This is a genomic window from Ensifer aridi, assembly GCF_002078505.1.
GTDB lineage: Bacteria > Pseudomonadota > Alphaproteobacteria > Rhizobiales > Rhizobiaceae > Sinorhizobium > Sinorhizobium aridi.
Window position 1 is genome coordinate 26,942 of sequence record NZ_LUAV01000024.1, and the last position, 54,609, is coordinate 81,550.

Genomic DNA, 54,609 nt, shown 5'->3' on the forward strand with positions numbered 1-54,609 from the left:
CGCGGCGGAAAATCGGCCCGCGCAGGCCGACTTGGGGATGACCCATCAACCCGAGGGCGTCGTGAAGATCGTCGTCGATTTCGTCCGCACGCTGGTGCTTGCCCGGCCCGCCGGCACGCTGATCATCGGCAACCCCGCCATCGCGCAGGCGACGCTCAGCGACGACAAGACCATCGTTCTGACCGGGAGGTCGCCGGGGTTGACGAACCTGATCGTCCTGGGCGCCGACGGCGCGGAACTGGCCAACGTCACCCTTGACGTGGCCGCTGCAGGCGGTCGCTTGGTCACCGTCGACGAGGGCGACCGGCGCGCAATGTACAGTTGTTCCGGACGCTGCGAACTCGTTCGAACCGGCGAAGCGGGCCCTCCGCCGCCCGAAGCCGCCGGCAGTGGCGCCGGTCAGTGACTGCACTTAAGATCATCCGATCGGGATGCGGCGCGAAAGCTCAAGACTCAAGGGGCTCTCAGAAAGCCCGGGAAGGAGAAGCCTGAACGGGTACTCAATCGACAGCACTCGAAAGTCGATCCCGTCAACCGTTTCCCTGCTGACGGCAATTTGCAAAAGCGCCGGATCGCCGCCCTGAAAACTCTCGCGTATCGTAGTCACCAGCGTGGCCTGCGCCTGGCTGTCTGACGCGTCGCGTGGGACCTGCCCGATCAAGACCGTCCGAGCCGCGATGTCGGCCGCTTGCGCCAGGTCGTTCCGCACATAGAGAACATGGCCGAACTCGATGATCCCGAAAACGAGCAGCAGCAGCGGGAAGCATACCAGGGCGAATTCCACGGCCGTCGCGCCCGACTGGCTGCGCCACATGAGGCTAAATCGGTGGAGCGTCATCGGACCTGGACCTGCATCGAGGAGTTGAGATCGAAGGCTGGCAGCACCTCCGGCAGCGACATGGGCCGATAGCTTTTTGCCGCCGCCAAATGATAGTACACGTATTGCTGAGCCGCATTCGCGCAAGGGCTCGTTCCGCACTGCGGCGCCGCATCAGGATTGACGTCGGCATTTTCCGGGCAGGCGCAATAGCGCTTGACTGCCGCCACGGTGGCATTGGCCAGCACCGCGCTTTTCGCGAGCGTCGACTGCATCACCTTTTGGACGTGTGGCGCGCCGGGATCCGCCATCGCGGCTTGCGCGCCGGCACGGAGAGCATGGTCGATCGTCATCCGCTCGTAAATCGCAAGGCCGAGATCGGCCGTCGCCACGAGAGCGAGAGCGAGGACCGGTGCAATCAGCGCAAATTCGACCGCCGAGGCGCCGGCCTCGGACGTCTTGAGTTCGCTTGCTTTCTTGCGCAAGGCGGACGGCGCCTTCGGCTTACCGCGCTTGAATAGCTTATGCAGCAATGCCTTCAGACCTTTTTGCCGGGTCCATCTCTCTCTTGTCCCGCCAACTCGCCACCCCAGCGCAACGATCGCGCGGCCCGCTTCGGAATCGGGCGCCTGCTCGATGACAAGCCGACCGTTATTCGCCGCTGCGCCGAAAAGTTGCGGATCGAAAGGAATGGAGAGGTTCTCCTGCAGCCCGACGGCAGCGGCGAAGTCCGCCGGCTTGATTTCCGGGAGTTTGGGCGTGCCCACCTTGTTGAGCACGAGCCTTGGCAACGGATCGTTCGGCCGCGCCTTTTTCAGGAAGTCGATCAAGTTCTTGGCGTTGCGCATGCTGGCGAGGTCAGGCGTCGCGGTGACGACGATTTCGTCCGCTTCGAGGAGGATCTTCTGCGTCCACTGCGTCCAGATATGCGGCAGATCGACGACGATATGCCAGGAGCTGGAACGAGCAACGTCGAGCAGATGATCGACGTCGTCTTCCCGCAGGCTGAAGAACTTGTCGAGGTTCGTGGTCGCCGGCAGCAGGTGCAGGCGGTCCGTATAGGGCACCGCCAGACGCCGCAAAAGCACGTCGTCCAGGCGGTCCGGACGATCGAGTACATCCACCATTCCGTTCGCAGCCTCGATGTCGAAGTTGAGGCTGAGCGTACCGGACTGAAGGTCGAGATCTGCGAGGAGCACATCGGCATCCACCCGCTTGGACATGGCATAGGCCACGTTATGTGCAAGCGTCGAAGATCCGGTTCCGCCCTTGGCGCCGACAAAGGCGACGATGCGGCCTAGCTTTTCCTCAGCCGAGTCGCGAAAGCAGCGATGCACCGCGGCAACGAAGTCCATCGGCTCGAGCGGCGTCACGAGATAATCGCTCACGCCGGCATCCAGGAGCTTCTTGTAGAGGCCGACATCGTTGGAGCAGCCGATGACTATGACCTTGGTACCCGTGACGCACTCCACCGCCAGCGCTTCCAGCGCCGCCATCAGCCGAACTTCGTCGTCATTGTTCTCCACGACCACGAGGTTCGGCGAGGTGACGCCGCCGTAAAGCGCTGTCGCTTCCTTTATGCCGCCCGCCTTGATCGTCACGGTGGCGCGCGCCATCCGCCGGTCGATCGCCGCCGTCCGGACCGCGTCGCTCACCTCGTCCGACCGGCAGAAGACCGCGATCTCCACCTGCGGAATGGGCAGCAGCGGCGGAGCATCCACCGGCTGCGATGTTTTTTGGGTCTGGTTGCCGAGCTGGTTCATCTGTCCGAACTTCCTTGAAATCGTTCAACTGCCGCTGAAGCGGGAGGGAACTTCGACCGTCGACGAGTGTCCGCCACTGATGACGCGCACCATGCCTCGCCGGTGTCCTTCCGTTTCCACGACGGATGGTTCGTCATTGTCGGCCACCGGCCGGAGCGCGAGCGAGACCGTGCCGGAAGCTTCGGCTGCCGCGATGGTTGCGATCTGTTGGGGGTCCGCTTCGAGCGTCGCGGTCTTGCCGATGACCGAGGTACCGTCTGCCCCTTCCGAGACCGTCTGATCGACCGCGAGCACACGTATGTTGGAGAGGATCGCGCGGCTGACCACCTCACCTTCCTTCCCCGATGAGCCCGAGCGGGCGGCGGTATGGATGACGTCGACATGGTCGTTGGGCAGGATGAAGCCCCCGGCCGTGCTTTCTGCCGTGACCCGGACCGCAATTGCCCGCTTGCCAGACGGGAGCATGCTGGAAAGGAAGCCAGCACCACGCTGCGCGACCTTGTCTTCCCGGATAGGCTCTCCCGCGACGAAGTCGCTCAAGGCGAGCGAACCCTTCAGTGCCGCGATCGCGTCCGGCCGCGAACTGCGGCTGATGAACACGGGGGGGATCTCGCCCTCCCATGCCTGCCAGCGCAGATGGGCCTCTTCAAGCGTCGCCCCGCGTTTGAGCTCGGCGGAGGCGACAAGTACCTCCTGCGAAGGAGCCTCTTGAACTTTTGCAGCCTCGACCGTCGGCTGCTCGGCGGCGCCAAGCGCCAGCCAGGAAGCAGCGCCGCCGGATGCCAGCGCGAGCAGGAGAATGGCGATGCGGATCATTGGTTAGACCTATCGGTTGGAAGCGGGGATATCGATCCCGCCTTCAGAGAAGGGCGGAGAACCAATGGCTTTCCGGCAGCAGCAGGAGCGCCGCCGGCGCCATCGCAGCTCCGTAGGGAATGCCGGTCTCAGGGGCATGTAGACGCCTGGACCAGGCGTTCTTCTCCAGGATGACCGGCAAAGGCATTTTCCGGAACTGGAGAAGCGCAAGCGTCAGGGCCGCGCCGATCACCGATGCATAGAGAACGAACTGGAGCGAGAGCTCGGGGCCGACCCAGAGCACCGCCACGGGCAGAAGTTTTGCGTCACCGCCGCCGATCCAGCCCAAGGAGAAGAGCACGAAGGTGCACGCCAATACGCCAGAGGCGACGAAGATGCTTGAGGAGATCGTAGCGATATCCGTACCGGCGGCGGGCGCTAGGACCGCGAAGGAGGCCAACAAAGCGACGACCAAACGGTTCGATATGGTCATCGTCGCCACGTCCTTGATGCCGGCATAGGTGATCATTCCGGCGAAGAGGAAGAATGCGAGCCAAGCGGCGGAGGTCGAGATCATCTTTGATGCCTTTCGCGGTACCAACGGTCGATTGAAGTTCCCGCGAAATGTGCCCCCTGAACCGCGCGATGACCATTCGACCTGATGGACTAAGCAGCCGAACCCGAGGTTTGCAGCCCGGACTAGGCCGATCGGTCGAATCGTAAATCCCGTGCCTGCGAGATATACCGTCCGAGCCGAAACTGAAGGCTTCCGGACATGCAAATGAGCAAGAGAATCGACGTGATCACTGCAGATGGCACATCGCTCCGGCGCCGACTGCCACGACGGTTTCTGAGGGACGAAGGCGGCGCGGTCGCCGTCATCGCTGCGATCGTGTTTCCCGTCCTCGTCGGCGCGATGGGGCTCGGAGCGGAGACGGGATACTGGTATCTGGAAAAGCGCAAGCTCCAGCATGCGGCGGACGTGTCGGCGCATGCCGCAGCGGTGCGCTTTCGCGCCGGCGATCAACGTGCTGCACTCGAGACCACTGCGCTCCGAATCGCCAACGCATCGGGCTATACGCCCGGTGGCTTGACGGTCAGCACGCAGCAGGGCCTTGCGGCCGGATCGAGCAAGGTGACGGTCGAACTGACCGAGACGCACCCGCGCTTGTTTTCATCCGTCTTTGCCGACGGGCCGGTCACGATGAAGGCACGCGCGGTCGCCGAGATCAAAGGCGGCTCGAAGGCCTGCGTGCTTGCGCTGTCGAATTCGGCGTCGGGCGCGGTAACGGTCACCGGCTCGACGGAAGTCCACTTATCGGGTTGCAGCGTGGTCTCCAATTCGAGTGCCGCCGACGCGTTCCTGATGAAAAACGGCAGCGCAATGATGTCGACCGACTGCGTCTACACCGTCGGCGAGGCCGTGACCACGACGGGCCTGACTCTTACGGGCTGCAGCGAACCCGCCGAACGGGTGCCGCCGACGGCCGATCCTTTTGCGTCCGTCGCTGAGCCCGACAAGCTGCACATCCAGCAGCTTCCCTGTCGAACGCTCGCCTATATCTCGAATGCCTCCTACACCTTCGACCGGCTTGCAGACGGGACCGAAGCCATCAGGCTCTGCGGCGGACTGGAGATCAAGGGTACGATCACACTGAAGCCGGGGCTCTACATCATAGACGGCGGCGACTTCACGGTAACTGCAGGGGCAAAGCTCGCCGGCGACGGGGTCACCTTGTTCTTAACCAACGGGGCTGCGGCGAACCTGCTCGGAAACGGCGATATCGATTTGTCCGCCCCGACCAGCGGACCCTTCGCCGGCCTGCTCTTTTTCGGCAGCCGCCATCATACGGGTGTGGTCCATCAGATAACCGGCAATTCCGAATCGACGCTCGAGGGAAATCTGTACATGCCCAGTGGCCGTGTCGATTTTACCGGCAACTCTACTGTTTCCGGGGGGTGCACACAGATCGTAGCGGACCAGGTCACGTTCACGGGCAATTCAACAATGGAAACCTGCGCCTCACCGACCGACGAGATCCGGGTAGGTCGAACGGTGTCGCTCATCGAGTAGCGCGGGCGGCCGTCCCTCGCCCGGTTTAGCTCGGTCACGGCGGTTTAGGTAGGTCGGCCGAAAATCGTGAAACCGCTGAGACATGGATAGCTCAAGGAGAGTTTCTCAAACCCAAGGACTCATTTCCTCTACACGGCGGATCCGACCCCGTGTCTGCTACTGCATGTCTCCTTCAATCGACCTCGATTTAACGACAACATGCAACTCGAAAAAAGCTACAGGATCTTTACGCGGCTGATAAGGCGCGCGGCGCTATAGCGAATCCGCAAGTACGCCCGGCCCGGCGCGTTACAGCCGATCACCTTCGCGCCAATCTTGACCCGTGGTAATCGCGTAATTAAGCAAATACCTGGAGACGCTGCTACTGTGGGTTTAGTGGCCCCGCCAATCGGGAGCCCTGTCGACCGATCGGTAGCCACGATGGCACGTCCGTGCAGGATCAAACGGGCCAACTCGACGCAGCGTTATGCAATCGCAGCTTGAACTGCACTTGCTTGCAACGCACGCTCCGCTAGATGCTTAAGGATGGACGCTCCGGAGAAACCAATTTCCGCCAATCGGGCGAGTGAGCACGCGCAGATGTGGCGGCCGCTAGACCCCGCTATAATGGCCGAAGTCGAGCGCCTCCTGGCGAGCCGCACGCGTAATATCCGCCTCAAAGGTGAGCTTGAGCGCCTATTCCAGCAGCGTTCATGGTCGCGAACGGCAAAGATCGTCCGCGCCTGGATGACATGGGTGGCATTGTTGGATCTGTTGACGTTGTGCCTCAACGCCATCCTGCTTCCGAAGGCCATCGTGATTTCCATGCTCGCGCCCGCGAGTATTCTACCGCCGGTCGCCTACTAATGCTCAGGCTAGAGGTCCCGAGCAGTTCGCCCGGTGGTGTTTGAGGCGACGAACGGCCTGCGCATCGGTTTGCGAATTTGCATTGATGAAACTTGTATACGAGGAGCCAGCCAACGCAGTCATCATGAATAGGATTGCGAGCGGTGCTCCGAAAGACCGAGCTATCGCATGGCACTTCCGAAGATAAAGATATCTCCATCGCAAGGAGGATAGCTCGACTGGATTTCGCCACTCGCTGCGTATCATCTTCGCAACATGGCGGCGCGAGTTCTTAAATCCCTGATCCGTCGAGCTCTCGCTCGTCTTCGCCTTCCCAGGGTGTGGGCATCGAGGTGCGATTGAGATTGGCCGAGGGCATCGGCATCCAGCACTTCAATTCGGGTTCGGCGTATTCGATGATGCGGCCGGGCGAGGAATCAGCGGCGCGCCAACCTTCTGCACCGAACTGATCGCCATTCGACCAGTACGCCAGGTCAACTTCCGCCGCCCCCTGTTCGGACGGGCGGATCGTAACGAGGATCCGACTGCCGTCTTTCGGCGCGCTTGCCATGTGGCGCCAGGGGTCTGGCTCGGCCATCATTTTCCTCCTGTCTTGCTGCAGGTTGCAAGTCTCGCCTCGCCATCGAAAACGGTCAACTCAAACTTTGCACGACCCATCGTCGATCGATTGAGGGTCCGGTCAGGATGGACGCCCGAATTGGATTCGGCCGAGACCGCCCATGTCCGCCAGCGCCGCACCCGACATGCCGGAGAAGATCAGGCTAGGGCCGCGATCGCAATCGGCTGGACCAAGGCGGTTACTTATTAGTCGTCAGGGCAGCTGTGGCCCCAAGACCAATGAATGAGGTACCAGAAAACCAGCGCAGCAGGCGCTGGAAGCGCCGACTGCGGCGAAGGAAATCGCCCACGGCCCCAGCCACAAGCGCAAATACCGCATCGCTCATCATGCCGAGCACCATAAAGGTGAGGCCGAGAATTAGGATCTGCCAATGCACCGCGCCTCGCATCGGATCGACGAACTGCGGCAGGAAGGCAAGGAAGAAGATCGCCGTTTTAGGATTGAAGACGTTCACCACAAAACCATCTCGGAAGGCGCGGTGCAGCGGCTCTGCGGGCAGCACGGGCAGGTCGGGACTAACGTCCTTGGCCATGAGGGTGCGGATGCCCATCCAGATCAGATAGGCGGCGCCGAGATACTTAACGATCGCGAAGGCGAGCGCCGACGAGACAATCAGGGCTGAGAGCCCGACTGCCGCCGCGGCGATGTGGACGATGGTTCCGAGATGGATGCCGACCACTGAGACGAGGCCCGCTGTCCGTCCCTGCTGAACCGAACGCGCGACGATGAAGAGTACGGCCGGGCCGGGCGTCAACAGCAATACCAACGACGCGACGACGAACAATCCCCACAAGGTCAGATCGGGCATCATTTCCCCCTTTGCTGCGCACCAGTGATAGAAGCCACAGCGTGGCGGCGAAGACAAGAGAGTACACCTTCTGCTGATGCTTATCGCCGCCGTCCGCTCGTCGGCTTCTGCCGCAGCCGCCGTGGCTGAAAACAGCGACACCCGAGGCACCGGCCCCGTGCGGCTGAGTGCTAACCTCAGTCATGGACGCCACCTTCAAGTGGTTTCAACACCTCCACTTTGGCAACGCCCTAGCTGATCACACGCCAGTGAGCGCACCGGCGCGCCGGCAGCAACGCTGCGCGAGCCCGTTCGCGCGCGGGCTGACCGGTGTCGCTTGGACGAAGCCACTGGCGATCGCGGCAGAGAGTTTGTCATCAGCATCGACACGGCTCATTTTCGCAGCGCCGATCGCACTTCAGCAGGCGACTTCGACCTCGTTGTATGTGGCCGCCGAGTCGGACGCGCTGTACAATATCGTTCTGGTCGACCTGATTAACGTCGTCGATTGGAGGCTCGCATGTGGCCGCGTCGAAATCTTCAGGACCTTCTGGGGATCGAGCACCCGATCATACAGGCTCCAATGAGCGGTATCACGACGCCCGAGTTGGTCTCGGCGGTGTGCAATGCCGGCGCCTTGGGGTCGCTCGGCTGCGGACTCCTTCCGTCCGAGCTGGTGCGCGAACAAGTCGCGGCGGTTCGGACTGCTACCGACCGCCCCTTCAATTTGAATTTCTTCGCACATCCCCGCCCTTCCATGGACAATAAGACCGCCGCCGAGGCACGGCAAAGAGTTCAGCGCTATTATGATGAACTCGGGCTGGGTACGGCGCCCGAACCAACCGAGCCTTTCCCCATCTTTGATTCTAGCAGGCTGGCCTTGGTGCTCGAGCTGCGGCCCCGGGTTGTGAGTTTTCACTTCGGATTGCCTGGCGCCGATGCGCTGAACGCCCTGAGGCAGGCGGGCTGCCTCATTTTGAGCTCGGCGACCACGGTGGCCGAGGCACGCTGGCTCGAGGCGGCAGGCGTCGATGCAATTATTGCACAAGGAGCGGAGGCTGGCGGGCACCGAGGAACTTTTACCGACGATGCCGGCGCAGGCACCGTTGGTGCAATGGTGCTTGTTCCACGGGTCGTCGATGCGGTGCGCGTTCCCGTTGTCGCTGCTGGCGGCATCTTCGACGGCCGCGGGATTGAGGCGGCTTTCAAGCTTGGGGCGAGCGGCGTTCAGATGGGCACGGCTTTTCTCGGCTGCCCCGAAAGTAATGTGCCGCCGCCCTACCGGGAAGCATTGCGAGCTGCCACGGACCTGAGTACGCACGTTACTCGCATGTACACCGGTCGGCCCGCGCGTGTTCTTCGCAACCGTTTTTCCTCCGACATGGCGGCCAGTGATGCGTTGGTGCTCGACTTTCCGCTTCAGGCATCGCTGACGATGCCGCTCGGACGCAGCGCCGACGGCGAGGTACGCTCGGACTTCTTTCCGATGTGGGCGGGTCAGGGCGCATCTGCAGGAAACAACTTGCCCGCGGGCGAATTTGTGCGGCGGTTAGCGAACGAGGCCCAAGAGAAGCATTCTTAATCGCTATTACAACGTCTTGGGCCAGTCGTGAACGACACCCTCTCTACGAGCGTCGCCGTGCGCCGACCGGCCGAATCCGGGCGCGGAAGGTATTCGGGAGATCGTCCGCGTGGTTAAGCCGGGGCTCGGCCGAAGTTTCCTGCACTCATGCTGAACCCGCCGCGCTGGCAGGACGGCTTCACTCGCGAGATTGAACTGCAGGGCTCACGACGTCAGCACTGGATCCGTCGCCGAGTGTCAGAGCTGACCGCCGCGCCAGAAGCGGCCATAAAGGCTCTTCGCGGCGACGATATTCAATGAGTGGCAAGAATGATTCGAAGCTCTGGCCAATGTGCGGTACGCAGCTGCTTCATCTTCGAAGTCCACGTTTCATTCCGGTCTTTGCTGTTCCGGTTGATACATTATGCAACTTCAGAGGTCCAAACAGGAAGCCAGAACTTCCGTCGATGGACACTGTGAATGCCGGCATAAAGCGGATGTTCGACCCCGAACGGCTTACGCCGACGTCTCCCAAGGGTTGATCACGGAGACGTCTGTGTCTTCGAAATCCTTGACGTTGCGTGTGACAAGGATGAGATCGTGGACGATAGCGGTCGCAGCGATCAACCCGTCGATATCGCCGCGGGGGCGGATCGCCGCGATGCGGCCCCATTCGACCGCGATTTGGTCGGTTACCGGGAAAATGCGGTCGCCATGGTCGTGGCGCAGCTTGCGCAACCATTCGGTGAGGTGCGCGGCAGTCCTCGGATCCGACCTCTGTTTCAGGGCAATGCCGCGCATGATTTCGCCGAGGGTGAGCGCACTCAGGTGGATGCTGAGCGGATCGACAGAGCGCAGCCAGGACACTGCCTGCGGCGTGCCGCGTCGCGCCTCTGAGACGATGTTGGTGTCAACTAGATACATCAGAAGGCCACATCACGGCTTGGCGTCTTGGCGCGTACATTTACCGCATCAGCGAGCTGATCGTCCCAAGCGGGACCGCCAAGCAGATCATCGACCAGCGTCGGCCGGCCGGCGCGCAGAGCGTCGTAGTCATGAGCCGACAGCACGACGGCGGTGCGCTCACCGCGCAGCGTGACAATCTGCGGACCTTCACTGCGCGCCTTCTGCACCACCTTCGAGAACTGGTTCTTGGCGTCCTGCAGTTGCCATTCCATAGCTTCACTCCATATTGGCTAGACTGTCTAGCTATATACCCCTGTTTGTCTGCCATTGAAAGTGCCAAAGTACCACGCGGCCGACCGACGGCCGGCTGGCGACGCCGCACGATCGGCGATCTCGATTGTCAGCCCTCACAGACGACTGATCTTCCTCACGTGGTGGAACCACGGCTGCCGAATGCGATCTTGTAGCAGAGAACGCGAACATTCTCGCGACAACCCGTGCACAGCCTCGTGAAGAACGGCTCTCTTCGACCCAACGCAGAGTCTCAGGGGCGGAGTCATGGTGGCCGCTATGCGCCCCAACCCGGTCATTGGTCTCTGCTTCACCGCTGCCTAAGGGCAGTCACTCTGACAGAGACTTGACCCGACGCCAGTGGCCGGGCGTCATGTTTTCCCACTCGCGGAAAGCGCGATAGAACGAGTTGGCGTCCTGGTATCCAAGCAGGTAGGCTACCTCTTCCACGTCAATCGTGAGATCGGAGAGAAGCTGGCGGCCGAGTTCCTGTCTGGCTTCGGTTAGGAGAGCACGGAAAGTCTGGCCTTCCGCCGCAATCCGCCGCTGCAAGGTGCGCTGGCTCAGGCCGAGATCGCGCGCCACGGCAGCGACGTCATGGCGACCACTGGCCATTGTGCGCTTCAAGGTCCCCTTTACCTGCTCACCGATTGTGACCTGCGCCTCGATCTCGCGCACGGCGTCTGCCAGCGCGGGGGTCAGCATCTGGATCAGTTCGGGGTTGTGTCCGGGGAATGGCAGGTCGAGATCCGGTGCATTCAGCACTATGCGATCACGCTCTGTCCCGAAATGAATCGGGCAATCGAAGAAAATGGCGTGCCTGTCCGTTCCGGGATTTGGTCGCCGCAGCTCCAGCGAAATTGGGCGCAGATGACGGCCGGTCCCGCGTCGCCCGAGTTTCAGCAAAAGGGCAAAGCTTGCGTCCACCGACAGGGGCGGCTCCGGTTAGGTGCCGGCAGGCCACGACCGGCGGGATGCGGTTGCATTATCCGCTCACCTCTTCCGGGTAGACAGCGATCGAACCACGCTCCACAAGATGGGCCGCCAGAACCCGGTGCTGGGATGCGGAGTCCTCGCCCCCGATCCGCTGGAGCAGCAACTCTGCAGCTGATGTTCCAATCAGATGCGTCGGCTGGCTGATGGCGGTAATGCCGTGAGCGACGAATTGCATCCAGTCGAGATCGTCGAAGCAGATCAGCGAAACATCTGTCGGAATTGCGAGCTTGAGAGCGGAAATCGCCTGCAGGGCGCCGGTCGACATGAGACCGTCCGCAGTGAAAAGCGCGGTTGGCGCGTCACGCATCGTCAAAAGATCGAGAGCCTCCTTGCGCGCCGCCGCGCTTGCATAAGTCGGCACGCGGCGGATCAGCTCGATATCCGGCTCGATCCCCGCCTGACGATAGGCTTCGACATAACCCAAAAGCCGTTGCCAGCTCGGATAGTGCTTATAGAGGTCGGGATCGGAAGGATCGGCCTCGGCCACGAAAGCGGCGAGATCCTTGTCCTTGCCAGGAGCCAGTTCTGCCAGGATGCCAATCCGGCGGTGGCCAGCTTGGATGAGCTTCGTCACGCCGGCCCGCGTTATGGCGACGTTGTCGATCACGACCGTATCGGTTTCCAGGTCCGTTGCGACGCGGTCGAACTGAACGACGGGGCAGTTGGAGGAGATCGCCGCCTGAAGATGGTCGGGGTCCCCGACACAGGTGGAGGAGACGATCAATCCGTCGACCTGCTTTTCCAGCAAGAGCTGCACCGCCTCGCGCTCACGTTCGGCGCTCTCGTCGCTGTTGGTCACGATGACACCGAAGCCGCTGCCGCGCGCCACGTCTGCGATACCCCGCAGAACGCTGGCGTAAAAAGGGCTTTCGATGTCTCCCACGACGACGCCTATGGTCTGCGTCTTGCCGGTGATCAGGCCCTTCGCCAGCCGGTTGGGACGATAGCCGAGGGCTGCCGCCGCGGCACGTACCTTCTCCTGCACCTCGGGGCTGCTGTAACCGTAATCCCCGAGCACGCGGCCCGCGGTGGCCGGGCTAACGCCTGCCTGACGTGCCACCTCGATGATTGTTGCGCTCTTCGACGATCTCTGCGCCACTCAACAAGCCTCGTCCCCAATGCGGTTTCGCGTTGTGAGCACTAACGTTACTCGTACCCGGCCCGCAAGCCCGAAACGCTGCGACGCTGACGCCGTCCATGCCATTGCGCTCACAACACCTGGGAGAGGAAGCGCTTGAGCCGAGGGCTGCGTGCATTGTCAAAAATTTCTTCCGGAGTGCCGGCTTCGACGATTCGGCCCTCGTCCATAAAGACAACTTGGTTCGCAACTTTGCGGGCGAAGTTCATTTCATGGGTCACCACCACCATGGTCATGCCGCGGCGGCCGAGATCGGCCATCAGGTTGAGCACGCCTTTGACGAGCTCGGGATCGAGAGCGCTGGTCACCTCGTCGAACAGCATGACCTCGGGCTCCAGCGCGAGCGCGCGGGCGATCGCGACCCGCTGCTGCTGACCGCCGGATAGATTGGCGGGTCGATGATCCTTGCGCTCGAGCAATCCAACTTCCTGCAATCTCGCCTCAGCGAGGGCTTCGGCTTGCTCGGATGACATGCCTTTGACCTTCCGCAGAGCCAGGGTGATGTTGGCGAGCGCGCTTCGATCTGGGAACAGGTTGAACTGCTGGAACACCATGCCAACGCGCCGCCGCAATTGATCCGGCGTCTGCCGGTAGATGCTCTCTCCGTCGAGCAGGATGTCGCCTGACCGGCATTCAACAAGGCGGTTGAGGCAGCGAAGCAAGGTCGACTTACCGGAGCCGGAGGGACCGATAAGGCAAGTCACGGTGCCCGGTTCCACCTTCAAGTTGACACCGTGGAGCACCTGAAGCGCGCCGTAAGCCATGTTGACGTTCTGAACTTCGATGCTGCCGCCTTTGAAGCGCTTTTGCGTTGTTGACGACGACGATTTCGCGACATCCTGCTCTGCCGCCTCTGCGAGCTCGGCGACTTCCGCGAGTCCGCTCTGAACCACGGCGATGCGCTTGCCGATACGCATGCGCTCGTCGATAAAGTTGACGAGATGGGTCAAAGGCACGGTGATCAGAAGGTAGAACACACCAGCCAGCAGAAGCGGCGACAGGTTTCCGGTCAGCACGGCGTGATCCTGGCCGACGCGGAAGAGTTCCCGCTCCGACGCCAACAGGCCAAGGAAATAGACGAGGCTCGAGTCCTTGACGTTGCCAATGAATTGATTGACCAGCGCCGGCAATACGCGGCGGATGCCTTGCGGGATGACCACCAGCCGCATGCCTTGGCCATAGGTCATGCCGAGCGTGCGGGTCGCGTCGAGCTGGCCGCGTTCGACACTCTGGATGCCTGAGCGGAAGATTTCTCCGATATAGGCACCCGCGATCAGGCTGAGCGCCAGGATGCCGAGCGGATAGGGGGACGGACCGAAGAGATCGCGACCAAGACGCGCAAATCCCTGGCCGATGATCAGGATCGTAACGATGGCGGGAAGGCCGCGGAACATGTCCGTATAGACCCGTGCGATCCATTTCAATGGTCGGTTCTCGGATATGCCCATGACGGCGAGCACGATGCCGATCAGCGTGCCGAAAAACGTCGAGGCGATTGCTAGGACCAGGGTATTCTTCAGGCCGACCATGATCATGTTCGGCAGGACTTCAGCCATCGCCTCGAAATCGAGGAAGCTGCGCGAGAATGTTTCGAGCCAGCCCATATTCCATTCCACCTAAAGGGAGGCCGGGCACCGTTGATCACGGACCCGGCCGGGACAAATCAACTGATGGACGCGCGGAAATTTAGCTCTTCGGCAAATATTCGGCCGGCATGGGCGTGCCCGGGAACCACTTCTCATGCAGGCGCTTCCAGGTGCCGTCCTCCATTGCCGCACGAAGCGCCTTGTTCAATGCCTCGCGGAACGCGTCATTACCCTTCTTGACGACAAATCCGGCGGGCGCATCGAAAGAGGGCACATTCATGGTGATCTTCAGGTTGGAATAGCGCTCCACATACTGCTTGGCCGATTCATAATCGGTGAAATGACCGTCGATCGTTCCGTTGTTCAGCGCGGCCACCGCGGAATTGTTGTCCGGAAACTTGACGATGTCGCCCTTGAGGTTCTTCTCAGCGTAGATTTCCTGCAAGGTGCCCTGGATGACGCCGATGCGTTTGCCGGCGGTGCTCTCGTTGCTGCTGAGGGCAGGATCGGCCGAGATGATCGACAGATATCCGGCAAGATACCCGTCGCTAAAGTCCACCGTCTTCTTGCGGGCCTCGGTCGTACCGATGGCTGCGACAGCAACGTCGAAGCGGCCGCTCGCGACCGACGGCAGCAGCGCCGCGAAATCCTGGCCGGTAAAGACCACCTGTTCAGCCTGGAAGCCAAGCCGGCCTGCCACGTCGCGGAAAAGCTCGGCGTCAAAACCGGTGAAGTTTCCGTTGGCATCCGTGAAGACGTAGGGCCGCGCATCGCCCATGGTGCCGACGCTGATCACCTTCGGATCGATGAGGTTGTACGGATTGTCATCCGCAAGGGCGAACGTCGCGTTTCCCCGAGCGCCAAGCAGCACTGCTGCGGCCGCAACTATTAGGGCCAGGCTGCATTTGACGAACTTACGTCTTTCCAAATTCTTCTGCATCTCACTCCCCTTTTATTCGGGCCGCAATGTCGGCTCCATCCTCCAGCTCAACGTTTCACCTCACCGGCTCGCATGCTCCTTCTCCGAGCTATTGCGCGTGCGAGGAGTGAGAACGTTCTCACCTATTAGCACCGTCTGGTTCTACGGTCAATTGCTTCCAGCCACAGGCGTATGGGCAAGGTTCTCGCCATGTGCTTTTTGGGCCCGACGCATGATTGTCGATGTCAGCGGGCCGATATCGATGGGCGCCGGATAGCCTATCGCTCCGTGATAGCGGCACGTGTCGGCTGCCGCATCGGCGGCATGGCCAAGCACGTCTTGAGGCGCTTGGCCGTTGAGCAGGCCGACTAAGGTCCGGGCAATGAACGTATCGCCTGCACCAAGAGTATCGACAGCTTCAACGAGGCGCGCCGGGTGAGCATAAGCGCAACTCGCGCCGTAGAGCGCTGCGCCCGCGCGGCCGCGCGTGACAAGAACCCATCGAGAGCCTGCCGCGAGCAGGCGGGTCGTGAGTGTGTTCAGTTCCATCTCCGGAAGGCCGGCACCCGAGATCGACGAAAGAAAGCAATGGCGTCCGATCTCACTGAGGTACTCCGGCTCCCTCCGCGTCGAAAAATCATAGGAAATTAGTGAATTGCGCGAGGCGGCGGCAACCCACGCATCGAGCCCGCTGGATTGGCCGATATGGACGGCATCGAAATTCGCCAGGTAACCGAGATCTTGCTTTGAGGGCGTGAACATCGACACGCCGAGATCGAATTCCAGAAATACCCGGTCGGCCTTGCGGTGGCCTATCAGGCAATAGGCTGTCGGCCCCTCGATATGCCGCAGACGCGAGACTTCAACACGCTCCGATAGCAGTGCGGCAAGGATCAGTTCGCCGGCCTTATCCCGACCGATCGCCCCGATATAGGCTGACGGTGCGCCGAACCGACTGGCATGTACCGCGACGTTGAGGCAGTTGCCGCCGGGATACATCTCATTGCGGGCGAGGTAGCAGTCGACGACGTTGTCGCCCATTGCAACAATCTTGACCATGGCAGAACTTTCTGTCTATTGATGTGAGAACGTTCGCACATGAGCCCATGCCCTGTCAATTGCGCCCGACCGTGTGCCCAGGCGCCACAGATGAGGAAGACTATGACCGCTGCCCTGCCCGCCGATATCAGGGATGTCCTAACCGCTATCGCGGACCGGACCTTCTCCCACCTGTTCCTCGTTGCCTGCGGTGGTTCTCTGTCGGTCATGATGGCCGGCAAATATTTCGCCGACCGCCTCAGCAGCACGTTCGCTTGCGACATCTATAACGCCGATGAGTTTGTCTGCCGCGATCCGCGCCGCCTCGGATCCGATGCGTTGGTCATCCTTTGCTCACAGACGGGAACGACACAAGAGACAGTGCGTGCCGCCCAGCATGCGAAAGCGCGTGGCGCAACGACAATCGGCATGACTCTTGATCCGACGTCGCCGCTCGCTCTCGCGGTGGATCACACGGTCTCCTATCAATCGGCCTATGCGACCGGCAAACCGATCGACTCCGCCTATAGCAATTACGGCGTGCTCTATATGCTGCTCGCAGGCCTGACAGATGCCCGCGAGAGAGCTGAGCTCACCATCGATCTGCTAGCCAGTCTCGGCAGTCTTCAGCGAGCCATTGAAGGTGCCCACGACACCTATGCCGACCGCTTTCATGCCTTTGCCCCGCGCTTTGCCGAACGCAAGACGATCTACACTCTGGCCAGCGGCGCGAGCTACGGGGCGGCCTACTCCTACGCGATCTGCGTGCTGATGGAGATGCAATGGTACGATTCGCAAGCAATCCACGCGAACGAGTTTTTCCACGGGCCATTTGAAGTGGTGGATCAGGATGCCGCCTTTGTCGTCATGCTGGGCCTCGACGAGACCAGGCGTCTCGCGGAGCGGGCTTGCGACTTTCTCTTCAGACACGGCAATCGCGAGAATATCCTGCTGCTCGACGCGGAAGAACTCGAACTCACCGGCATGAGCGATCGCTTCAAGCCCTTGCTGGTCCCTTTGATTTTCTTCGATGCGCTTTGGCGCTTCGCCTATCGGCTCGCCGAATTGCGTGACCGGCCGATGCTGGAAGGCCGCCGCTACATGAAGAAACTCACGGACTACTGATCGCCGCCGCGAAACGCGCCCCTGCTCTCTTCCCATAGCAACAGAGATATCGCCATGACAGCATTTGCAAAACCCCGCCACGTCGTCGTTGTCGGCGCCGGAATTTTCGGCGTTTCGTCGGCCCTTCAACTCGCGCGGCTCGGCGTCGAGGTCACGGTCGTCAATGACGGCGCTCCCGCAAATGGCGCCTCCGGCCGCTCGCTGTCTTGGTTGAACTCCGCCCGGCGCGCGGATACCACCTACCATCGCCTCCGACTCGCCGGCATCGATCGTTATCGCACGCTAGCGGCCACGCGGCCGGACTGCGCTGCTTGGCTTCGATTCGATGGCGGCCTGACTTGGGATGCGGACGACGCGGCAAACGAGATCGCCTCCGTCTGGCAGCTCGAGCACAGTATCGGATATGACGCCCTGTTGCTGGCACCGCATGAGGTCGCGGCCGTGACATCGGGCGTTGATCCCGCCACGATCCCTACGCAGGGCGCGATCTTCAACCCGGGCGAAGGCTGGGTCGACCTGCCCTCCCTTATCGATCTCCTGCTTACCGAGTTCCGCGCGCGCGGCGGCAAGCTCATCCAGCGCGCCGGGCGCGCCCAGATAAGGATTGAGGGAGGGCGCGCGGTCGGGGTCACCACCACCGACGGCGGTGCGATCGCAGCCGATGCCGTTCTGCTGGCCGTCGGGCCGGCGACGCCCGCAGTTCTTGGTGAACTCGACGTTCATATCCCCGATGCGACCCCGATCTCGCTGCTGGTCAAGACGAAACCGGTCAGCACTCCTCTTCGCGCGGTGCTCAACACCCCGCGTGTGGCGGTGCGGCCGACCCCCGACGGCGCGCTGGTTTTGGATTCCGCATGGTCGGAAGAAGAGGTGATTGCCTATGAAGACGGCACCTATGCCGTCCATGGGCAAACCGTTCAGGGGCTCCTTCAGGAAGCGAGTGCAGTTCTCGAAGGCAATCCACGGCTCGAACTCGAAGGTTATGGCGTCGGACCAAAGCCAATCCCCGGTGATGGCGAGCCGGTGCTTGGCGCCATCTCACAGATAGCCGGTCTTCACGTAGCCTTCAGTCATAGCGGAGCCACGCTCGGGTTGATCGTGGGCGAGTTGCTTGCCCGCGAGATCGTCTCCGGCAATTCGCACCCTTTGCTGGACAGCTTTCGCGCCGACCGGTTTTGATGTCTCGAACAGAGCCGTGATGAGGCCGACGAAAAGTTCGAACCGGGACCTGGCAATTTAATGCAGCGGCTCAAATCGCAACTCCAGCGTTACGCAAACCGTCGACCCAGAGGGCGGCGGCCTTGGCAATGATACCCCATTCATCCAGATATCTGCTCCCGTCCAACCCGGTAACAGTGGCGGCCCGCTACTTGATAGCTATGGCAATGTCATTGGCGTAGTAACATCGAAGCTCAACGCACTGGCTGCACTTGCTGTGACCGGTGACATCCCCCAGAACGTTAATTTCGCCCTGCGCGGAACAAACCTTTCTGCTTTCCTGCTCGCGTACGGGATCTCGTCTGCGCCCGGGTCGAGTGCGCAAAAGTTAGACGCGCCGGACCTCGCGGGACGAGCGGGGTCATTCAGCGTGACAGTCACCTGTGAATGACGTGTCGCCGGCCAGTTGTACTTTGCTTCGGCAGCTCTCAATTCAAATCTCGGCACGAATGCTGCAAAACCGAACATAGAAGCGTCGCCGTGAGCGGCTGCGTAAAGGCTCTATTGTGGAACAAAAATCAGGCCGGGACGACTATTGTTGCCTGCATGTCCTGCTGCGGCCATCGCTGCAGTGCTTCCCGCCCAGCGTCTGTCAAGCCGTAGACGCCTCTGTCAAGCCGCTCAAACCAGCCATAGACATTCGAAAGCAAGATCTTTCCGGCATTCGGTATGCTGGATCTGATTTCACGCACTTGCAGCGGTCCTGACGCCAGCGCTACCGCACAGCCGAGCGCCTGCTGGCGGTACGCGGTCATGACGGGCGCGCGGGTGCTCCCGCCTACTGCCGGATCGCCGCGCCGCCTCTGGTGTTCACGCATCAGTCTCGAACGCCGTTTCGGATTGGTTCGCGGCATCGGCGATACGGAGCCGACGATAACGCTGACGTCGCCGGCATGGGAAATGCCGAGCATGCCGATCCCGAGCCTGCGGCAGAGATCGCGGTAGCGTTTGTCGGCCTCGCGACCTTTGCCCTTGGCCGAGACTCGCGCCGCGATCCAGACCTCGTCTGCGACAGCCGCGCGATCGACGGCCTGCAGTAAGAGCTCGAGATTGAAGCTCAATTTTAACTCGCAGATCACGACTACGGGCGGATCGTCATCGCTCAAGCCGACGAGATCGCAGCCGCCGACTTCGCCCTTGACGACGTAACCTGCCTTTTCGAGAAAGCCTTTGACGGGCAGATAAAGCGAAGTTTCCATATGCCTGCAGGTTTAAGCGAGGAATCGTTCCATAACTACATCGATCCGCCGGTACGGGACACCCACATCGCCGCCGACGCGATTACACGGCATGGGCTGCGGAGGCAGCCGCCCACGCACCCTGCGACCGGCCAGGACTTTCGCCCGCTGGCATTGGAATGATGCTCTTGAACGGATTCGAACCTCCGGCCCTCTACTCCGAGCAATTTGGAGGTGCTTCTGGGCCGAAGGAATTCAGCACAGCCGGTCAGTTCGTCTTTGCGATCCGGTGAGGTCGGCGTCGCGAACAAGGGCATCCGGCTTGGGCGTGACGTTTCATCGCATAACGACGCGCACGTTGTAAAATTGAATTTTATGGCCATTAGGCGGTTCGGTCGGTGCGCAGACTTTGGCGGCTCTCCCCTTGCGACTGATATGCGCAAGCCTTATTGCGGCGTCAGATCGAAGCCGAACCACTTTTCCGAAAGGCGCTTGATCGTGCCATCTGCCTTTGCGGCGGCTATCGCTTCGTCGAATATGGCCTTGAGCTCGGTGTCGCTCTTGCGCAGGCCCACGGAGCTGCCGGCGCCGAGGAAGCCGCCTGGAAGCGCGGGCCGACGATCACCATGTCGCTGTTCGCGGGCTTTTCGACGGCCGTCTTCAGATAGCCCATCGAGGCCATGACAAGATCGACGCGACCGGCGATGAGGTCGAGGTCATGCTGCTCGGTCGTCTTGTACTCGCGCACCTCAACCGCATCTTTCAGATATTCATCGATGAAGCGCGCCGCGATCGAAGCCCTCTGGACCCCGATCGTTTTGCCTTCGATGAGGGGCTTTAATTCCTCGGCCGCCTTGCGTGCACCCGCCTCGTTGGACGCCAGTGAGAAGAGCTCGCCCTTCATCGGCAGCGCTTCGAGATCGCTGCCCTTCAGCGTCGCGAAAGCTTGGCCGGTGCTGCCGTAGGACATCGAGAAGTCGATGACTTCCTTGCGCTTCTCCGTCGCCGACATGCCGGCCATGATGGCGTCGAACTTGCCGGCGTTCAGCGCCGGGATCATGCCGTCGAAGGCCTGCGGGACAATGGTGCATTCGACCTTCATGTGCTCGCAGAGATATTTGCTGAGCTCGATCTCGTAGCCGTCCAGCGTTCCGTCCGGCTTCGTCAGGTTATAGGGCGGAAAAGCGCCTTCGGTGGCGATCGTGATCTTCGACCGCTTCTTCTCTTCCGCCTGTGCGGTCACTGCCAGGAGGCCGACGGCGACGGCAACTGCCGCCGTGGTCGCGGTTGATTTCTTCATTATGCTATTTCCCCTTTGCTGTGGTGGTTAGTTGGCTTTCACGGCGCGTTCAGCGTTGACGAGGACGCCTCAACTGCTGATGAACTGCCGGAAACGTTGCGATTTGGAATTGGCGAAGACCTCGTGCGGAGCGCCTTCCTCCTCGATCGCGCCCTTGTGAAGGAAGGCGACGCGACTCGAGACGTCGCGCGCAAATCCCATCTCGTGGGTGACGACCAGCATCGTCCTGCCCTCCTCGGCAAGCCCGCGCATGACGCGCAGGACCTCGCCGACGAGTTCCGGGTCGAGTGCCGAGGTTGGCTCGTCGAAGAGCATCGCCTTCGGCCGCATCGCGAGCGCTCGGGCGATGGCAGCGCGCTGCTGCTGGCCGCCGGAAAGGTGGGCAGGATAGTGATTGCGCTTGTCGGCGATGCCAACCTTGGCCAGCAGCGCCTCCGCCTCCTCAATCGCCTCGCTCCGCGGCCGCCTCAGGACGTGGATGGGCGCCTCGATGACGTTTTCCAGCACAGTCTTGTGAGACCAGAGATTGAAGCTTTGGAACACCATGCCGAGCTCGGAGCGGATGCGGTCGACCTGCCTCTGATCCGCCGGTCGGCTCTTGCCGCCACTTGCCATCTTGAGGCGGATCGTCTCGCCGGCGACGGCGATCGTGCCAGAATCCGGCACTTCGAGCATGTTGATACAGCGCAGCAGTGTCGATTTTCCGGAGCCGGAGGAGCCGAGAATGGAGATCACCTCGCCCTCACGGGCGTCGAGCGATATGCCTTTCAGCACCTCGACCGGCCCGAAGCTCTTATGGAGATCCCGGAGACCGATGGCGACGGGTGACGTGACCTTGGCGGGAATGTTCAATGTGCTTCTCCCTTCAGTTCGCGTGGATCGCCAGCGGCTGGCGCTGATGCGGAGTCAGCCGGTACTCGACGAAGGCGATGAGCCGGGTCAAAAGGAAATTGATGGCGAGGTAGATCGCTCCGGCGACGACGAAAACCTCGATCACCCGGTAGCTCTCCGAAATGATCCGGGCCGCGACGCCGGTGATCTCCATCAGCGTGATAATCGAGGCGAGCGATGTCGCCTTGACCATCGACATCATCTCGTTGCCGTAGCCGGGCAGCGCCTGTCGGATGGCGAGCGGCATGACGATGCGGCGGAAGATCATGAAGCGGGGCATGCCGCAGGCGCGCGCCGCCTCGACCTGGCCGTGCGGCACCGACAGCAGGCCGCCGCGGATGATTTCGCTGGCATAGGCCGCCGTGTTCAGCATCAGCGCCAGCGCCGCGCACCAATAGGGCTCGCGCAGCACCGGCCAAAAGATGCTGTGACGCACGGCGGCGAACTGGCTGAGGCCATAATAGATCAGGAAGATCTGGACGAGCAGCGGGGTTCCGCGAAAGACGAACACATAGCTGCGTGCCAACCAGTCCAGCACGAGCATGCCTGACAGACGCGCAAGCGCTAGAGCGAGAGCCAGAACCGAGCCGAACGCGATTGCCGTCACGGCGAGCTCGAGCGTCAGCGGCAGTGCTGAAAGCAGGCTCATCAGGGTTTCGGAGGCAAAGGCGATATCCATCAACCCCTCCTGACGCCGCGCGAAAACCAGCGTTCCGAGGCATTGAGGAAGGCGCCCGAAACGGTGGAGATCGCGAGATAGATCATCGCGGCGATGAAATAGAAATCGAACGGCAGGCTGGTCGATCCGGCGCCGATCTGCGCCTGGCGCAACAACTCGACCACGCCGGTGACCGAAACGAGTGCGGATTCCTTCAGTACCACCTGCCAGACATTGCCGAGCCCCGGTAGCGCGTGGCGCAGCGTCAGCGGCGCGGTGATACGGCGGAATTTGAGCACCCGCCCCATGCCGCAGGCCGTCGCCGCCTCGAGCTCGCCCGGATGAACCGCGCGAAACGCGCCGCGGAAGACTTCGGTCTGCTGCGCGCCCGAGGTCACGCCGACGGCAAGCGCGCCGGCGACGAAGCCCGGAAAGCTGACGAAGCCCTCGGCCCCGAAGAATTGACCGACCGCCGTCACGACCGCGCTACCCCCGAAATAGAAGAGGTAGATGACAAGCAGGTCGGGTATGCCGCGCAGGATGGTCGTATAGGCCTCGGCGATCACGCGCGGGACCGGACCGCCGGATATCTTCGCCCAGGCACCGAAGATGCCGATGAGGCTGCCGATCGCAAAGCCTGCGAGCGCAATGAGGACCGTCATCCACGCGCCGGCGGCGAGCGCATGGCCCCAGCCGTCAGGCCCGAAACTGATGATGTCGAAGAAGGCGGGGCTGTTCATGAGGAGGATGTTCCTCTTCCAGAGCGCTCGGCGATTACGTGGCTGTTCATGACTGGCTATCCGCTGTGCGGGGGGCGGGCTCTTAAGGAGCGCCCGCCCGCCTCGTCTCTGTTAGAAGGACGGGGTCAGGTCGAGCTTGCTCCATTTCTCGGAAAGCGATCGAATAACCCCATCGGCCGCGGCCGACTTGATGGCGGCATCGAACTTCTCCTTCAACTCCGTCTCGCCCTTGCGCATGCCCATGGCGACCTCGGTCGCCAGCATCGCTCCCTTGACGAGCGGCCCGGTCATGGCGAGATCCTCATTGCCGGGTTTGGCGAGAATCGACGTTCCGTAGACGCCGCTATCGAAGCCGGCGTCGATCCGGCCGGCCTTCAGATCGAGGTCGCGCTCGCCGGAGCTCTTGTAGGTGCGCACCGTGACGGCATCGCCGAAATAAGCCTTGATGAGCTGCTCCTGACTCGTGGCCTGCACCACGCCGACCGTTTTGCCGGAGAGGCTCTCGCCGATCGTCTTCATGACCGGATCGGCCTTTCCCTTGTCGTTGAGATTGAGTCTTTTACCGGTCATCGGCAGCTCCGGCACCGGCCCGTCCTTGGCGATCAGGAAGGTCGCGACGCCGCTCGCATAGGGGACAGTGAAATCGACGACCTGCTTGCGCTTTTCATTGATCCCGAGCGTCATGATCAGGTCGAACTTGCCGGCATTGAGGCTGGGGATGAGGCTCGTCCACTCGCCGGTCATGAGCTCGCACTCCACCTTGGCGCGCGTGCAGAGATCCTCGATGAGATCGACATCGAAACCCGTAAGCTCACCCTTGGAGTCAAGCGCGTTCCACGGCGGGAAAGCGCCTTCGATGCCAACCCGGACGTGGGTCCAGTCCTTTGCGACAACGGCCGACGCGCTGAACGAAAGAGCGGCCATAAGCACGGCTGCAACAAATCTGCTTCGCTTCATTTTCTGTTCCCTTCGTTGTTGCCGGCCTTCTTTTTGTGGCCGGTTTGCTGATGATCGGGTGCGCCCTCACCGCGCCTCAGCGGCGGCTGCCAGCGCTCGTTGCGCTTCGCGCAATGCATGGGCGACAAGGTTCCGGCTCTGTCTGGCGTGCACCGCGTAGAACGGCAGATCGGGTGAGCCTTGCGGCACCTTCGCGAGTTCGCGCAGGCCTTCGAGCGCTGGCCAGGCCGGGTGCGGCAGGGCGCTGTCGTGGCTGAATCGATTTCCGCTCGTATAGTTGAGCGGCACGAGCAGACGCGAGGCGCGCATCAGAGCGCGGTTGATCGCTCGCGCCACATCACACTCGACGCGGTTTGCCACCGCGTTCACCGCCTGCGCCGCCGCTTCGAGCGCATCAAGGCGGGCGATAAGGTTCGCTATGTCCATCCGGTCGCCGAGCCGGCCCTGAATGCCGAGGAGTTCTTCCCTCATCGAGGTTGCGAAGGCGGCGTAGTTGAGCGGCAGCACGGGAGCGGTCAGCAGACGCCACAGCACGCGAAGCACGATCGATGTGTCGCGCCGCAGATTGTCGAGGTCGATGTGTTCCGCCGTGTCGTGTGGCGTATGCCACCACCAGCCGAGTGCGGTCAGCATCTTGACCGGGCCGGGTGGCTGGTGGCTGAGGCTACCGAACATCGACGGTATGCCGATACCCCAAAAGGACTGATCTGCGGCCCGGCCGTGACGGCGGCCGGCATGCGGTTGACCGCTGACGGCTTCGACCGCCTCAGCGGCGACGGATTTCAGCTCGTCTATTACGGCCGAATTAGTAAGCACGCTCGCCCCAGCGCCACCCGTCGAATCGACGTTGACATGGGCGACGCAGCGCCGCTCGAGCTCGTCCCAATATTCGTCCGCGTACCAGGCCGATCCCGAATAGCGGCCATGCGAGTGGCCAGACCAGAAGCAGAGCCGTACGCCCCGTTTCCACAGACTGCGCCGCTCGGCCAGCAGCCGTGCCGCCTCAAGCATGGTCGCATTGGCGCCACCATTGTCCATCACGCCGAAGTGCCAGGTATCGTGATGACCCGAAAGCAGCACGAAGGGCGCCTCGTCATCCGTTTCCTCTTCCGCCGGCAATTCGGCGACGAGGATCGGCGTCTTTCGCCAGCCGGTGTCCACCTGAGCCCACAGCGAGACCCGCACATCCGCTCCCGCCAGGCATTGGGCCCGCAGCCTCGCGCCGTCGTCGCGGGTGATCGAACAGACGACGGTGGTCGGAAGCATCGATCGCGTGTAATGCGAGGGGCTGCCCCAGACAGGCGAAACACACATCTCGTAGAGATGTTCGTTCGGGCTGACATGAAGTTGGCCGAAGGCGCCGTATGCGCTGGCTAGCGCGGCAACTTCTTCTGTTGCGATCCCGTCGACAAGCACGATGCTGCCCTTGACGTCGGCTTTTGCGAACGCCGTCTCGCCTCCCTCGCCGACATAGACGACGGACGCGCTGATGCCCTCGCCGGACGTTGAGGCCGACATCGAATGCGTGATGCAGGGCAGGCTTTCGCCGTTTGCCTCGACGCGCGCACGTCCCGGAAGGCTGATATAGGCGTCGTGGGCGAGAAGCTCCGTGCGGTAGCCGTAGGACGCCATCTCGCGCTCGAGATAACGGAAGCTCTCCAGTTCCTCGGGCGTTCCCGAAAGCTTGATGCGCCTGCCGAATTCCTCGATATGGCAGGCCAGGCGGTCGCAATCCGGTTGAAGCGGGAAGCTATCCATCGCGCCTCTCCGGTAGCGGCGGGTCGACATCGGCCGGGATCGGATTGACGAAGGCCGTGCCATCGAGCCGCGCCGCATGATCGGCCTTGGCGGCGGCGATGAGCTCCGGCCTAAGGATCAGCTCGAGCGCGGTGCTCGCCATGACCTTTGCCGCGTGCTCCATGCCCTTGTGGGCGGCCGGCAGCTTGCCCTGGGCCACGAGCTGCCACGAGTGCCCGGGCGTTCCGATCGCGTAGGTGGCGCCGCGCATCTGGACGGTCGGCACGACCCAGCTCACCGTGCCGACGTCGGTCGAGCCGACAAGCGTGCCATTGCCGCTCTCCGGCAGGAAGATCGTGTCGCACAGCGCCACACCTTTACGCAGCTTTAGTCCGAAGCGTTCGAAGGAGGCGGCGATGTCGTCGGCGCTGAAGGTCTCCTGGAATTTCGCGGCGGTTTCTCGGTCGGTGTCGTCAAAGACGGGCGGTCCCAACCGCTCGAGATGCGAATGCATCAGCGCTTCCAAAGGCGTGTTGCCGATGAGATTGGCGTCGCCGCTGACGATTTCGCTGCGCACGGTCGTTCCCGTCATCAGCGCCGCGCCTTCGGCTACATTCTTGACGCGCGCGAGCAGATCGAGCAGTTCCGGCAGGCTGCGCGCCCGGATCAGATAGCGCACCGTCGCGCGGGCCTGCACGACGTTCGGCGCATTGCCGCCAGTGTCGGTCACGGCATAGTGCATGCGGGCGGTCGAAGGAATGTGCTCGCGCAGGTAGTTCACGCCGACATTCATCAGCTCCACCGCATCGAGCGCGCTGCGGCCGAGATGCGGTGAAGCGGAGGCATGCGAAGCGCGGCCGCCGAAGTGGAAGTTGATCTCGTTGCAGGCGAGCGAGATCGGATTGTTGACGCCGGCAAAGGGCGCCGGATGCCAGGAAATGGCAATGTCCACATCGTCAAAGACGCCGGCGCGTACCATGAAGCCCTTGGACGAACCGCCCTCTTCCGCCGGACAGCCGTAATAGCGGATCCGTCCCTTAATGCCGTTGGCTTCGAGATAATCCTTGACGGCGGTCGCCGCCATCATCGAACCTGCACCAAGCAGATTGTGCCCGCAGCCATGGCCGTTGCCGCCCGCAACCAGCGGCCGCTCCACAGCGATGCCTGACTGTTGGCTGAGGCCCGGCAGTGCGTCAAACTCGCCGAGAATGGCGATGACCGGACCGGCCTCTCCCGCTTCCCCCATCAGCGCCGTCGGCATCCCCGCAATCCCCTTTGAGACACGGAAGCCTTCCGAACCCAGCATGGCGGCGTGCTCGGCCGACGAGCGGTATTCCTCGTAATTGGTTTCAGGCGTATCCCATACGCGGTCGCTTAAGGAAAAGAACAACTCCCGCTTCCGTTCGACGAGGTCCCACACGGCATCAGAATTTTTCATCGTTTACTGGCATCCGCAACAATGTTAGCCAAAATTGGCGCCAATTTATGGTAACATTTCGAGATGCGCAAGTGACATCGGTGCGTTTCGTGACGAGCGTGTGGAAGACAGCGTGAGCACACCTCTCTCGACCATTTTCCACGGCTTCACGACGTCCGCACCTTGGAGAGCGGCCGCATGGAGTGGCAGAATGGTCGAAGAGCCGAAGGAGGGCACATGAACAAGCTGAAACCGCGGGGAGAGAACGACGCCACGGCGGTCGACGTCACGGACCTTATACTGAATGATATCCAGACCGGCGTGCTCGCACCCGGATCATGGCTGAAGCAGATCGATCTCGAACGGCGCTATCAGTGCACCCGACCGGAAGTGCGCCGCGCGCTCGATCGCCTTGCCCAGCGGCGGCTTGTCGAGCACGTGCCAAATCGCGGTTACCACGTCTTCGAACCGGATGGCCGCCAGGCTACGGAAATCAGCGAGATACGCGTCCTGCTGGAGACCGGCGTGGCGGACAAGGTCGTAGCGAACGCGTCCTCTTTGGACATCCAGGCACTGCGCAGTCTCGCCTCCCGCTTCGACCGCATGATCCTCGAGGGAACGCCGATCCAACTCTATGAGGCCAACCTCGCCTTTCACCACCGGCTGCTTTCACTCTGCGGAAACGAGGAACTCGTCAATCTCGTCACCGAGATCCGCCAGCGCACCTCCTCGGCCCCGGTAGCGCAATGGAAGACGCGAGCACGCATCGAACAATCCTCACGCGAGCACCACGAGATGATCGACGCCATCGCCGCCGGCGATGCGGCAGCCCTAAGAGACGCGATCACGCGCCACATTCGCCAGAATTGACGGACCCGCAAATCGACCGAAATCGGCGAGGCGAACCGGAAGGTTTTGTCGCATTCGTCGTGGGTAGATCATCATCCGGCATGCCGGCGCCCGCAAACAAGGCTGTTCCCGATGATACATTATGCGGTTTTTTTGCCCAGAACGTGAACATCCTCGCAACACGCCGTGCACAGGGCTCGTGACGAACGGCTCCCTTCGACCCATCTCTGACGTCGGCGCCCTCTGCCCGAAGGGCGCCTTCCCGCCCAAGAACGGTCTTCCGATGTTGCATTTGATCAGTGTTCGGGCACTCCCGCCAGCCTCAAGGCTTCGGCCACCTTGTCTGCCCATCGCGCCATGTGGCGAAACATGGGCAGCGAGCGAAACTTCTCGATCGTGAAGTCCGGCTGGGCCGCCAACAGCTTCCGAGCGGCCCAGCGGGCGGTCTCAATATCCCCGTTCATAGCAGACCAGGTGGCAAGGAAACGATACAACATTATGACGTCCGGATGGCTGGCAACGAGTTCACGGGCGATAGCAATAGCCTGGGAAAGAGAACCGGCCACGGCCATAGAGGCGGCCAATCCTATTCTCATGTTGAATGCGAGAGGATCGATCGGACTAAGCATCATCGCCCGCCGGAACCATTCCGTCGCCTGAACGGCGTCGTCCCTGTAGATCGCAATCCAACCTAAGCGCGTCCATGCCCATGCATTGTTTGGATCAAGGGCCAGCGCCTGCTCGATGAAAATCCTAGCGCGCTCCTGGTCGCCGCAAATGCTCAATGCCGCACCGGCGGCAGTCAATGCCGTCGGATCATTGCTGATCGAACCCGCAGCCTCAACCGCCTCGAGCGCCCTTTCCAACTCAAGTTCTGGTTGCTTAGTCCATAGATATGAGGCATTTACAGCGTGACACCAGGCCTCGAGTGCGTGCGCGCGGCCATAGGTCGGATCGATGGCAATCGCTTTGCGCAGTAGTTCGAGCGCATGGTCGTTAGCATCCTTGCGGCGGCCCCAAAGGTGCGGGTAGGCTCGCATGACGAAGTCGTAGGCCCTCAGGATGGTCGGCGGCTTGCGCTTGGCCAACTCGATTTCCGCACCTCGGATGGCTGGATGTATGGCGCCGGCCACCTGCGCCGCAATCCTGTCCTGGAACTCAAAAATGTCCTCGACCGCGCCCTCGTAGCGCTCGGACCACAATTGTGTCCGCGTCTCGGTATCGATCAGTTGCACGGAAATGCGCAGCCGGTCGCCACCCCTCCGAACGGTGCCCTCGACCACATAGCTGACACCGAGTTCCCTGCCAACCTCACGCACGTCGACGAAGCGTCGCTTGTAGGTGAAGGCAGACTGGCGGGCGATCACAAAGAAGTCGCGAACGCGCGAGAGCGCGGCAGTGATCTCCTCTACAACGCCGTCCGCAAAATACTCGTCGTCCGCCGCACCAAGATTGTCGAAGGGCATCACCGCCACCGACGGCTGGTCATGCGGTCTCGCCGGCGCGTGGATGGGCTGCGATTGCGGCGCGATATTGTGCGTCGACGCCGTCTGGCGGTAGCTGACCCCTTCCCGCAATTGCATTGACGCCGCCAGGGAGTTCGTCTGTGCCTCTGGTTCCAAGTCGAGATGCTTCTTGAGCAGCGCGCGGCAGAACTCGAACTGGCGCAAGGCGGCGTTTTCGTGACCTCTGACAGCGTGGATTCGCATCAACGCCCGATGAGCCGGCTCGGCGGTCGGGTCCGAGGCGAGTAGCGTTTCCGCAAGCCGCTCGCAAGCCGCTTCGGCCTCGGATCCAGAATCGGACAGTGCAAGGCTCAATCGTTCCACCAACTGCAGGGCTTTCTGCCGATATCTGCTTTGATACGGTCCGAACCATTCATCCAGTCCGTCGGGAATGGCTACGCCCGCAAGGAGATCACCGCGGTAGAGCTCAGCGGCGAAGGCCAAGTCCGCCGTCCCACCTTCAGCGAGCTTTCGCTCGAACAGCCAGATATCCGCTTCGTCCGGACCGGCCACCAGCGCGACTGTATCCTGATCTCCCTCGACCGAAACGACGGCATTGTCGACTGCTGGAAACCACCGCCTGATGTCGGCAAGGGCTTGGCGCAGGCTGTTGCGTGCCTGCGCATCGCCGCGTCCCGGCCAAAATCCTTCGGAAAGCAGCTCGCGATGGTGGCCGCGCCGACCTGCCAGGACCAGAGCGGCGAAGAGAAGTGTGGCCTTGCGCGTCGCGAAACGGACGGACTGGCCCTCCCCGGAAGTTACTTCAAGACCCCCCAGCAATCGGATGTGCACATCCCGCCCTCATATTTCGATTGCGCCAAAGAATAGCATTTTCGCGGGCAGATATAACGCCGATTTAACGCCCTGCTGTCGAGCTTTCCGCAGTGGTTCACGCCTGGCTGAACAGCCGCAAATCGCCCGTGTGACAAGCTCCGACCGTAGCCTGCAACGGGAGAGCAAGAATGTCTTACACGGAAACCCGCACGGAAAATCGAGCATCGGACCGGCGGCTGCTCGCAGCACTGAAAAGGTTAGCAACAATCGTGGCTGCCTTCACGGCATGGCGGCGGACCATTGCAATGCGCAGGGCGATGGAAGACCTGACATCCGATCAGTTGGACGATATCGGCTATTCAGAGGCCCCTCGACCCAAGCTCATCATTAAGGCCGGCTTGATCACGAATCTGATGTCGATGCGATAAGGGTGACGCGGACTCAGGCGCAACTCTGCTTGCAATGGGGCGCCGGGAACGGCCCTAAACGTTCTGCGTTCGAGCTTCCGTTGTGCCCCAACTGCGACGGTGTCGAACATCAAAAATCGACCCGAAGCATGCGCTCGTCGAAGCCAACTGGAATTTCCGGTGATGGCTCAGGCCGGAACTTCGAGGGTAAAGCGAGCAAGGTTTTGTGAGCTCTGCCAGGGGAGTGCCATCAGTAGCCCCTTATTTCCTTCAACGCTTCCTTGGCGTGGCCGCCGATGAAATTATCGTTCTCCATTTCTACCAACGCGGGAACCGCAGCCTTGGCCCCAGGTCCAATCTTCCTCAACGATTGCACGGCCTCCTCGCGGACACTGCTGTCTGCGAGGAGCATGACCAGCGCGGAGACGGCTTCCGCTGCCGACGGTCCGAGCCAACCCAGACGCTTCGCGGCAATCCGCCTACTAGCGGGATCGTCCCGCTTCAGTTCGGCTGTGAGGCTCGAAACTGTCACATCCAGTGGCAGGGCGGCTGCACGGATACCGTCGAGCAAACGCTCCCGCACCGCTCTGTATTCAGGTGCCCATCGAATGGGGAATTTGTAATCGCGGGCCAGGTCTTCGAGAGCCGCCTGATTTGTACCCGGCCGCCAAGTCAGCAGACTGCGCCTTGCCTCATCCCGGCGACCGAGGCCAACAAGCACGGATGCGAACGGCGGCATCAGAGCGGTTGCGTTCGGGTTCTTCTTGGCTCCCTGGTCGAAGACATCCGCCGCCTGCTCCAGATCGCTTGCGGCAAAAAGCGCAACCCCATGTGCAAGAACGTAATGGCTTGGGAAGTTCGGATTGAGGCGAAGCGCTTTCCGAACGAAATCCAGAGCGTCTCTCGGCTTTCCTGAAGTCGTCAGCGCCCAAGCCATGGCGATTTGCGCTTCAGGATCGTTAGGAGCGAGTTCAATCGCCCGGCCGGCTTCGCGGCGTGCATCTTCTGCCCGGCCGAAACGCAGATGGGCGAGCGCTTGGGCCGTATATCCGAGAGCCGTAGGGTATTTCATGGCGTTTTCCAGGTGCAGCTGACCTTGGCGCACGACCATCCACGGAGATGCTCCAAATTGCTGGTTCCAACCCCATTCATCGACTCTGAAGACGATCTCCTCGTGCCAGGCGTAGTCTTCGACTCTGGAGTAGACCAAAGCGAGCGCCGCATGTGCGCGTCCATACTCGGGATCGAGTTGAATTGCTCTCCTTAGCGGCGCGACGGCCGCCGCGTTGTCCTTGGCATTGAAACGAAGATAAAGGCTCCACCCCTCGTCGAATGCCTCTTTCGCCCGGAGGCTGTCCGTCCTGCCGCGGGCGATCTCCATCCTCTCTGCTCCCGTCAGATTGACTTTCAGCGCCTCGACAATCTTGGTTACGAATGTGTCCTGAACGCCGAAAATATCGGCAACATTGCCGTCGAAGCGGTCGGCCCACACATGCCCTCCCGAGAATGCGTCAACCAGTTGCGCATTGACGCGGAGCTGATCTCTCGCCCGTTGAACGCTGCCCTCGAGAACGTATCGCACACCCAGCTCTTCGGCGACCTGGCGGACCGTCACTTGCCTGCCCTGATATGCGAATGTCGAGTTCCGGGCGACGACGAAGAGACCGGCACTCTTCGATAGGTCGGTGATCAAGCTGTCCGTCATACCCTCGGCAAAATGCTGCTGCGCATCATCGCCGGACATGTCGGTGAATGGCATGACCGCAATCGATGGCCTGTCTGGCAAAGGAAATTCCATCCGTGCCCTCGAGGCCAGCTCAACCGACGGTGCTCGGGAGTAGATCCCGAAGACCGCGCTTCCGACTGCCAGCACCAGAGCTGCTGCGGCGGCCGACAGCCAGACCCGTGAACGATAGGATTTGCCCCGCGTCCAGGCGGCCGTGGTTCGGGGATGATCGCCCAGGCGAATCCGATAGAGGCGGACCGGCTTTTCGATGTTCTTGACTTGGCGCTCACCCAGAAAATCGAAGCCGTAGTCCAGTTTCCTCTCGACTTGATCGTACGCCGTTCCCGAAATCAGGACGCCTCCCGGATCGGCCAGTTCTTCGAGCCTTGCCGCGACGTTCACGCCGTCGCCGTAGATATCCTGTCCCTCGACGATGACGTCACCAAGGTTGACGCCGATCCGAAACTCGAGCCGCTTCTCAGCCGGTAGCTCCTCGTTGCACTCGGCCATCGCTTGCTGGATTTCGACGGCGCACCGTACGGCGTCAACCACACTGGGAAACTCGATCAGTTCGCCATCGCCCATCAGCTTGACCACCCGGCCATTGTGGGCGGCAATTTTCGGGTCGATCATGTTCTCGCGGGTGGTTCCGAGCCGCACTACCGTATCCGCCTCGTCGACCTCCATGAGACGGCTGTAGCCAACAACGTCAGCGGCCAGAACTGCTGCGAGCTTCCGCTGCATGGGATGCTTCCGGTGCAAAACAGCATCTGTGCAATTATAGGATAGTTAGCGTTCGCGTCCCAGTCTGCGGTGGGAGGAAAGTCGTGAGTCACTCCAGGCCCGATCAGGACAAAATGCGACGGGGAAATGAACTACTACGGCACCGAGAAACAACAACGTCTCCAACTCGAGAGCACAAATTTAAGGGACTGAACTGAACTGCGAGAACGTGAAGAACCTGCCCCTATTGTGCATCCTCCCATTCCTGGAAAACAAATGCCGCGTTCAAACACCTAGGCTAAGCTTAAACACAAGCATGAGCTAATTCTCGTCACCGCTGGTCAGATAGGGTATGCTCTTTGTTCTGCGGAAGTTGATTGCTGATTGCTGGAATGCCGATCGGTGGACCGTTGGGGGTTCCTCGCTGAGCTCGTTGCTGGAGAGCCGAGGGGGCGGACATGGAGGTCTCGGGCCTTAGCTTCAGACGTCAAGTAAATCTACTGAAGCGCGAGCTCGCCGAAGCGAACGAAAGGCAGGCCGCGACGAGCAAGATCCTGCGTGTGATCTCAACCTCGCCGGACGACGTGCAGCCGGTGTTCGACGCTATAGCGGAGAGCGCAGCAAGTCTATGCGCGGCAGAATTCTGCTTCGTATTTCGGTTCGACGGAGAGCTTTTACATCCGGTCGCTTATCACGGCATTTCGCGCGAGGGAATCGAAGCGGTTCGAGCCAAGTTTCCGCAGCAACCAAATAGAGGCAATGTCACGGGCCGAGCCTTTATCAGCGGCGTCGTCGAGCAGATCCCCGATGTTTTTGCCGACCCTGATTATAAGATGCTCCCTCTCGCCAAAATCGTGGCTTACCGCAGTGCCATTGGCGTGCCGCTCTTGCGGAACGGACACCCGATCGGATCGATCGCCGTCACTCGAAGCGTCGTCGGATCCTTTCCCGAGCGGCAGGTCGAGCTCCTGCGAACATTCGCCGATCAGGCGGTGATCGCCATCGAGAACGTCCGGCTGTTCGACGAGGCGAAGGGGCGCAATCGAGAGCTCACAGAGGCGCTCGAGCAGCAGACTTCAACGAGCGAAATCCTGCGCGTCATCTCGACTTCGCCCACCGACGTGCAGCCGGTGTTCGACGCGATCGCCCTTAGCGCCGCCCGACTTTGCGGCGCACAGTTCTGTCACGTATTCCGCTATGATGGCGAACTGCTGCACTTTGTGGCATATCACAGGCTGGAGTCGGAAGGCGTCGAAGCCGTGCGTGCAATGTTTCCGGCCCCACCTGATCGAGGCAGTGCGGCCGGACGTTCAATCCTTAGCCGATCTGTAGAGCAGATATCCGATCGCGTCGTGGATTCCGAATATCGAGCCCACAAGACCCTGAGCGCCCAAGGGGCGAACTACCGCAGTCTGGTGGCGGTCCCGATCATGCGCGAAGGAAATCCGATCGGAAGCATTGTTGTGGCGCGGACGCAACCAGGAGTATTCCCAGATCGCCAAGTCGAACTCCTCAAGACCTTCGCAGAACAGGCCGCCATAGCGATCGAGAATGTTCGGCTATTCACCGATTTGGAGAAACGGAATCTCGAGCTGAAGGAATCGCTACAGCAGCAGACGGCAACAGCGGATGTCCTCAAGGTCATCAGTCGGTCAGCCTTCGATCTCCAGGCCGTTCTCGATACGCTTGTCGAATCGGCCGTGCGGCTTTGCGAGGCTTATGATGCGGCTATTTTCCTGAAGGATGGAGAGACACTCTATCTGAGGGCACATCACGGGCCGATACCGATCGATTTCACTGGTTGGCCGGTGTCACGAAACTGGGTCACGGGGCGGGCAGTCCTGGACCGAAAGCCGTTTCATGTGCCCGACCTGACCGCAGAGGCCGACGAATATCCTGACGGCCACAGCATGGCCGTCAGGATGGGTCATCGCACTATTTTGGCGGCACCCCTGCTGCGGCAGCAGGAAGCAATAGGCGGACTCGTCATCCGTCGGACAGAAGTAAAGCCATTCACCGAAAAGCAGATTGACCTGCTTCAGACCTTTGCCGACCAAGCGGTCATAGCCATCGAGAACGTGCGGCTATTCGAAGAAGTGAACGCGCGGACCGCCGAACTGGCCGAGGCGCTGGAACAGCAGACCGCGACGGCTGACGTACTGAAGCTTATCAGCCGTTCCGCATTCGACCTGCAAGGGGTTTTGGACACCCTAGTATCGTCGGCTGCCCGCCTCTGCGACGCGGACATGGCGACGATGACCCGGCCGATGGGTGACGCTCATTATCCTGTCGCCAGCTACGGCTTTTCACAAGAATTCGGCCAATATCTTCGGGCTTTGCCGCTGGAGCCCGGGCGCGGCACCATAGTTGGGCGGACGCTACTTGAGGTCCGGCCGGTTCAGGTCGCCGACGTTCTCGATGATCCGGAATACGAGCTGCTCGAAGGGCAAAGGCTTGGCGGGTTTCGAACCGTGCTCGGGGTGCCGCTCCTGCGTGAAGGCACCCCGATCGGCGTACTCGCACTGACCCGCTCCACTGTGCGGCCATTCACCGATAAGCAGATCGAGTTGGCGTCAACCTTCGCCGACCAGGCGGTCATCGCAATTGAAAACGTTCGCCTCTTTCAGGAGTTGCAAGACCGAACCGAGGAGCTGTCACGCTCACTCAAGGAACTGAGAACTGCCCAGGACAGATTGATCCAGACGGAGAAACTTGCTTCACTCGGTCAACTGACCGCTGGCATTGCCCACGAAATCAAAAACCCGCTGAACTTCGTCAACAACTTCTCGGCGATCTCGGTTGAATTGATCGAGGACCTGCATCACGCGCTCGACAGAACAGTGACGGAAGGCGCGGTGCGCAAAGAGATTGACGAGCTCGCTGCAATGCTCAGAGGCAATCTCAAGAAGATTGTTCAGCACGGAATTCGTGCCGACTCGATCGTCAAGAACATGCTCCTGCATTCGCGGCAGGGAACGGGTGAGCACCGGCCAGCCGATATCAACGCTCTCGTCGAAGAGAGCCTCAATCTTGCCTATCATGGTGCCCGTGCCGAAAAGCAGGGATTCAATATAACCCTGCAAAAATCCTTCGCTCCGGACGCCGGAGAAGTTGACCTTTACCCCCAAGAGATCACCCGCGTTCTTCTCAACCTCATCTCGAACGGTTTTTACGCAACGAGCCACCGCGCGGCCTGCGAGACCGGTGACGGCTACGAGCCGACTCTGGCCGCGATCACCAGGAATCTTGGCGACAGTGTAGAGATCATAATCCGCGACAACGGCCCTGGAATCCCGGCCGATGTGAGGGAGAAGATGTTCAATCCCTTCTTCACAACCAAGCCTGCTGGCGAGGGGACCGGACTCGGACTGTCCCTCAGCCACGATATCATCGTCAAACAGCACGGCGGTTCGATAGAGGTTGAAACGGAACTCGGTCGCTACACAGAGTTTCGTATTCAGCTGCCGCGGAATGCCGTCGGCATCGCAACCCCGGAGGGCGGATGATGAGCCTCCTAATCTTGGTAGTCGACGACGAACCGGACATTGAGCAACTTTTCCGACAACAGTTCCGCCGCGATTTGCGCAGCGGACGGTTTCTAATGGAGTTCGCGCAATCAGCGCCAACTGCCCTCGAGCGGATCGCCGATGCGAGGGACGTCACACTCATTCTCATCCTGTCGGATATCAACATGCCGGGCATGAGCGGACTTGAGTTGCTGCCAAAGGCCCGCAGCATACGGCCGGATGTGCCGGTGATCATGATAACCGCGTATGGCGATCCGCAGACGAGACAGGAAGCCCTAAGAGGTGGCGCCGAAGCACTGCTGACTAAGCCAATCGACTTCGCGGCACTCAGAGAAGAAATCGACACGCGCATTGGGCGTCTTACATGAGCATCAGCATTCTCGTTGTGGACGATGAGCCGGATTTGGAGATCCTTCTCGTCCAGAAGTTCCGGCGAAAGATCCGCGACGGCGCGTTGCGTTTTCATTTTGCCCGCGACGGCGTTGAGGCGTTGACAGTACTTGCTGACCACGAAGACGTGGACGTGGTGCTGAGCGATATTAACATGCCGCGCATGGACGGCCTGTCACTGTTATCGAAGCTTCGGGAGAGGGGCGAGAGCCTCTCCACGATCATTGTGTCCGCCTACAGTGACATGGCAAACATCCGGACCGCGATGAACCGCGGGGCCTATGACTTCGTGACAAAGCCGATCGATTTTCCAGATCTGGAAGCGACAATCGCCAAGACGATCCAACACGTGGAGACCATGCGCGAGGTGCAGCGCCGGCAAGCGGCGGCCGAGCAGGCGCGTGCGTCTCTTTCGCGTTACTTCTCACCCAACCTCGCCGATCGTCTGGCAAGCAGTGCCGATGCCCTCGAACTCGGCGGCGCGCGACGGCAGGTAGCTTCACTCTTTACCGACTTGACCGGCTTCACCACGCTGGTGGAGGCGATCGAACCAAACGTGCTCGGACCGCTCCTCAATGACTACATTGTGGGCATGACCGACATCGTGTTCTCCCATGAGGGAACCGTGGCAAAGATAATCGGCGACGCACTCCATGTTCTTTTCGGAGCTCCGACCGATCAACCGGACCATGCTAGGCGCGCAGTCGCCTGCTCGCTCGAACTCGACGCCTTCGCGTGCTCCTTCCGCGAGTACTGGAGAGAAAAGGGAATAGAGATCGGCCACACCCGGATTGGCGCGCATGCCGGAAGCGCTGTCGTCGGCAATTTCGGCGGAGGAAGATTTTTCGACTACAGCGCCTATGGCGATACCATCAATATTGCCGCTCGCTTGCAAGCAGCCAACAAGACGTTGGGCTCTCGAGTTTGCGTGAGCGGCGCTATCGCTGCCAAGGCGCAGGACTTCTGCGGCCGCCCAGTCGGTGAACTCCTGCTTAGGGGCCGGAGCGAGCCCATCCGCGCTTTCGAGCCGCTTAATGCTGAAAAATGCGCCAGCGGAGAAGCACAGGCGTACTTAAAGGCTTTCGAAGAGCTGGAGGCTGGCGATTACCATGCAGTTGCTTCATTTGCCGCCCTGGTTGGCCGTGACCCGGAGGACCGGCTTGCCAGCTTTCACCTGAAGCGACTGCTGAATGGTGACACGAGCGCAGTAATCACGCTGTGATAGTCGGAGGTCCAGCGACGGATTGGTCATTCACGACCGGGGGGGGTATGAGCGGGATCCTTGATGCCATTGTGATAGGCGCCGGCTCAGCCGGGCTCGGCGTGAGCTACTTCCTAACACAGCAGGCCTACAATCATCTGGTACTTGAACGAGATCGGATCGGCGAGACATGGCGCACGCAGCGGTGGGACTCGTTTCGGCTGAATTCACCAAAAATACGCTCTGTGCTTCCCGGCGATTCCTTTGACGGGCCGGATCCTTGGGGTGCGAGTACGCAGCATGAGTTCGTCGCCTATCTCGAGAGCTACGCCAAGCGGCACCGCTTGCCGGTGAGAACCCAGACCCCCGTCCGGGAGCTGACGAGAGACAACGGGCTCTATCTCGTGGCGACGCTCCACGGTACACTCAGGGCGCGCAATGTTGTGATCGCCACTGGTAATCTCAATTGTCCGGCGCGGCCGTCTTGGTCGGCTGAATTGCCGCCGGCGATTCGCCAACTGGATTCCTCTACATACCGCAATGCGGCCGAACTCGACGATGGTGCGATTCTGGTGGTCGGCAGCGGCCAATCGGGCGGACAGATTGCCGAGGATCTGGTGCTCGCCGGGCGCTCGGTCTTTTTGGCGACCAGCCGCGCCGGCCGCCTGGTGCGCCGATACCGCGGCGGCGACATTTTCAATTGGATGACCCTCTCGGGTTTTCTGGACGTGAAGCGCGAAACCCTCGTTCTACCCTCAGGGAAATTGCCGCCTCGGGCCTTGCTTGGTGCCACTCACACAATCAGTCTGCAATCGCTGAGTGCTCAGGGCGTCGTATTGCTCGGGCGCTTTATAGGCGTCGAAAATGGCACTCTTCAGTTCGGCGAGGAGGTGGTGGAGCACATTCGCTTTGCCGACGACAGCTCAGCCGAGGTCAAGCGCTTTCTTGATCGGTACATCGCGAGGGCAGGCCTTGAGGCCCCTCCACCAGAGGAAGACCCTGCCGAGACGATTGCCGCAAGACTACCTGATCCACCGATCCGCTCAATCGACTGGGCGACGATCGGCATTCGTTCGGTGATTTGGTGCACCGGCTTCAAAGGTAATTTCCGATGGGTGCGTCTAAACGGTGCGCTCGACGCAGTCGGCCAACCGGTCCACAGAGACGGGATCGGGATCATCCCCGGCCTTTATTTCACCGGGCTTGATTTCGCATCGACGCGAAAGTCGGGCACCATACCTGGAGTTGCTGAAGAGGCAGCCCGGCTCGCCAACCACCTGGCAAAGAGAGCAGGCGACATCGACTAAGCGAACGAGCGGGTAGCCGGCGCTTCCGGCGCGGCATTGTGTTCAACGTTTATACGGCGTTAAGCTACGAGCGATCTTGCTGACAAGATGGACTCGCAGTTTTGGTTGTCATCCTCGCGCCCGATCGAGGCAATGCGGAAGGATGCCGACGACATACTTCCGCGGGCAAAATGGTCAAATTGCTCGTCAGGCGGCCGGTAGATGCTATGCCTGCATTTGCGGGCTTGAGAAGATTTCCAAAACCAACGCCTTCAAGCATTTCGGCGCCAGCCGGTCGAGCACGCCAAGACCGATTGTAGCCACTAAAGTGCCCAAGGTAACTGAAACGGCCGCGTTCTTAAAATAAACTGGCAATCGACGCAGATCAGACTGGGCACAGCATTTCCGATGCTTTTACTCCCGCTCCGGGAATTCGGCTGCAGGCGGGCTAATCGTGAACCCGGACGAGCCTTCAGGAAAGGCGTTGATGGTCGAGCGTTTGCTGCTCGTAGGACTGATTTGACGAGGACTGATCCGGGCCACAGGTGTAAGCTTAATATCCTCGACTCGTGGGAAAGCGCCTCAGAGCAAGCCGAATTCGACCATGTCAGAGGATGCTAGGTCATGCCCGACATCGGAGACTGGCTCGCCAGCATCAGGCTTGAGCAGTATCGCCAAACCTTCTTGAAGAACGGCATCGATCTCGATGTCGTCGACGATCTCACCGATGCCGACCTCAAGGAGCTCGGACTTTCCCTTGGTGACCGCAAGCGTTTTCTCAGGGCGGCCGCGACCCTGGCTCAGCAGTCGCCGCCGCCCACGGCGGCACTACGTCCCTCCGTGTCACGAATCCACAGCGAGGCGGAACGGCGGCAGCTTACGGTCATGTTCTGCGATCTCGTTGGATCGACAGCACTCTCCGCCCGCCTCGATCCAGAAGACCTACGGCAGTCGATCGCTGCGTACCGTGCTTGCGCCACCGAGATCGTCGGCCGGTACGACGGTTTTGTTGCCAAGTATATGGGCGACGGCGTCCTCGTATACTTCGGCTATCCGCAGGCTCACGAGGAAGATGCCGAGCGGGCCGTGAGGGCCGGCCTCGCGGTAGTTGAGGCCGTCGACCGGCTGGATGCGGCAGGCGAACACCTGGCTGTTCGGATTGGAATCGCCACTGGCCTGGTCGTGGTGGGGGACATCGTCGGCACAGGCGAGGCCGAGGAATGCAGCGTCGTAGGTGAAACGCCGAACCTGGCGGCCCGCTTACAGGCATTGGCCGGATCCGGCACAGTGGTCATTGCCGAAGCGACGCGCGCACTGCTGCGGGGCCAGTTCAAGCTTGAAAGCATCGGACTGCGGTCGATCAAAGGTTTTTCCGGCGCGGCTGAAGCGTTTCGGGTGCTCGGCGAAGTGGGTAGCGACGACCGCTTCGAGGCCGGTCACGCGGCCGTGCTGCCGTTGGTCGGCCGTGACCCGGAACTCGCATTGTTGGTCGATCGCTGGACCCGGGCCAAGGCCAGCGACGGTCAGGTCGTCCTGCTCGAGGGTGAGGCCGGAATCGGCAAGTCGCGTCTCGCCCTGGCCCTTCGCGAGCGTCTCTTTAGAGAACCACACAGATTGCGCCGCTATTTCGCCTCGCCATACCACGTGAACAGCGCGCTTCGTCCGGTGATTGCCCAGCTTGAACAGGAAGCGGGATTTGAACGCGAGGATTCATCGGTCGTGAAGCTCGCCAAGCTCCAGGCGCTGATAGCGGACCAGATGGGTGAGGTGAGCGAAGCGCTCCCATTGTTGGCCGAGCTTCTCGGAATTCCCGGCACCGGCCGCTGTCCAATACTGGATCTTGCGCCCCAACAGCGTAAGAACCGGACCTTCGACGTGCTCATCGCCCAGCTTGCCAGACTGGCAGCGAAGCAGCCGGTGCTCCTGGTGCTTGAGGACGCTCACTGGCTGGACGCGAGTAGTCTTGAGCTATTCGGCTTGTTCGTGAACCGCATCCGGCAGCTCCCGGTGCTGCTGGTCATTACCCACAGGCCCGAGTTCGTCCCGCCTTGGCGTAGTTACCGGCACGTGACGAAGGTGGTCCTGAATCGTCTCGACCGGGTGCACGCTCAATTGCTGGTCGAACGGCTGACCGGCGGAAAGGCACTACCTGCCGGAGTGCTCGATTACATTCTGGCCAACACCGATGGCGTGCCGCTGTACCTTGAGGAGTTGACCAAAACCATGCTCGAATCTGGTCTCCTGGGAGTGGCAGGCGATCCGTTTGGACTGGCTGCACATATGCCGCCGCTGGCGATCCCGGTAACGCTATACGACTCGCTGATGGCCCGCCTCGACCGCCTCGGCAGAGCCAAGGTGGTGGCCCAGATCGGCGCCTGCATTGGGCGCGAGTTCTCCTATGAGCTGATTGCGGCATTAGCAGTGCTCGATGAGCATGAGCTGCAGAGGAGGCTTGATCAACTGGTTGCCACTGAGCTGGTTTTTCGGCGCGGAAGTCCCCCTAACGCGATCTACAGCTTCAAGCACGCGCTCGTCAGAGATACCGCATATCAATCCCTCCTCAAGAGCCGCCGCCGGGAACTCCATCGCAGTATTGCCCAAGTCTTCGAAGAACTCGCCCCACATGTCGTGTCCGCTCAGCCCGAACTCCTGGCCCATCATCTGACGGAGGCAGGAGAGCTGCCGCAAGCCGTCGTGTTCTGGCACCGGGCCGCCGAGCACGCAAACGAGCGGGCGGCGAATGCCGAGGCCGTTGGCCATTTGGCCAAGGCACTCGACCTGGTCGCCCAGATACCCGAGAATCCGGAGCGCCTCGAGCTTGAGCTGACGTTGTTGATCACCATGGGACGAGTGCTTACCGCCGCGAAGGGCTATGGCCACCCGGAGGTCGAGCGCGTCTACAACCGTGCTCTCAACCTGGCGGAGCGGATCCAGGAAACGCCCAGGCTGTTCCCGGTGCTCCTCGGTCTCACCATTCATCATGCTGTGCGGTCCGAGCTTTCCGCGGCGCGGGACCTTGGCGAACGGCTTCTACGGTTGGCGCAGCAGATCTCAGATCCTGTGCTCGTGGTGGAAGCGTCCTATGCCTTGGGCATTACCTGCTCCTGGCGCGGCGAATTCGCCTCGGCATGGAAGCACTTCGCGCATGGGATCAGTCAGTACGACATCGCCCAGCACCGGGCCCATCTAGCGCTCTATGGACAGGATGGAGGACCGATCTGCCTGTGCCGTGGCGGCATGGCGCTGTGGTATCTCGGCCACGATGACCGGGCGCTGGAGCTGATGGACGAGGCGCTCGCCATGACCGCGAGTCTCGGGCATTTGTTCAGCCGTGCCTATGTACTGACATGGGCGGCGATTTTGCACGTGCATCGACGCGACATCGCCAAGGCGGAAGAGGCGGCGGAGGTGGCGTTGGCGTTCGCGGCCGAACACGAATTTCCATTCTGGCACACCCAGGGAGTCTTCCTGCAGGGGTGGGTGCTGGCGGAGCGGGGCCTGGTTGCTGAAGGCATCGAGCGGTTGCGAGACGGGTTGGCTGGGATGCAGGCGATCGGGTCAGGAATGACGGCGCCTTGGGCGATGGGCTTACTCGCGGAGGCGCAAGGAAAGGCTGATCGTTTTGCCGAGGGTAGGACCTTGGTTGACGAGGCGCTTACCATCGTCGCGCGCACTGGCAACCGCTGGTGCGAGGCGGAACTGTATCGGCTCAAGGGCGAACTCATATCATCGAGCTCAGAGTGCGATCTTGCCGAAATCGAGGCGTGCTTCCGCCGTGCGCTCGACATCGCCCGCATGCAGGATGCGAAGACGTGGGAACTGCGCTCGGCGGTGAGCTTGGCCCGGCTTTGGCGAGCACAGGGTCTTAGAGCGCAGGCCTGCGAGCTGCTCATGCCGCTCCTCGGCTGTCTCTCTAACAGCCACGGGACGCTCGATCTTCAGGATGCTCAAGCGGTCCTTGAGAGCTGCGGAGGTAATATATAGAGCACCTGAACACTTGCTCCGCTGCAACGACTTTGTCGTAACTCCCGATGGAGCGATGATTCTAACTCCGACATTTGTTGTGCGACGTCGCAGTATGCGAGGCACGCAACGACTGCAACCCGGCGGGGAGCAGATCTCAGCCGAGGGGCGTCCGAACTCCGGCTACCCATCAAAGCAGTCCGGTCCGGGCGATAAGATCGGTTCGATTGACGCCGATCTCGAAAAAAGAAGTGAGCTTTAGAGAGGCCAGAAGCAGGCAAGATGGGTTGCGGTATCATTTTTGCCAAAGATCATGTCGCGGACACCAGGCCGTTGAGGAGCTATTGACGAGCGAGCAAGGAGTAGCAGCTGGCTAACGGTCAACGGACCGTCTCTGATTTTGCGGTGGCGCCGCGTCGCAGCCGTGGTTGTGCAGACTGCGACACAGGACCGCTCAGCACCACGGCGGCTGAATTGTGGCAGCGAAGCAAGGGCTCATAATCGGCCTGAAGAGCCTGCACCCCTCGGTCCTGAGGCTGATCAGCTCGTTCATCATCTCATCGCACCAACAAAAGAGGCTGGGGGCGAACGTGCCACCACGAAAGCACTCCGGCGCGAAGATTCGAGATTTCGCCTGCGCGACCTGAAGAGGCGCGCGATCGGAATGGCTACAACCTATGGTCATCACTTCCGTCCTTGACGCAGCGTCGGCCCGTTCCAAGCTGCTCCCCAGCCCTCACGTGAAGCGTCTTATGATCCCAAGCAGGCGGTCGCAGGATCTCGCGAGTTGCCTTTGCGGCGCTGTTGCGAGCCCTAAAAGCAAGCCGGACTTTGCGGAATTCGGCGACGCATACCAGACGGAGAGCGGTGCCGGGGCCATCCCGAATGCCAGCGTCTCCCGTGCGATGGCAATGTCCGGCGCGCCGTCTGGCAGGCGCAGCAGCACGGCCAGACCGGCGATAGCCGCCTCCCCGGCACTCGGCGGAAGGCATTTCAGCAAGGCGTCGCGTTGGGCGGAGTAGACGCGCTTCGTGCGCCTCAAATGCCGCATATAGTGGCCTTCGCGCATGAACTCGGCGGTTGCGAGCTGCACCGCCGGCCCCGGAGGCGGCGCAAGACAGGCCGCGACCTCCGCAAAACGCGATGCCAGCGCAGGCGGCGCGATGAGAAAGCCGAGCCGGAGCGCCGGGCTGATGGTCTTGCTGAAGGAGCCGATATGAATGACGCGCCCGGCGCGATCGAGCGAGGCGAGCGCCGGTGCCGCGCGGCCATCGAGCTGCAATTCACTCAAATAGTCGTCCTCGATGACCCAGGCTTGCGTCCGGGCCGCCCAGTCGAGAAGGCGCAGTCGTCGCGCCAGTGACAGCGTGGGCCCGAGCGGCGCCTGCTGCCCCGGTGTCACGACGACCAGCGCTGCATCCGGGGCATGGTGGAAGCCATGGCCGACATCGATTCCATCGGCGTCGATGGGAATCGGCGCGAGCGACAATCGCGCGAGCTCCAGGCCGCGCCGGGTAAACGGGAAGCCGGGATCCTCCATCCAGGCTTTCCGCCCCTCAAGGGCGAGCACGCGCAGTGCCAGTCCAAGTCCGCTGGCGAATCCGCCGGTGATGATGACCTCGGATGGGGAACACTCGATGCCTCGCCCGACGGCAAGATAGCCGGCGATCTCCCGCCGCAGCTCCAATTCGCCGCGCGGGTCGGGATAGATCGCCGGAGCACTCGATTCCGCCCGCACAGCCTGCGAACGGATTCTGGCAAAGAGCGTTGCGGGAAAGGTTTGCTGCGCAGGCACGCCCATCTGGAAGATCGCCGGGCCCACCGTCATCTCCAGATATTGCTCCAGGAACGAGCCGGGATCGGGCGGCTGCTCGAACCGGGCGGCGGCGGCAGGCCGATCCGCGACGCGGGTTCCAGCCGCGCGCGAGGCGACGATGAGCTGGGCGGCGGAGAGCTTGTCATAGGCGGTGCGCACCGTGCCTCGTGCAACGCCGAGCTGCGCCGCGAGATCGAGCCAGGACGGCAGACGCGCGCCGGGCGTCAGCACCCCGCTTTCGATCGCGGTGCTGATGCCCTTGCGGATCTGCTCGGCCAGCGGCGTCTTAGCGGACCGGTCGAGTTGCAGTTTCAGCGGCTGGTCCATGCTTTCTTGGTACACGATTTTTGCTGGTTCTTGGTGCTTTTTTTAGAACCAGAAAGCCGTCATTTCTAGGGGGCAAGGAAGAAACGCCATCATGACGACACGCAAAGGAGAACCGTCACATGACTATACGATCTTTGATTGGCGCGACTTGCGCCGCCCTCGCAATCGCCACCGCGATGCCTGCCGCGGCGCATTACCCCGGCGACGCTGTCACGCCCCATTTCGAGCGGGCGATACCCAACATTCCGGGCAAAACGCTGACCGCGCTCATCGTCGACTACCCGCCGGGCGGAGCCTCGGCCCCTCACAGGCACGCGGACTCGTCCTTCATCTTCGCCTACGTCCTCTCCGGAGAAATCGAGTCGAAGGTGAATGACGGCCCGACGCAGATCTACCGCGCCGGCGAGAGCTGGTACGAGCCGCCGGCGGCCAACCACCTCATCAGTCGCAATGCGAGCAAGACCAAGCCGGCAAAGCTGCTTGCGGTCTTCGTCGCCGACAGCGAAGAGAAGGAACTGACCACCAACATCGAGTGAACCGACCTTCGTCGGCAAAACGACTTTAAGGAATAAATCAAGTGAGCAAACGTCTCGACTACAACCAGATCGCGCCAGCCGGCGTCAAAGCGCTTGGCGGAATCTACGGCTACATCATGCAGAGCAGCCTCCCCTCGGAGCTGGTCGATCTGGTCTACCTTCGGATCTCGCAGATCAACAACTGCGCCTACTGCCTCGACATGCACACCCGCGACCTTTTGAAAAAAGGGCAGAAGATCGAGAAGATCGCGCTGGTGCAGGCATGGGCGGAAGCCGGGAATCTCTTCGACGAGCGTGAGCGGGCGGCCCTCGCCTGGGCCGAAACCGTGACGCGCGTGGCCGAGACCAACGTGCCGGACGAAGCTTACGAAGCCGTGCGTGCCGTGTTCGACGAGCGCGAACTGGTCGATCTGACGATCGCGATCGGCCTGATGAACACCTACAATCGCCTGGCGATCAGTTTCCGCAAGACGCCACAGGCTGCGCTCGAAAACTAGGACGGGCAAAGCGCCCAACCAAGGAGTTGGCTATGAAGATCTTTATCGCAGGCGCCACTGGCGCCGTCGGCCTGCCGCTTGTGCGGGCGCTCGCGACGCTTGGCCATCAGGTGACCGGCATGACCCGCCCGGGTCAGCGGCCGGATCGTCTGCGCGAGCTCGGGGCCGAGGTGTCTTTCGCCGATGCCTTCGACGGTGAGGCGGTCCATCGCGCGATCGAGGCGGCAGCGCCGGACGTGGTTATCGATCAGCTCACCTGGCTTCCGGCCAACCCTGCCGACATCATCAACGCGATGCCCAACGATACGCGCCTTCACCGCGAGGGAGGCGCCAATCTCCTCGCCGCGGCAGAAAAGCTGGGAGTCCGCCGCTACATCATGCAGTCTCGCGGCTTCTACCTGGAGGCGCCGGCAGGAGGGCTTGCGGACGAGACCGCGAGGCTGAGATACGACGCTCCCGGCGAGATCGGCGAGAGCACGCGGACGATCGGCGCCTATGAGGACCGGGTGCTCTCCTCGCCGCTCTATGGCGTCGTGCTCCGTTACGGCTTCTTCTACGGTCCCGGCACCTGGTACCGGCCGGACGGCGCCATTGCGGATCAGGCACGCAAGGGCGAGTCGACAATCATCGGAGACGGCAATGGCGTGTGGTCCTTCGTGCACATCGACGACGCTGTCGCCGCGACGGTGGCGTCGGTGACGGCCGAGCCGGGTACCTACAATGTCGTCGACGACGATCCCCTCCCCGTCGCCGAATGGCTGCCGGCCTTCGCCCGGTGGGTCGATGCTCCAGAGCCTAAGCGCGTGAACGCGAAGGACGCGCTAAAGACGGCCGGCGAAGAAGCGGTCTACTACCACACCCGCCTGACCGGCGCTTCCAATGGCCGGGCGAAGGCTGAACGCGGCTTCGCGCCGCGGCCGCTTCTGTGGAAGGCTGCTTGATTGCCGCCCAGGAGCAAACGGATGAAGTCGGTCCGCGCTTTCTGGCTGTTTCGTCGAAAGCGCGGGCTGCTGCCGCTTCCAAAAAATGAACTATCATCGAAGGCAGCCAGGCACGGACGTTCGGAAAGAACCATGGCACCGAAATTCGGCAATGATGAAGAGTTGCATGCTTATCGCGAGGTGCTGCTGATCCGTCGTTTCGAGGAGAAGGCCGGCCAACTCTACGGCATGGGCCTCATCCGCGGCTTCTGCCACCGCTACATGGGCCAGGAAACCGTCGTCGTCGGCATGCAGATGGCGACGAAGGAAGGCTGCCAGGTGATCATCGGCTACCGCGACCACGGCCACATGCTAGCCTCCGGCATGCACCCGAACGGCGTCATGGCCAAACTCACTGGACGCCGCGGCGCTCTGTCGAAGCCATTCCCGGCGAGCCGGTCGACGGCATGGATGTCCGCTCCGCGGTCGGGCAAAGCGCCATCGAGCATGCCCGCACCGGCCAGGGCCTGTACATCCTCGAGATGCACGCCTACCGCTACCGCGGCCACTCCATGTCCGATCCGGCAAAAGTACCGCTCGAAAGACGAGGGTGACCCGCGTTCGCGAGGAGCAGGATGCCATCGACCTCGTGCGCCGGCGCCTTCTGGAGGATTGGAAGCTGTCGGAAGACGAGCTAAAGGCCATGGACAGCAAGGTGCGCGAGACCGTCGACGAGGCGTCCGAGTTTGCCACGAATGATCCCGAGCCCGACCCGTCGGAACTCCATACGGAAATCCTGCTCTACGCTCTTTCCGAAAGTAATACGGGCCGGAACCAGACTATCCGGGCCGGCCGCGTTGGCCCTCGAGGGCCCAGGCCATAGGAAATCAAAGTCAGGATACGCTGGAGCAGCACGCGAGGCCGTTTGCTGAATGAGCGAGTTTCTCACGAGCATATCAGGCATTGTCCCCGTCGCCGCCGCCGGCTTGGAGATCTGGGCGAGTATGGCTTCATAGCGGCGCTGGGATTTGTTCTCGGTTTCGCGATGAACCGCGGCTCGATCTGCACCGTCATCGCCACGAGGGAGTTGGTATTGGAGAGGAGGCCAGCGCGTTTCATCGCTCTGGTCGAATGTGCCGCCTGGGCGGCCCTCGTCTACGCCATCCTCGAAACGGCACCGATGATGCCAGAGGGCTGGTCGTCACTCGGCTACTTGGTTCCCGCAGCCATTTTGCTTGGAATCGGCTCCTATGTGGACGGCGCTTGCGTGTTCGGGTCTGTTGGGCATCTCGGGAACGGCGAAATCGAATTCGCGTTCACGTTTCTCGGCATCTATGCGGTCGTCTACATTGAATCTCTGCTCGATCTACTTGCGGATCGACCGGCGATAGATGCTGCTCCATCGCTTGGGGCGGCCATTCCCGCGCTTCTACTACTGGCGGTCGTGTCTCTCAGGCTTGGCGTGTCACACAGATCCAAGTCTAGTTTCCGACGGCTGTCGCTCTCGATGGGTGCGGTCGGCATCACCTCTTCGATCCTGGCGGTTCTTGGGCCTGGGTTCTCTGTCACCGCATCGTTTGGACCGATCGCTTCGATACCCGTCGCGGGCGCCGTAGTTTCGTTCAGCATGTTCGGCGGCAGCCTCGTGTCCGCGAGACTTAGGAAGCATGGATTCATGCTGAAATGGCCAACAGTAAAGACCATGCTCAAGAGAACGCTCGCGGGCATGCTCATGGGATTGGGTGCGCTGCTCATTCCCGGTGGGAACGACACGCTGCTGCTGATTGGTCTTCCCGCGGGAGCATGGCAGGCAGCGCTCGCCTACGGGCTGTTCGTTGCGACCCTCGCCGCACTTATTCTCAAACTCGGTTCGATCGCAAAAGCTTGGTCCTGAGGCTCGACAGAAGACCACCCCACCGTTGGATGGTATTATGACGTAGGGCTAAAGTTAGGGAGAGGATCGATGAGTGGCACGTTGCACCCGCTTCTGCAAGAAGCTCTGGAAGCGCATGGCGGGCACGACCGCTGGCGCAAGTTCAAGGGTATTGCCTCGACCATACGGACCGGTGGAAAGCTATGGGAGCTGAAAGGCGCTCCTTTGATCTCTGTGCCGCGGCGCGCAACAAGCGAGTTTCTCCGCCAGTGGACCCGAGTCACTCCGTTTGGAGAACCCGGCTGGGCGATGACCTGGACTCCCGAGCATGTGGAGATCACTGCTGGAGATGGCTCGATTATCGCCGAGCGAGACAACGGACGTGAAGCGTTCGATCGCAGCTTCAACGGACAATGGGACCCGCTGAACCTCGCCTACTTCAACGGCTACGCCATGTGGACGTACCATGCGACACCGTTCGTTTTCGGCGAATCCGGCTATGAAGCTCGCGATATTCGGCCGGTCGAGAACGAAGGTGGGACGCTTCGTGGCGTCGCCGTGCGGTTCCCCGAGAGCGTACACAGCCACACGCAGGAACAGCGCTTCTACTTCGGCTCGGATGGGCTGCTGCGCCGTCACGATTATACGGTTGAAGTGTGGGCGGACACGCCGGCCGCACACTTCATCTCTGATTACGTCGACGTTGACGGGCTGAAGTATCCAACGCGCCGCAGCGTGTTCATAGTCAAGCCGGATGGCACTCTCGACCACGATTTCAACGCCGTCACAATCGAGCTGTCGGATTACGCGCTGTTCTGAGAAGACGCTGCCGCGATAACTGTGTTGTTCCCTACGGCTATATTCGAGATCAGTCACAGCGAATAATCGAAATCGCTCTTAGAGGGCCGTGAGGCCGGCGAACCTTCACGGAAGACCCGAAGTACGATGCAGGCCCGGGCCAAACCGGTCACCCAGGAAGAGATCCGCTTGAGCCGTGCACCATCGGCGATGCCGCGGCGGGCTATCGGGGATCAAGTTTCACCGCGCGGTTCGCTCTCCTCCATCCCCTCCCCGGGTCGGCGGCGTCAACCGTTCTTCCGCCGCGAGCAATTGCCGCGCCATGCGTTTGGCTTCCCGGGTGGGCTCGGCGATGCGGGTGATTTGCGCAACGGCGACCGCCCCCTCGTGCAGCAGGTTGATCTCGGCCGCGATCCGCTTCGGCTCGGCAAACCGCGCCGCATGGGCGAGTTCCTCGAAATAGGCGAGCGCCAAGCGCTTGTGCATCAAGGAAGCGCGAAACACGGGATCGACCGTGTCCTTGTGCTCTGCCGCCGCGCTCATGAACATGCAGCCGCGGAACTGCTTGTCGCGGACCGTGGTTTCTAGGAAATCGAACGTCGCCAGAAGGCGTTCGACGGGGTCGCCCGTACGCTGCTCGACAAAGGCACGCATGGCATTGCGGTCCTCCTCGTCGCGCCGTTCGAGCGCGGCCAGGATCAGGTCTTCCTTGGTTTCGAAGTGCCGGTACAGCGTCGTCTTGGCCACCCCCGCCTCGGCGATGATCAGGTCGATGCCCGTCGCGTGATAGCCATACTGGTTGAAAAGCCGGAGGGCTGTGTCGAGCAGGTGGTCCCGGATTTCCGAACGGCGCATTTTCGTCCTCGCAATGCGTAACAGGTCTGTATCGTTTCTTACCGGTCACGGAAAACAAATACAAGGGCTTTCCTTGCAACGAGCAGCCCTTTCGGCCCACGGCAGCCCGGGGAAAGGGAGTTCCCTGGGGAACAAGGCCGGGATCCTTTCAAAAGCTCGCTCTTGCCAAACGATACAGATCGGTATACTTCTTCTCTCATTCGATACAGCTCGGTATCGTTACTCCGCGTCAGCCGGGCGGATCGCCCACCGCGGACAACCCAAGGAGAAGACAATGCCTCATGTTCCCATCCGCAGCGTCGCGGCCCATCCGCGCGCACAGGCTCGCGCCGTTTCCCTCGATCTGGCCGAGCACCACGGCCGGACCGTCACCGCGGCTGGCCTCTATCTTTCGCTGGTCGTGATCTATGGCTGGTTCGGCGGTATGAAGTTCACCGCTTATGAAGCGGAAGGGCTGACCGGCCTGGTCGGCAACAGTCCGCTGTTGAGCTGGAGCTACTCCCTCTTCAGCGTAAGGGACTTCTCAAGCCTTCTCGGCTTCCTCGAACTCAGCATCGGTGCCCTGATCGCGGCACGGCTCGTCAACCCGGTTTACTCGCTCGTCGGCGGTTTGCTCTCGGCCGGGCTGTTCGCGACCACGCTCAGCTTCATGGTGACGACCCCGGGAGTCACCGTGCCGGAGCTCGGCTTTCCGGCGATTTCGGTCGCTGCCGGTCAGTTCCTGCTCAAGGACATCGGCCTGCTCGCCCTCTCCCTCTGGATTGCCGTCGACTCGCTCGCGGCGCTCCGCTCAAACAAGGCCTGACGAAAACAAGAGCGGGGCCCGCCTCCGCCCGCATCCCGAAATTGCAGTGAAAGAAACCACCATTCCCAGATCGGCCGTGCCGGTCGGTTCAATGAAAGGAACGTCCCATGTATTTGACCTATGTTCTGTCTAAGATCCGCGCCCACCAGCGCTATCGCCGGACCCTTCGCGCGTTCACGCAATTGAACGACTACTTGCTCGAGGATGTCGGCATTACCCGCAACGACATCGACATTGTCGCGCGCCGGCAATACGACCAATGAACCCCGAGGCTGCGTCACTGCTGGTCCCAGACCGTGACGCAGAAGGAGATCACCTCATGAACACGCATCATGCCAGGGTCCTGATCATCGGGGCCGGGCCGGCCGGTTATACCGCCGCCATCTACGCTGCCCGCGCCAACCTGAAACCGCTCCTTGTGACCGGGCTGCAGGCGGGCGGCCAGCTCACCATCACGACGGATGTCGAGAACTACCCCGGCTTTGCCGAACCCGTTCAAGGCCCGTGGCTCATGGAGCAGATGCGGCAGCAGGCGGAGAATGTCGGCACCGAGGTGGTGTACGATATCATCACCTCGGTCGATCTCTCCGAACGCCCGTTCCGTCTCAAAGGCGACTCCGGCGACACGTATATCGCCGATGCACTGATCATCGCGACTGGAGCTCAGGCCCGCTGGCTTGGCCTGCCCTCAGAGAAGACATTCAATGGTTTCGGCGTCTCGGCTTGCGCGACCTGTGACGGCTTCTTCTATCGAAACAAGGAAGTGGTCGTTGTCGGCGGCGGTAACACAGCCGTGCAGGAAGCGCTCTACCTGTCGAACCTTGCCTCCAAGGTCACGGTCGTTCATCGCCGCGATCGTTTCCGCGCGGAGTCGATCCTGCAGGACCGTCTCCTGGCGAAGCCGAATGTCGAAGTCGTCTGGAACCACGTCATCGACGAGGTTATCGGCGAGCACGAGCCGAGGAAGTCGGTAACCGGCGTCCGGATCCGCAACATGAAGACGGGCGAGGTGCAGGAGCTGTCCACGCACGGCCTTTTCGTCGCGATCGGACACGATCCGGCAACCGCGTTGTTTCGCGGCCAGCTCGACATGGATGCAGACGGCTACCTCAAGGTCGGCTCCTGGTCGACGAAAACAACCGTCCCCGGGGTGCTGGCCGCCGGCGATGTCATCGACCCGGTATTCCGCCAGGCGATCAGTGCCGCCGGCATGGGATGTATGGCGGCCCTGGAAGCCGAGAAATTCCTGGCCGAGCATTCACGCGATCGGGTCGCCTGGGCGATCGAGCCGCGTGAAACGAAGATGGTTGAAGCATAAGTGCAGGGGATCACCGGCGAAACGAGGGGCCCTTGGGGAAGCGCGGACCCGCCCGCATCATCTGCGGAGGTCCGCGCTTTCTCTACGCTTCCGGCTGCCCTTGCATTCGAACGGCGCCAGAGTGACAACCGGTTCCGGCAGCTGTCTCCCCTCGCCGAGATCATGGCCGTTTAATCAAGCCCAAGCGAGACCGATCAATGGACATCAATCAGGTCAGGTACTTTCTCAATCTGGCTGAAACATTGAACTTCACCGAAGCCGCGCGTCGAAGTGGTGTCTCGCAGCCCAGTCTCACGCGGGCAATCCAGCGCCTCGAGGAAGACTTGGGCAGTCCGCTGATCTATCGCGACGGCAAGAACAGCCGCCTGACGGCGCTCGGCCGCGACGTCCAGGCCGAGTTCATGCGCATCGAGCTCGCGCTCAGAAACGTGCGCGAGCATTCCGAAAGCACGGTGCTCGGCCGGCGCCGTATTCTCGATATAGCCGTTGCGCCGACCATCGGCCCTGCCGCATTTGCCGCATTCTTTGACGACGCGCTTTGCGAGCTTCCCTCCGTGAAGATCAACATGCATCAGCTATTGGCCGGCGAAGGCGCGAACGAAGTGCTTTCGGGCAAGTATCACGCCTGTATCCTGCCGCGGGCGCCGCGCCCCAACCCCAAGCTCAACGTCGTGCCGCTCTTTCGCGAGCGGTTCCTCCTCGCCTGCGCGGAGAGCCATCCGCTGGCGGGCAAGGATGTCGTCAGCACCGAGGCGATCGCCGCCTATCCCTATGTCGACCGGCTGGCCTGCGAGTTTCACACCGAAATCACTGAGCACCTGATGGACCATGACGCGGTCATGCAGCCGCGCTTCAGTGCCGACCGCGAGGACTGGGTCCAGCAGGTCGTCGCCGAGGGCCGTGCGATCTGCATCATGCCCGAGCGGTCCATCGTCGTGCAGGGCATCGTTACCCGTCCGGTGGAAGGGATTTCCCTGGAGCGCGAACTGGTATTCGTGACGGTCTCCGGTTCCGGCACACCACTCGAGATCCGCAAGATCGCGCAGCTGGCGGCTCGGCGCGACTGGTCGTGAGCGGGTGCGACCGTAGCGCGGCTATGGAATCTATGCACAGCCGATATTGGGAATCCTCATCACCCCTCGCCATATTCAGGCAA

Annotated in this window: 46 protein-coding genes and 4 pseudogenes; 25 read left to right on the top strand and 25 right to left on the bottom strand. The window is 61.5% G+C overall.

Features of this window, described 5'->3' with window-relative positions; translation table 11 throughout:
* Positions 1–31 precede the first annotated feature (31 nt).
* Positions 32–406 (top strand): pilus assembly protein N-terminal domain-containing protein, encoded by a 375-nt coding sequence (locus tag AYK65_RS21300; RefSeq protein ID WP_244560069.1) that lies wholly within the window; start codon positions 32–34, stop codon positions 404–406.
* A gap of 12 nt (positions 407–418) precedes the next feature.
* Here AYK65_RS21300 and AYK65_RS21305 read toward each other — a convergent pair whose 3' ends face one another.
* Genes AYK65_RS21305 through AYK65_RS21320 form a run of 4 tightly spaced genes read right to left on the bottom strand, consistent with a single transcriptional unit; the run spans position 419 to position 3,952 of the window.
* Complete coding sequence (locus AYK65_RS21305; protein ID WP_026617042.1) at positions 419–838, bottom strand: TadE/TadG family type IV pilus assembly protein; 420 nt, start codon at positions 836–838, stop codon at positions 419–421.
* Complete coding sequence (locus AYK65_RS21310) at positions 835–2,580, bottom strand: TadE/TadG family type IV pilus assembly protein (protein WP_081160514.1); 1,746 nt, start codon at positions 2,578–2,580, stop codon at positions 835–837. Before AYK65_RS21310 ends, AYK65_RS21305 begins: the two co-directional genes overlap by 4 nt.
* Positions 2,581–2,604: 24 nt before the next feature.
* The gene (gene cpaB, locus AYK65_RS21315; RefSeq protein ID WP_026617040.1) at positions 2,605–3,396 is read right to left on the bottom strand and encodes a Flp pilus assembly protein CpaB; all 792 of its coding nucleotides are present in this window, start codon (positions 3,394–3,396) and stop codon (positions 2,605–2,607) included.
* A 43-nt stretch (positions 3,397–3,439) separates the two neighbouring features.
* Entirely contained in the window at positions 3,440–3,952 is a 513-nt protein-coding gene (locus AYK65_RS21320) for an A24 family peptidase (RefSeq protein WP_081160516.1), read from the bottom strand.
* A 204-nt stretch (positions 3,953–4,156) separates the two neighbouring features.
* Between AYK65_RS21320 and AYK65_RS21325 the strand changes: the two genes are divergently transcribed.
* Positions 4,157–5,449 carry a pilus assembly protein TadG-related protein gene (locus AYK65_RS21325; protein WP_081160583.1) on the top strand — a complete coding sequence of 431 codons (1,293 nt, stop codon included), beginning with the start codon at positions 4,157–4,159 and terminating at the stop codon, positions 5,447–5,449.
* A 579-nt stretch (positions 5,450–6,028) separates the two neighbouring features.
* Positions 6,029–6,289: pseudogene (locus AYK65_RS21330) on the top strand (GGDEF domain-containing protein); the annotation flags it as partial.
* Positions 6,290–6,566: 277 nt separating this feature from the next.
* On the opposite strand, the gene AYK65_RS21335 reads toward AYK65_RS21330, so the two are convergent.
* Positions 6,567–6,872 (bottom strand): hypothetical protein, encoded by a 306-nt coding sequence (locus AYK65_RS21335; protein WP_026617036.1) that lies wholly within the window; start codon positions 6,870–6,872, stop codon positions 6,567–6,569.
* Between the two features lie 220 nt (positions 6,873–7,092).
* On the bottom strand, positions 7,093–7,722 hold the full coding sequence (locus AYK65_RS21340; RefSeq protein WP_046119314.1) for a LysE family translocator: 630 nt from the start codon (positions 7,720–7,722) through the stop codon (positions 7,093–7,095).
* A gap of 182 nt (positions 7,723–7,904) precedes the next feature.
* Here AYK65_RS21340 and AYK65_RS32560 point away from each other — a divergent pair, with 182 nt between their 5' ends.
* Together AYK65_RS32560 and AYK65_RS21345 are read left to right on the top strand one after the other, a co-directional pair.
* Positions 7,905–8,288, top strand: coding sequence for a hypothetical protein (locus tag AYK65_RS32560; RefSeq protein WP_172402051.1), 384 nt, complete (start codon positions 7,905–7,907; stop codon positions 8,286–8,288).
* Positions 8,285–9,283, top strand: a complete 999-nt coding sequence (locus AYK65_RS21345) for an NAD(P)H-dependent flavin oxidoreductase (protein ID WP_244560066.1) — start codon at positions 8,285–8,287, stop codon at positions 9,281–9,283. Before AYK65_RS32560 ends, AYK65_RS21345 begins: the two co-directional genes overlap by 4 nt.
* A gap of 495 nt (positions 9,284–9,778) precedes the next feature.
* Here AYK65_RS21345 and AYK65_RS21350 read toward each other — a convergent pair whose 3' ends face one another.
* The 7 genes from AYK65_RS21350 to AYK65_RS21380 form a co-directional block, all read right to left on the bottom strand.
* Positions 9,779–10,186, bottom strand: coding sequence for a type II toxin-antitoxin system VapC family toxin (locus AYK65_RS21350; protein ID WP_026617033.1), 408 nt, complete (start codon positions 10,184–10,186; stop codon positions 9,779–9,781).
* The gene (locus AYK65_RS21355) at positions 10,186–10,440 is read right to left on the bottom strand and encodes a type II toxin-antitoxin system Phd/YefM family antitoxin (RefSeq protein ID WP_026617032.1); all 255 of its coding nucleotides are present in this window, start codon (positions 10,438–10,440) and stop codon (positions 10,186–10,188) included. The genes AYK65_RS21350 and AYK65_RS21355 overlap by 1 nt, the downstream gene beginning before the upstream one ends.
* Before the next feature lie 349 nt (positions 10,441–10,789).
* Positions 10,790–11,386 carry a helix-turn-helix domain-containing protein gene (locus AYK65_RS21360; protein ID WP_210189773.1) on the bottom strand — a complete coding sequence of 199 codons (597 nt, stop codon included), beginning with the start codon at positions 11,384–11,386 and terminating at the stop codon, positions 10,790–10,792.
* Between the two features lie 58 nt (positions 11,387–11,444).
* Positions 11,445–12,554, bottom strand: a complete 1,110-nt coding sequence (locus tag AYK65_RS21365; protein WP_081160521.1) for a LacI family DNA-binding transcriptional regulator — start codon at positions 12,552–12,554, stop codon at positions 11,445–11,447.
* Positions 12,555–12,664: 110 nt separating this feature from the next.
* Positions 12,665–14,197: an amino acid ABC transporter permease/ATP-binding protein gene (locus AYK65_RS33520; protein WP_046119138.1), complete on the bottom strand. Its 1,533-nt coding sequence runs from the start codon at positions 14,195–14,197 to the stop codon at positions 12,665–12,667.
* 82 nt (positions 14,198–14,279) lie between these two features.
* Complete coding sequence (locus tag AYK65_RS21375; RefSeq protein WP_046119137.1) at positions 14,280–15,119, bottom strand: ABC transporter substrate-binding protein; 840 nt, start codon at positions 15,117–15,119, stop codon at positions 14,280–14,282.
* A 147-nt stretch (positions 15,120–15,266) separates the two neighbouring features.
* Complete coding sequence (locus AYK65_RS21380; RefSeq protein WP_046119136.1) at positions 15,267–16,157, bottom strand: PfkB family carbohydrate kinase; 891 nt, start codon at positions 16,155–16,157, stop codon at positions 15,267–15,269.
* 90 nt (positions 16,158–16,247) lie between these two features.
* Between AYK65_RS21380 and AYK65_RS21385 the strand changes: the two genes are divergently transcribed.
* From AYK65_RS21385 to AYK65_RS21395, 3 genes and pseudogenes are all read left to right on the top strand, one after another.
* Complete coding sequence (locus tag AYK65_RS21385) at positions 16,248–17,261, top strand: SIS domain-containing protein (RefSeq protein ID WP_244560067.1); 1,014 nt, start codon at positions 16,248–16,250, stop codon at positions 17,259–17,261.
* A gap of 54 nt (positions 17,262–17,315) precedes the next feature.
* Positions 17,316–18,440 carry an NAD(P)/FAD-dependent oxidoreductase gene (locus tag AYK65_RS21390; protein ID WP_046119134.1) on the top strand — a complete coding sequence of 375 codons (1,125 nt, stop codon included), beginning with the start codon at positions 17,316–17,318 and terminating at the stop codon, positions 18,438–18,440.
* Positions 18,441–18,555: 115 nt separating this feature from the next.
* Positions 18,556–18,870 (top strand): annotated as a pseudogene (locus AYK65_RS21395) (trypsin-like peptidase domain-containing protein); the annotation flags it as partial.
* A gap of 127 nt (positions 18,871–18,997) precedes the next feature.
* Here the strand turns inward: AYK65_RS21395 and AYK65_RS21400 are convergent.
* The 8 genes and pseudogenes from AYK65_RS21400 to AYK65_RS21435 form a co-directional block, all read right to left on the bottom strand.
* Positions 18,998–19,678 carry a DUF2161 domain-containing phosphodiesterase gene (locus tag AYK65_RS21400; RefSeq protein WP_026617025.1) on the bottom strand — a complete coding sequence of 227 codons (681 nt, stop codon included), beginning with the start codon at positions 19,676–19,678 and terminating at the stop codon, positions 18,998–19,000.
* A 425-nt stretch (positions 19,679–20,103) separates the two neighbouring features.
* Positions 20,104–20,957, bottom strand: a pseudogene (locus AYK65_RS21405) (transporter substrate-binding domain-containing protein).
* A 69-nt stretch (positions 20,958–21,026) separates the two neighbouring features.
* A complete protein-coding gene (locus AYK65_RS21410; RefSeq protein WP_026617544.1) occupies positions 21,027–21,809 on the bottom strand; it encodes an ABC transporter ATP-binding protein in 783 nt (260 codons plus the stop codon).
* Positions 21,810–21,822: 13 nt separating this feature from the next.
* The gene (locus tag AYK65_RS21415; protein ID WP_046119131.1) at positions 21,823–22,527 is read right to left on the bottom strand and encodes an ABC transporter permease; all 705 of its coding nucleotides are present in this window, start codon (positions 22,525–22,527) and stop codon (positions 21,823–21,825) included.
* On the bottom strand, positions 22,527–23,246 hold the full coding sequence (locus AYK65_RS21420) for an ABC transporter permease (protein ID WP_081160527.1): 720 nt from the start codon (positions 23,244–23,246) through the stop codon (positions 22,527–22,529). The genes AYK65_RS21415 and AYK65_RS21420 overlap by 1 nt, the downstream gene beginning before the upstream one ends.
* A gap of 111 nt (positions 23,247–23,357) precedes the next feature.
* Positions 23,358–24,203: a transporter substrate-binding domain-containing protein gene (locus AYK65_RS21425; protein ID WP_034886010.1), complete on the bottom strand. Its 846-nt coding sequence runs from the start codon at positions 24,201–24,203 to the stop codon at positions 23,358–23,360.
* 66 nt (positions 24,204–24,269) lie between these two features.
* Positions 24,270–25,961: a M28 family peptidase gene (locus AYK65_RS21430; protein WP_046119129.1), complete on the bottom strand. Its 1,692-nt coding sequence runs from the start codon at positions 25,959–25,961 to the stop codon at positions 24,270–24,272.
* Positions 25,954–27,378, bottom strand: a complete 1,425-nt coding sequence (locus tag AYK65_RS21435; RefSeq protein ID WP_081160529.1) for a M20 family metallopeptidase — start codon at positions 27,376–27,378, stop codon at positions 25,954–25,956. Before AYK65_RS21435 ends, AYK65_RS21430 begins: the two co-directional genes overlap by 8 nt.
* Before the next feature lie 216 nt (positions 27,379–27,594).
* On the opposite strand from AYK65_RS21435, the gene AYK65_RS21440 reads away from it, so the two are divergent.
* Entirely contained in the window at positions 27,595–28,227 is a 633-nt protein-coding gene (locus tag AYK65_RS21440) for a GntR family transcriptional regulator (RefSeq protein ID WP_026617538.1), read from the top strand.
* Between the two features lie 275 nt (positions 28,228–28,502).
* Here AYK65_RS21440 and AYK65_RS21450 read toward each other — a convergent pair whose 3' ends face one another.
* A complete protein-coding gene (locus tag AYK65_RS21450) occupies positions 28,503–30,503 on the bottom strand; it encodes a BTAD domain-containing putative transcriptional regulator (protein ID WP_081160535.1) in 2,001 nt (666 codons plus the stop codon).
* 170 nt (positions 30,504–30,673) lie between these two features.
* Between AYK65_RS21450 and AYK65_RS21455 the strand changes: the two genes are divergently transcribed.
* Positions 30,674–30,913 carry a YjiS-like domain-containing protein gene (locus tag AYK65_RS21455; protein WP_081160539.1) on the top strand — a complete coding sequence of 80 codons (240 nt, stop codon included), beginning with the start codon at positions 30,674–30,676 and terminating at the stop codon, positions 30,911–30,913.
* Positions 30,914–31,142: 229 nt separating this feature from the next.
* Here AYK65_RS21455 and AYK65_RS21460 read toward each other — a convergent pair whose 3' ends face one another.
* Positions 31,143–33,362 (bottom strand): adenylate/guanylate cyclase domain-containing protein, encoded by a 2,220-nt coding sequence (locus tag AYK65_RS21460; RefSeq protein ID WP_081160542.1) that lies wholly within the window; start codon positions 33,360–33,362, stop codon positions 31,143–31,145.
* A gap of 437 nt (positions 33,363–33,799) precedes the next feature.
* Between AYK65_RS21460 and AYK65_RS21465 the strand changes: the two genes are divergently transcribed.
* From AYK65_RS21465 to AYK65_RS21485, 5 genes are all read left to right on the top strand, one after another.
* The gene (locus AYK65_RS21465) at positions 33,800–36,847 is read left to right on the top strand and encodes a GAF domain-containing protein (RefSeq protein ID WP_046119124.1); all 3,048 of its coding nucleotides are present in this window, start codon (positions 33,800–33,802) and stop codon (positions 36,845–36,847) included.
* The gene (locus tag AYK65_RS21470; protein ID WP_026617446.1) at positions 36,847–37,236 is read left to right on the top strand and encodes a response regulator; all 390 of its coding nucleotides are present in this window, start codon (positions 36,847–36,849) and stop codon (positions 37,234–37,236) included. Before AYK65_RS21465 ends, AYK65_RS21470 begins: the two co-directional genes overlap by 1 nt.
* Positions 37,233–38,480, top strand: coding sequence for an adenylate/guanylate cyclase domain-containing protein (locus AYK65_RS21475; protein ID WP_081160545.1), 1,248 nt, complete (start codon positions 37,233–37,235; stop codon positions 38,478–38,480). Before AYK65_RS21470 ends, AYK65_RS21475 begins: the two co-directional genes overlap by 4 nt.
* A gap of 47 nt (positions 38,481–38,527) precedes the next feature.
* Positions 38,528–39,766 carry a flavin-containing monooxygenase gene (locus AYK65_RS21480; protein WP_081160548.1) on the top strand — a complete coding sequence of 413 codons (1,239 nt, stop codon included), beginning with the start codon at positions 38,528–38,530 and terminating at the stop codon, positions 39,764–39,766.
* 603 nt (positions 39,767–40,369) lie between these two features.
* A complete protein-coding gene (locus AYK65_RS21485; protein WP_081160552.1) occupies positions 40,370–43,729 on the top strand; it encodes an AAA family ATPase in 3,360 nt (1,119 codons plus the stop codon).
* A gap of 715 nt (positions 43,730–44,444) precedes the next feature.
* Here the strand turns inward: AYK65_RS21485 and pdxR are convergent.
* Positions 44,445–45,851, bottom strand: coding sequence for a MocR-like pyridoxine biosynthesis transcription factor PdxR (gene pdxR, locus AYK65_RS21495; RefSeq protein WP_172402052.1), 1,407 nt, complete (start codon positions 45,849–45,851; stop codon positions 44,445–44,447).
* A 119-nt stretch (positions 45,852–45,970) separates the two neighbouring features.
* On the opposite strand from pdxR, the gene AYK65_RS21500 reads away from it, so the two are divergent.
* From AYK65_RS21500 to AYK65_RS21525, 6 genes and pseudogenes are all read left to right on the top strand, one after another.
* Complete coding sequence (locus AYK65_RS21500) at positions 45,971–46,387, top strand: cupin domain-containing protein (RefSeq protein ID WP_081160557.1); 417 nt, start codon at positions 45,971–45,973, stop codon at positions 46,385–46,387.
* Between the two features lie 41 nt (positions 46,388–46,428).
* Positions 46,429–46,884: a carboxymuconolactone decarboxylase family protein gene (locus AYK65_RS21505; protein ID WP_081160561.1), complete on the top strand. Its 456-nt coding sequence runs from the start codon at positions 46,429–46,431 to the stop codon at positions 46,882–46,884.
* 32 nt (positions 46,885–46,916) lie between these two features.
* The gene (locus AYK65_RS21510) at positions 46,917–47,825 is read left to right on the top strand and encodes an NAD-dependent epimerase/dehydratase family protein (protein ID WP_081160564.1); all 909 of its coding nucleotides are present in this window, start codon (positions 46,917–46,919) and stop codon (positions 47,823–47,825) included.
* Between the two features lie 132 nt (positions 47,826–47,957).
* Positions 47,958–48,687: pseudogene (locus AYK65_RS21515) on the top strand (thiamine pyrophosphate-dependent enzyme).
* 42 nt (positions 48,688–48,729) lie between these two features.
* Positions 48,730–49,698 carry a YeeE/YedE thiosulfate transporter family protein gene (locus AYK65_RS21520; RefSeq protein WP_244560068.1) on the top strand — a complete coding sequence of 323 codons (969 nt, stop codon included), beginning with the start codon at positions 48,730–48,732 and terminating at the stop codon, positions 49,696–49,698.
* A 69-nt stretch (positions 49,699–49,767) separates the two neighbouring features.
* Positions 49,768–50,496 (top strand): hypothetical protein, encoded by a 729-nt coding sequence (locus AYK65_RS21525; protein ID WP_081160569.1) that lies wholly within the window; start codon positions 49,768–49,770, stop codon positions 50,494–50,496.
* A gap of 219 nt (positions 50,497–50,715) precedes the next feature.
* Here AYK65_RS21525 and AYK65_RS21530 read toward each other — a convergent pair whose 3' ends face one another.
* Positions 50,716–51,330: a TetR/AcrR family transcriptional regulator gene (locus AYK65_RS21530; protein WP_081160572.1), complete on the bottom strand. Its 615-nt coding sequence runs from the start codon at positions 51,328–51,330 to the stop codon at positions 50,716–50,718.
* Positions 51,331–51,604: 274 nt separating this feature from the next.
* On the opposite strand from AYK65_RS21530, the gene AYK65_RS21535 reads away from it, so the two are divergent.
* The 4 genes from AYK65_RS21535 (at position 51,605) to AYK65_RS21550 (ending at position 54,526) form a co-directional block, all read left to right on the top strand.
* Positions 51,605–52,135, top strand: coding sequence for a YkgB family protein (locus tag AYK65_RS21535; RefSeq protein WP_139793295.1), 531 nt, complete (start codon positions 51,605–51,607; stop codon positions 52,133–52,135).
* Between the two features lie 107 nt (positions 52,136–52,242).
* On the top strand, positions 52,243–52,398 hold the full coding sequence (locus AYK65_RS21540) for a DUF1127 domain-containing protein (protein ID WP_081160574.1): 156 nt from the start codon (positions 52,243–52,245) through the stop codon (positions 52,396–52,398).
* A gap of 56 nt (positions 52,399–52,454) precedes the next feature.
* Positions 52,455–53,453 (top strand): thioredoxin-disulfide reductase, encoded by a 999-nt coding sequence (gene trxB, locus AYK65_RS21545; RefSeq protein WP_081160578.1) that lies wholly within the window; start codon positions 52,455–52,457, stop codon positions 53,451–53,453.
* Positions 53,454–53,650: 197 nt separating this feature from the next.
* Complete coding sequence (locus AYK65_RS21550; RefSeq protein WP_026617433.1) at positions 53,651–54,526, top strand: LysR family transcriptional regulator; 876 nt, start codon at positions 53,651–53,653, stop codon at positions 54,524–54,526.
* Positions 54,527–54,609 lie beyond the last annotated feature (83 nt).

Excerpts from the sequence above, each read along its gene's own strand:
- AYK65_RS21425 (WP_034886010.1), bottom strand. The coding sequence starts at position 24,203 with ATGAAGCGAAGCAGATTTGTTGCAGCCGTGCTTATGGCCGCTCTTTCG.
- AYK65_RS21460 (WP_081160542.1), bottom strand. The coding sequence starts at position 33,362 with ATGCAGCGGAAGCTCGCAGCAGTTCTGGCCGCTGACGTTGTTGGCTAC.
- AYK65_RS21340 (WP_046119314.1), bottom strand. The coding sequence starts at position 7,722 with ATGCCCGATCTGACCTTGTGGGGATTGTTCGTCGTCGCGTCGTTGGTA.
- AYK65_RS21455 (WP_081160539.1), top strand. The coding sequence starts at position 30,674 with ATGTCTTACACGGAAACCCGCACGGAAAATCGAGCATCGGACCGGCGG.
- AYK65_RS21485 (WP_081160552.1), top strand. The coding sequence starts at position 40,370 with ATGCCCGACATCGGAGACTGGCTCGCCAGCATCAGGCTTGAGCAGTAT.
- AYK65_RS21305 (WP_026617042.1), bottom strand. The coding sequence starts at position 838 with ATGACGCTCCACCGATTTAGCCTCATGTGGCGCAGCCAGTCGGGCGCG.
- AYK65_RS21435 (WP_081160529.1), bottom strand. The coding sequence starts at position 27,378 with ATGAAAAATTCTGATGCCGTGTGGGACCTCGTCGAACGGAAGCGGGAG.
- AYK65_RS21400 (WP_026617025.1), bottom strand. The coding sequence starts at position 19,678 with ATGGAAACTTCGCTTTATCTGCCCGTCAAAGGCTTTCTCGAAAAGGCA.
- AYK65_RS21380 (WP_046119136.1), bottom strand. The coding sequence starts at position 16,157 with ATGGTCAAGATTGTTGCAATGGGCGACAACGTCGTCGACTGCTACCTC.
- AYK65_RS21550 (WP_026617433.1), top strand. The coding sequence starts at position 53,651 with ATGGACATCAATCAGGTCAGGTACTTTCTCAATCTGGCTGAAACATTG.
- AYK65_RS33520 (WP_046119138.1), bottom strand. The coding sequence starts at position 14,197 with ATGGGCTGGCTCGAAACATTCTCGCGCAGCTTCCTCGATTTCGAGGCG.
- cpaB (WP_026617040.1), bottom strand. The coding sequence starts at position 3,396 with ATGATCCGCATCGCCATTCTCCTGCTCGCGCTGGCATCCGGCGGCGCT.
- AYK65_RS21335 (WP_026617036.1), bottom strand. The coding sequence starts at position 6,872 with ATGGCCGAGCCAGACCCCTGGCGCCACATGGCAAGCGCGCCGAAAGAC.
- AYK65_RS21355 (WP_026617032.1), bottom strand. The coding sequence starts at position 10,440 with ATGGAATGGCAACTGCAGGACGCCAAGAACCAGTTCTCGAAGGTGGTG.
- AYK65_RS21475 (WP_081160545.1), top strand. The coding sequence starts at position 37,233 with ATGAGCATCAGCATTCTCGTTGTGGACGATGAGCCGGATTTGGAGATC.
- AYK65_RS21430 (WP_046119129.1), bottom strand. The coding sequence starts at position 25,961 with ATGGATAGCTTCCCGCTTCAACCGGATTGCGACCGCCTGGCCTGCCAT.
- AYK65_RS21390 (WP_046119134.1), top strand. The coding sequence starts at position 17,316 with ATGACAGCATTTGCAAAACCCCGCCACGTCGTCGTTGTCGGCGCCGGA.
- AYK65_RS21325 (WP_081160583.1), top strand. The coding sequence starts at position 4,157 with ATGAGCAAGAGAATCGACGTGATCACTGCAGATGGCACATCGCTCCGG.
- AYK65_RS21465 (WP_046119124.1), top strand. The coding sequence starts at position 33,800 with ATGGAGGTCTCGGGCCTTAGCTTCAGACGTCAAGTAAATCTACTGAAG.
- AYK65_RS21525 (WP_081160569.1), top strand. The coding sequence starts at position 49,768 with ATGAGTGGCACGTTGCACCCGCTTCTGCAAGAAGCTCTGGAAGCGCAT.
- AYK65_RS21310 (WP_081160514.1), bottom strand. The coding sequence starts at position 2,580 with ATGAACCAGCTCGGCAACCAGACCCAAAAAACATCGCAGCCGGTGGAT.
- AYK65_RS21320 (WP_081160516.1), bottom strand. The coding sequence starts at position 3,952 with ATGATCTCGACCTCCGCCGCTTGGCTCGCATTCTTCCTCTTCGCCGGA.
- AYK65_RS21420 (WP_081160527.1), bottom strand. The coding sequence starts at position 23,246 with ATGAACAGCCCCGCCTTCTTCGACATCATCAGTTTCGGGCCTGACGGC.
- AYK65_RS21440 (WP_026617538.1), top strand. The coding sequence starts at position 27,595 with ATGAACAAGCTGAAACCGCGGGGAGAGAACGACGCCACGGCGGTCGAC.
- AYK65_RS21480 (WP_081160548.1), top strand. The coding sequence starts at position 38,528 with ATGAGCGGGATCCTTGATGCCATTGTGATAGGCGCCGGCTCAGCCGGG.
- AYK65_RS21375 (WP_046119137.1), bottom strand. The coding sequence starts at position 15,119 with ATGCAGAAGAATTTGGAAAGACGTAAGTTCGTCAAATGCAGCCTGGCC.
- pdxR (WP_172402052.1), bottom strand. The coding sequence starts at position 45,851 with ATGGACCAGCCGCTGAAACTGCAACTCGACCGGTCCGCTAAGACGCCG.
- AYK65_RS21535 (WP_139793295.1), top strand. The coding sequence starts at position 51,605 with ATGCCTCATGTTCCCATCCGCAGCGTCGCGGCCCATCCGCGCGCACAG.
- AYK65_RS21415 (WP_046119131.1), bottom strand. The coding sequence starts at position 22,527 with ATGGATATCGCCTTTGCCTCCGAAACCCTGATGAGCCTGCTTTCAGCA.
- AYK65_RS21470 (WP_026617446.1), top strand. The coding sequence starts at position 36,847 with ATGAGCCTCCTAATCTTGGTAGTCGACGACGAACCGGACATTGAGCAA.
- AYK65_RS21500 (WP_081160557.1), top strand. The coding sequence starts at position 45,971 with ATGACTATACGATCTTTGATTGGCGCGACTTGCGCCGCCCTCGCAATC.
- AYK65_RS21350 (WP_026617033.1), bottom strand. The coding sequence starts at position 10,186 with ATGTATCTAGTTGACACCAACATCGTCTCAGAGGCGCGACGCGGCACG.
- AYK65_RS21385 (WP_244560067.1), top strand. The coding sequence starts at position 16,248 with ATGAGGAAGACTATGACCGCTGCCCTGCCCGCCGATATCAGGGATGTC.
- trxB (WP_081160578.1), top strand. The coding sequence starts at position 52,455 with ATGAACACGCATCATGCCAGGGTCCTGATCATCGGGGCCGGGCCGGCC.
- AYK65_RS32560 (WP_172402051.1), top strand. The coding sequence starts at position 7,905 with ATGGACGCCACCTTCAAGTGGTTTCAACACCTCCACTTTGGCAACGCC.
- AYK65_RS21530 (WP_081160572.1), bottom strand. The coding sequence starts at position 51,330 with ATGCGCCGTTCGGAAATCCGGGACCACCTGCTCGACACAGCCCTCCGG.
- AYK65_RS21510 (WP_081160564.1), top strand. The coding sequence starts at position 46,917 with ATGAAGATCTTTATCGCAGGCGCCACTGGCGCCGTCGGCCTGCCGCTT.
- AYK65_RS21540 (WP_081160574.1), top strand. The coding sequence starts at position 52,243 with ATGTATTTGACCTATGTTCTGTCTAAGATCCGCGCCCACCAGCGCTAT.
- AYK65_RS21345 (WP_244560066.1), top strand. The coding sequence starts at position 8,285 with ATGAGCGGTATCACGACGCCCGAGTTGGTCTCGGCGGTGTGCAATGCC.